This is a genomic window from Micromonospora sp. NBRC 101691 (genome assembly GCF_030269285.1).
In the GTDB taxonomy this organism is placed as follows: Bacteria; Actinomycetota; Actinomycetes; order Mycobacteriales; family Micromonosporaceae; genus Micromonospora; species Micromonospora echinospora.
Genome location: NZ_BSTB01000004.1, coordinates 283,975 through 341,645 on the forward strand (window position 1 = coordinate 283,975; position 57,671 = coordinate 341,645).

At 74.1% G+C, this 57,671-nt stretch carries 45 protein-coding genes (2 of these 45 only partly in view); 13 read left to right on the top strand and 32 right to left on the bottom strand.

Features of this window, described 5'->3' with window-relative positions; translation table 11 throughout:
* A protein-coding gene (locus tag QSK20_RS10000; protein ID WP_285788306.1) for a non-ribosomal peptide synthetase crosses the window boundary here: on the top strand, positions 1-305 show its 3' portion. 2,911 nt of this gene lie to the left of the window's left edge; 305 of the gene's 3,216 nt are visible here — the last part of the coding sequence; its start codon lies off the left edge, out of view; its stop codon occupies positions 303-305.
* 63 nt (positions 306-368) lie between these two features.
* On the opposite strand, the gene QSK20_RS10005 is transcribed toward QSK20_RS10000, so the two are convergent.
* From QSK20_RS10005 to QSK20_RS10055, 11 genes are all read right to left on the bottom strand, one after another.
* Complete coding sequence (locus QSK20_RS10005) at positions 369-1,181, bottom strand: thioesterase family protein (RefSeq protein ID WP_285788307.1); 813 nt, start codon at positions 1,179-1,181, stop codon at positions 369-371.
* Between the two features lie 9 nt (positions 1,182-1,190).
* On the bottom strand, positions 1,191-1,802 hold the full coding sequence (locus tag QSK20_RS10010; protein ID WP_285788308.1) for a nitroreductase family protein: 612 nt from the start codon (positions 1,800-1,802) through the stop codon (positions 1,191-1,193).
* Positions 1,803-1,815: 13 nt separating this feature from the next.
* Positions 1,816-3,315, bottom strand: coding sequence for a M81 family metallopeptidase (locus QSK20_RS10015; protein WP_285788309.1), 1,500 nt, complete (start codon positions 3,313-3,315; stop codon positions 1,816-1,818).
* On the bottom strand, positions 3,312-4,001 hold the full coding sequence (locus QSK20_RS10020) for an RraA family protein (RefSeq protein WP_285788310.1): 690 nt from the start codon (positions 3,999-4,001) through the stop codon (positions 3,312-3,314). The genes QSK20_RS10015 and QSK20_RS10020 overlap by 4 nt, the downstream gene beginning before the upstream one ends.
* On the bottom strand, positions 3,998-5,113 hold the full coding sequence (menC, locus tag QSK20_RS10025) for an o-succinylbenzoate synthase (RefSeq protein ID WP_285788311.1): 1,116 nt from the start codon (positions 5,111-5,113) through the stop codon (positions 3,998-4,000). The genes QSK20_RS10020 and menC overlap by 4 nt, the downstream gene beginning before the upstream one ends.
* A gap of 9 nt (positions 5,114-5,122) precedes the next feature.
* Positions 5,123-6,586 carry a hypothetical protein gene (locus tag QSK20_RS10030; RefSeq protein ID WP_285788312.1) on the bottom strand — a complete coding sequence of 488 codons (1,464 nt, stop codon included), beginning with the start codon at positions 6,584-6,586 and terminating at the stop codon, positions 5,123-5,125.
* Complete coding sequence (locus QSK20_RS10035; protein ID WP_285788313.1) at positions 6,583-7,506, bottom strand: aminotransferase class IV; 924 nt, start codon at positions 7,504-7,506, stop codon at positions 6,583-6,585. The genes QSK20_RS10030 and QSK20_RS10035 overlap by 4 nt, the downstream gene beginning before the upstream one ends.
* A gap of 29 nt (positions 7,507-7,535) precedes the next feature.
* Positions 7,536-8,303, bottom strand: coding sequence for an iron-containing redox enzyme family protein (locus QSK20_RS10040; RefSeq protein ID WP_285788314.1), 768 nt, complete (start codon positions 8,301-8,303; stop codon positions 7,536-7,538).
* A gap of 218 nt (positions 8,304-8,521) precedes the next feature.
* Positions 8,522-9,445 carry a hydroxymethylglutaryl-CoA lyase-like TIM-barrel protein gene (locus tag QSK20_RS10045; protein ID WP_285788315.1) on the bottom strand — a complete coding sequence of 308 codons (924 nt, stop codon included), beginning with the start codon at positions 9,443-9,445 and terminating at the stop codon, positions 8,522-8,524.
* Positions 9,446-10,326: 881 nt separating this feature from the next.
* Positions 10,327-11,184 carry a helix-turn-helix transcriptional regulator gene (locus tag QSK20_RS10050; RefSeq protein WP_285788316.1) on the bottom strand — a complete coding sequence of 286 codons (858 nt, stop codon included), beginning with the start codon at positions 11,182-11,184 and terminating at the stop codon, positions 10,327-10,329.
* A 150-nt stretch (positions 11,185-11,334) separates the two neighbouring features.
* On the bottom strand, positions 11,335-13,797 hold the full coding sequence (locus QSK20_RS10055) for a glycogen debranching N-terminal domain-containing protein (protein ID WP_285788317.1): 2,463 nt from the start codon (positions 13,795-13,797) through the stop codon (positions 11,335-11,337).
* 155 nt (positions 13,798-13,952) lie between these two features.
* On the opposite strand from QSK20_RS10055, the gene QSK20_RS10060 reads away from it, so the two are divergent.
* Positions 13,953-14,738: an alpha/beta fold hydrolase gene (locus tag QSK20_RS10060; protein WP_285788318.1), complete on the top strand. Its 786-nt coding sequence runs from the start codon at positions 13,953-13,955 to the stop codon at positions 14,736-14,738.
* Positions 14,739-14,771: 33 nt separating this feature from the next.
* On the opposite strand, the gene QSK20_RS10065 is transcribed toward QSK20_RS10060, so the two are convergent.
* Entirely contained in the window at positions 14,772-15,626 is an 855-nt protein-coding gene (locus QSK20_RS10065; RefSeq protein ID WP_285788319.1) for an AraC family transcriptional regulator, read from the bottom strand.
* A gap of 44 nt (positions 15,627-15,670) precedes the next feature.
* A complete protein-coding gene (locus tag QSK20_RS10070; protein ID WP_285788320.1) occupies positions 15,671-15,997 on the bottom strand; it encodes a cupin domain-containing protein in 327 nt (108 codons plus the stop codon).
* 219 nt (positions 15,998-16,216) lie between these two features.
* Here QSK20_RS10070 and QSK20_RS10075 point away from each other — a divergent pair, with 219 nt between their 5' ends.
* Positions 16,217-17,119, top strand: a complete 903-nt coding sequence (locus QSK20_RS10075; protein WP_285788321.1) for an NAD(P)-dependent oxidoreductase — start codon at positions 16,217-16,219, stop codon at positions 17,117-17,119.
* 91 nt (positions 17,120-17,210) lie between these two features.
* On the opposite strand, the gene QSK20_RS10080 is transcribed toward QSK20_RS10075, so the two are convergent.
* The 9 genes from QSK20_RS10080 to QSK20_RS10120 all read right to left on the bottom strand — a co-directional run bounded on the left by QSK20_RS10080 (position 17,211) and on the right by QSK20_RS10120 (position 28,192).
* On the bottom strand, positions 17,211-17,918 hold the full coding sequence (locus QSK20_RS10080) for a VOC family protein (RefSeq protein WP_285788322.1): 708 nt from the start codon (positions 17,916-17,918) through the stop codon (positions 17,211-17,213).
* A 26-nt stretch (positions 17,919-17,944) separates the two neighbouring features.
* Positions 17,945-19,954 (bottom strand): putative bifunctional diguanylate cyclase/phosphodiesterase, encoded by a 2,010-nt coding sequence (locus QSK20_RS10085; protein WP_285788323.1) that lies wholly within the window; start codon positions 19,952-19,954, stop codon positions 17,945-17,947.
* A gap of 224 nt (positions 19,955-20,178) precedes the next feature.
* Positions 20,179-21,231 (bottom strand): S1 family peptidase, encoded by a 1,053-nt coding sequence (locus tag QSK20_RS10090; RefSeq protein WP_285788324.1) that lies wholly within the window; start codon positions 21,229-21,231, stop codon positions 20,179-20,181.
* Positions 21,232-21,558: 327 nt separating this feature from the next.
* Positions 21,559-22,473 carry an NAD-dependent epimerase/dehydratase family protein gene (locus QSK20_RS10095; protein ID WP_285788325.1) on the bottom strand — a complete coding sequence of 305 codons (915 nt, stop codon included), beginning with the start codon at positions 22,471-22,473 and terminating at the stop codon, positions 21,559-21,561.
* Positions 22,470-23,591: a cytochrome P450 family protein gene (locus QSK20_RS10100; RefSeq protein ID WP_285788326.1), complete on the bottom strand. Its 1,122-nt coding sequence runs from the start codon at positions 23,589-23,591 to the stop codon at positions 22,470-22,472. Before QSK20_RS10100 ends, QSK20_RS10095 begins: the two co-directional genes overlap by 4 nt.
* The gene (locus tag QSK20_RS10105) at positions 23,584-25,074 is read right to left on the bottom strand and encodes a class I adenylate-forming enzyme family protein (protein WP_285788327.1); all 1,491 of its coding nucleotides are present in this window, start codon (positions 25,072-25,074) and stop codon (positions 23,584-23,586) included. The genes QSK20_RS10100 and QSK20_RS10105 overlap by 8 nt, the downstream gene beginning before the upstream one ends.
* 31 nt (positions 25,075-25,105) lie before the next feature.
* Positions 25,106-25,843, bottom strand: a complete 738-nt coding sequence (locus tag QSK20_RS10110) for a glycosyltransferase family 2 protein (protein ID WP_285788328.1) — start codon at positions 25,841-25,843, stop codon at positions 25,106-25,108.
* A complete protein-coding gene (locus QSK20_RS10115; RefSeq protein ID WP_285788329.1) occupies positions 25,840-26,871 on the bottom strand; it encodes a 3-oxoacyl-ACP synthase III family protein in 1,032 nt (343 codons plus the stop codon). The genes QSK20_RS10110 and QSK20_RS10115 overlap by 4 nt, the downstream gene beginning before the upstream one ends.
* A 157-nt stretch (positions 26,872-27,028) precedes the next feature.
* Positions 27,029-28,192, bottom strand: a complete 1,164-nt coding sequence (locus tag QSK20_RS10120) for a peptidase M23 (RefSeq protein ID WP_285788330.1) — start codon at positions 28,190-28,192, stop codon at positions 27,029-27,031.
* A gap of 288 nt (positions 28,193-28,480) precedes the next feature.
* Between QSK20_RS10120 and QSK20_RS10125 the strand changes: the two genes are divergently transcribed.
* From QSK20_RS10125 to QSK20_RS10145, 5 genes are read left to right on the top strand one after another with little or no spacing between them, the layout of a single operon-like run.
* Positions 28,481-30,214 (top strand): sulfatase-like hydrolase/transferase, encoded by a 1,734-nt coding sequence (locus QSK20_RS10125; RefSeq protein WP_285788331.1) that lies wholly within the window; start codon positions 28,481-28,483, stop codon positions 30,212-30,214.
* Positions 30,214-31,233: a formylglycine-generating enzyme family protein gene (locus tag QSK20_RS10130; RefSeq protein ID WP_285788332.1), complete on the top strand. Its 1,020-nt coding sequence runs from the start codon at positions 30,214-30,216 to the stop codon at positions 31,231-31,233. The genes QSK20_RS10125 and QSK20_RS10130 overlap by 1 nt, the downstream gene beginning before the upstream one ends.
* A gap of 59 nt (positions 31,234-31,292) precedes the next feature.
* A complete protein-coding gene (locus QSK20_RS10135) occupies positions 31,293-33,290 on the top strand; it encodes a sulfatase (RefSeq protein ID WP_285788333.1) in 1,998 nt (665 codons plus the stop codon).
* Between the two features lie 47 nt (positions 33,291-33,337).
* Positions 33,338-34,003 (top strand): 2'-5' RNA ligase family protein, encoded by a 666-nt coding sequence (locus tag QSK20_RS10140; RefSeq protein WP_285788334.1) that lies wholly within the window; start codon positions 33,338-33,340, stop codon positions 34,001-34,003.
* Positions 33,892-34,719, top strand: coding sequence for a class I SAM-dependent methyltransferase (locus QSK20_RS10145; protein ID WP_285788335.1), 828 nt, complete (start codon positions 33,892-33,894; stop codon positions 34,717-34,719). Before QSK20_RS10140 ends, QSK20_RS10145 begins: the two co-directional genes overlap by 112 nt.
* Before the next feature lie 45 nt (positions 34,720-34,764).
* Here the strand turns inward: QSK20_RS10145 and QSK20_RS10150 are convergent, their stop codons facing one another.
* The 3 genes from QSK20_RS10150 to QSK20_RS10160 form a co-directional block, all read right to left on the bottom strand.
* Positions 34,765-35,841, bottom strand: a complete 1,077-nt coding sequence (locus QSK20_RS10150; RefSeq protein WP_285788336.1) for a histidinol-phosphate transaminase — start codon at positions 35,839-35,841, stop codon at positions 34,765-34,767.
* 22 nt (positions 35,842-35,863) lie between these two features.
* A complete protein-coding gene (locus QSK20_RS10155; RefSeq protein WP_285788337.1) occupies positions 35,864-37,210 on the bottom strand; it encodes an MFS transporter in 1,347 nt (448 codons plus the stop codon).
* Positions 37,211-37,537: 327 nt separating this feature from the next.
* Complete coding sequence (locus QSK20_RS10160) at positions 37,538-38,161, bottom strand: response regulator transcription factor (RefSeq protein WP_285788338.1); 624 nt, start codon at positions 38,159-38,161, stop codon at positions 37,538-37,540.
* A gap of 479 nt (positions 38,162-38,640) precedes the next feature.
* On the opposite strand from QSK20_RS10160, the gene QSK20_RS10165 reads away from it, so the two are divergent.
* The 5 genes from QSK20_RS10165 to QSK20_RS10185 are packed head-to-tail and all read left to right on the top strand — an operon-like array spanning position 38,641 to position 44,657.
* Positions 38,641-40,278: an HAL/PAL/TAL family ammonia-lyase gene (locus QSK20_RS10165; protein ID WP_285788339.1), complete on the top strand. Its 1,638-nt coding sequence runs from the start codon at positions 38,641-38,643 to the stop codon at positions 40,276-40,278.
* Positions 40,275-41,783, top strand: coding sequence for a 4-hydroxyphenylacetate 3-hydroxylase family protein (locus QSK20_RS10170; RefSeq protein ID WP_285788340.1), 1,509 nt, complete (start codon positions 40,275-40,277; stop codon positions 41,781-41,783). Before QSK20_RS10165 ends, QSK20_RS10170 begins: the two co-directional genes overlap by 4 nt.
* Positions 41,784-41,824: 41 nt before the next feature.
* Positions 41,825-42,583, top strand: a complete 759-nt coding sequence (locus tag QSK20_RS10175) for a dioxygenase family protein (protein ID WP_285788341.1) — start codon at positions 41,825-41,827, stop codon at positions 42,581-42,583.
* A gap of 20 nt (positions 42,584-42,603) precedes the next feature.
* Positions 42,604-43,161, top strand: a complete 558-nt coding sequence (locus QSK20_RS10180; RefSeq protein WP_285788342.1) for a flavin reductase family protein — start codon at positions 42,604-42,606, stop codon at positions 43,159-43,161.
* Positions 43,158-44,657: a UbiD family decarboxylase gene (locus QSK20_RS10185; protein ID WP_285788343.1), complete on the top strand. Its 1,500-nt coding sequence runs from the start codon at positions 43,158-43,160 to the stop codon at positions 44,655-44,657. Before QSK20_RS10180 ends, QSK20_RS10185 begins: the two co-directional genes overlap by 4 nt.
* A 193-nt stretch (positions 44,658-44,850) precedes the next feature.
* On the opposite strand, the gene QSK20_RS10190 is transcribed toward QSK20_RS10185, so the two are convergent.
* The 7 genes from QSK20_RS10190 to QSK20_RS10220 form a co-directional block, all read right to left on the bottom strand.
* Positions 44,851-45,789, bottom strand: coding sequence for a LysR family transcriptional regulator (locus QSK20_RS10190; RefSeq protein ID WP_285788344.1), 939 nt, complete (start codon positions 45,787-45,789; stop codon positions 44,851-44,853).
* Between the two features lie 51 nt (positions 45,790-45,840).
* Positions 45,841-46,893, bottom strand: coding sequence for a ketoacyl-ACP synthase III family protein (locus QSK20_RS10195; protein ID WP_285788345.1), 1,053 nt, complete (start codon positions 46,891-46,893; stop codon positions 45,841-45,843).
* 55 nt (positions 46,894-46,948) lie between these two features.
* Positions 46,949-47,119, bottom strand: a complete 171-nt coding sequence (locus QSK20_RS10200; protein ID WP_285788346.1) for an MbtH family protein — start codon at positions 47,117-47,119, stop codon at positions 46,949-46,951.
* Positions 47,120-47,212: 93 nt separating this feature from the next.
* Positions 47,213-48,103, bottom strand: coding sequence for a 3-hydroxyacyl-CoA dehydrogenase family protein (locus QSK20_RS10205; RefSeq protein WP_285788347.1), 891 nt, complete (start codon positions 48,101-48,103; stop codon positions 47,213-47,215).
* A complete protein-coding gene (locus tag QSK20_RS10210) occupies positions 48,100-54,342 on the bottom strand; it encodes a non-ribosomal peptide synthetase (protein WP_285788348.1) in 6,243 nt (2,080 codons plus the stop codon). The genes QSK20_RS10205 and QSK20_RS10210 overlap by 4 nt, the downstream gene beginning before the upstream one ends.
* Positions 54,339-57,569 (bottom strand): non-ribosomal peptide synthetase, encoded by a 3,231-nt coding sequence (locus QSK20_RS10215; protein ID WP_285788349.1) that lies wholly within the window; start codon positions 57,567-57,569, stop codon positions 54,339-54,341. Before QSK20_RS10215 ends, QSK20_RS10210 begins: the two co-directional genes overlap by 4 nt.
* A protein-coding gene (locus QSK20_RS10220) for a non-ribosomal peptide synthetase (protein ID WP_285788350.1) crosses the window boundary here: on the bottom strand, positions 57,556-57,671 show its 3' portion. 3,673 nt of this gene lie beyond the right edge of the window; only the last 116 of its 3,789 coding nucleotides appear in the window; its start codon lies beyond the right edge, outside the window; it ends in the stop codon at positions 57,556-57,558. Before QSK20_RS10220 ends, QSK20_RS10215 begins: the two co-directional genes overlap by 14 nt.

The following is a 57,671-nucleotide window of genomic DNA, read 5'->3' on the forward strand; positions in this document are numbered from 1 at the left end:
CCCTGGCGGACCTGCCGTTGCCCGCCGGTCGCCCGGAGCTGGGCAGCGCCTACACCCCGCCCCGGGACGGACTCGAACGCAGCGTCGTCGCCGAGTGGGAGCGGGTGCTCGGGGTGTCCGGGATCGGGGTGGACGACGAGTTCACCGCGCTGGGTGGCCATTCGCTGCTCGCCACCGCCGCGATGACGATGATCTCCGACGTGCTGGGCGTGCCGGTGTCGGCGCGGGACCTCTACGAGGCGTCCACCCCGGCCCGGCTGGCCCGCCGGATCCGCGCGCTCACGCCGGACCGGGTCTGGGACTGACCTCCGCCGCCGTCCGGCGACGAACGCCGGGTCCCGGTGCCGACCGGGACCCGGTACGTCGGGTCACCGCCCGGGTGGTTCGGGCTGCCGCGCCACGAAGAGCGCCTGGGCGGACCGGGCGACCGGCCCGTGCCGGTCGGAGAGCGTGCCGGTGGTCAGCCCCGCGCAGCCCGGGGCCACCTCGGTGACCGCGGCCAGGTGCAGCCACTCGCCGTCCGGTGGCCGGAGGACGTGGACGGTCAGCTCGGGCGGGACGAACATCCACTTCTCGATGTCCAGCACCGCGCTCATCCCGTTGGCCGAGTCGACGGTCAGCACCGTGCGCTGCATTGGTGAGAGCGGCTCGTCCGGCAGAAGCGGGTGCCGGGCGCGCACCCAGGCCGCGGCCGGACCGGGACGGTCGTAGCCGCCGTCGACGAAACGCCACTCGGTGGCGGCGAGGAAGCCGCAGTCCCACGGCGTGCCGGGCGGTGGAACCATCGACCGGCCCGCCTCCGGGCCCGGTTCGGGTCCGCGCGCCGTGGTCGGACCGACCGGAAGCGCCGCCGGGGCCGGCCGCACCGCCCAGGCGGTGGCGGTCATCAGCAGTCGGCCCTCGTGGCGCAGCTCGGCGCGGACGAGCTGAACGCGCCGTCCGGGTCGTTCGACCCGGGCCCGAACCTGGACGGGCCGGCACGGCACCGGCCCGAGGATCTCCATGGTGATCCGGGCGACGACCAGGCCGGTGCCGGTGAGGTGCTCCTCGACGGCGCGGGCCAGAAGCGCCCCGGGCGGCCCGCCGTGCTGGTAGCGGGGGTCCCAGGGGCCCTCGGTGTGCGCGGTGGGCAGGTAGGTGTCCGCGCCGTCGGGTCGGTAGAACGCCTCGGATCCGCTCATGCGGGAAGCCTACGGCTGCCCGCCGGGCCGGGCGGGGACCGCCGGCAGCGGCACGACCGTGCCCCCGGGGCGCAGGGCGAAGAGCCGCTCGTGCGGGGCGAAGGCCGGCCGGGGCACCGGGGGCGACGCGGCACCGGGCGTGCCGACGTAGAGCCAGCCGAGCAGCCGCTCGCCCGGGGCCAGCCCGAACAGGCCGCGCACCTGCGGGGCGTCGGTGACGTTGCCGGTACGCCAGATCGCGCCGTAGCCCGCGTCGTGCAGGAGCAGCCCCAGGTGGCCCACCATCGCCGAGGTCGCCGCGAGCTGCTCCCACTCCGGCACCTTGGGATTGTCCCGGGGAACGAGCACGATCGACAGCAGCAGCGGGGCCCGCAGGGGCTTGCCCGCCGCGCGTCGCCGTCCCACCGCGTCGTCGGCCGGGCAGCCCTCGGCCAGCGCCGCGCCGAGAACGTCGCGGGCGGCGTCCCGGACGACGATCAACCGCCAGGGACGCAGCAGCCCGTGGTCCGGCGCGGACGCGGCGTCGGTGACCAGGGCGACGATCTCCTCGTCGGACGGGGCCGGGTCGACCAGCCGGCCGACGCTGCGCCGGCTGCGGACGGCGTCCAGCAGCGTCATCATCTCGTCTCTCCCTTCACCGGGCCGGTCGGGCAGGCGTGGGCAGGGCGGGGAACGTGACGTCCGGGTCCATCGGCCACAGTCCGGCGGTCGCCGGCCCGCGCGGCAGGCTGTCGATCTCCCGGGTGAGCGGGCCGGGCGCGTCCGCGACCAGCAGGTGGTCGCTGACCGAGGCGAAGCCGGCGCGGAAGTGGTTGACCGACTTCACGGCCAGCACGTCGTACCGGTCGGGCACCACCCCGTGCAGCAGCAGGATCTCCGGGTCGAGGACCTGTCGGCGCTGGCTGGCCACGATGACGTCGACCTCGCCGAGGGACAACCGCACGCTGGTGCCGAAGTCGAGGGTCTTGCCGGCCCGCATGCTGCGCTGCACGACGCGGCCGTCGGTGATCGCGCGGACCGTGCCGGTGGCCCGCACCGGGGGTCCGCTCGCCCAGCCGTGCCGGCCGCCGAGCGCCACCTCCACCCGGGCGCCGACCCCGGCGGTGACGCAGGCCCGCACCGTGGCGGGATCGTGGAGGGTGGCCAGGCAGGCGCGCAGGCCGCTGTCGAGCAGCGCGGACAGCAGGTAGGTGCTGTCGCCGGCCGCCCCGCAGCCGGGGTTGTCGGTGCCGTCGCCGACGACCACGGGTCGACCGGTGGCGGCCCGCGCGGCCGCCACCGCCCGCTCGGGCGGGACCGGGTCGATCCGGAAGCGGTCCCGCTCGCCCCAGAGCGCCCCGGCCACCGTACGGTTGGCCGCCTCGGCGGCGGCCGGGGTGCCGACGGTCACCACGGCGGCGCGGGCCTGCGGGGTGTCGGCGTAGGGGTAGCCGTGCAGCACCGTGCAGGCCAGCACGTCCGGCTCCGACTCGACCTCCCGGACCAGGTCGCGCAGCCACGCCCCGGGACCGGACCAGGTGGTCGAGGGGGGCAGCAGCATCGGCAGGGTCCGCATCCGCACCACCGGTCGCGACGCGCCGGACAGCTGTCCGACCGCGAGCGAGGCGGCCCGGTCCGCGCGGACCGCCATGTCCGTGTGCGGGTACTCCTGGAAGCCGACCAGCACGTCGACCAGGTCCACCAGCTCCGCCGGCAGGTTCGCGTGCAGGTCGACCGTGACGGCGACCCGCACCCGGGGTCCCACCACGGCGCGCACCGCGCGCACCACCGCCAGGTCGAGGCTCTCCCCCGTCTCCAGCGCGCCCGCCCCGTGCAGGTCGAGCAGAACCACGTCGACCGGGGCGGCCATCCGCAACGCCGCGACCAGCTGGTCCCCCAGGTGCGCCGCGGCCCGTGGCGTGACCGCCGCGCCGGGCTCGGCCCGGGCGTGCACGCCGGGCACCGGGTCGACGCCGAGCCGCCCACAGGCCGCCAGGTAGCCCCCGACGATGGTGTTGGTGCCGGCGAACTCGTCGATCAGCTCCGCTCCGGAGTGGACGTCGAAGTCGGCGAGGTCGGTCGGGCCGCTGACCGCCACCATGTAGGTGCTGGACTCGTGCACCAGGCCCGCGACGAACGCCCGTGGTCGGGTCACGACCGGCCCGTCGACGGCACCGGGACGGTGATCCCGTCGCGGGGCGCCAGGTTGTAGCCGTGCCGGCGGCGGCTGTCGCGCAACGGCACGCCCGCGGCGACGTCGGCCCGGATCGCCGCCTCGATCGTGACGATCCGGCGCACCTGGTCACCGACCTCGGTGGCGAGGGCGGCCGGTACGACCACCGCGCCGCTGTCGTCGGCGCAGACCAGGTCGCCCTGCTCGACGACCGTCCCGCAGACCTCCACGGGCTGCCCGACGGCGGCGAGCCGGACCCGGTTCTTGCCCGACTTCATGTAACCGGCCCGGCTCCACACCGGATAGCCGACGGCACGGGTCTCCGCCACGTCCCGGCAGCAGCCGTCGACGACGGTCCCGGCGACGCCGTTGCGGACCGCCACCGCGCTGAGGATGTCGCCCCAGACCGTGCAGTAGAGCCGTCCGCCGTTGGCGATCACCACGACCGCGCCGGGAGGCACGTCGTCGATGAACTCCCCGGCCGGCGCGCGGACGCCGGCGGCCACCGGCTCGAACCGGAGGGTGTAGGCGGGACCGACCACCGTGCCGGTGCCGGACCGGCGGCTGAGTCCGGAGAGTCCGCCGTTGCGTCCGAGCAGGTCGAGCGCGTCGCTGACCGCGCCGGTGCCGTGCTCTCGGAACAGCTCGACCAGGTCGTCGGTGGTCATGCCAGCATTCCCTTCGTGATCTCCTGGATCCGGGTCACCTCGACGCTGTCGGTGAGGTCGGCCCCGAGGCCCGGACGGTCGGTCGGTTCGGCCCAGCCGGGTTCGACGACGTCGAGCTTCGGCTCGACACCGTCGTCGAGGTAGTAGTTCCGGCTCGGTCCCACGTCGCTGGGGAGCGTCATGCCGGGCAGGGTCGCCAACGCCAGCGCGCACCACCGGCCGAGGCCCTGTTCCCACTTGCCGCCGACGAAGAGGTCGATGCCCTCGGCCCGGCAGAAGTCGTGGATCCGGACGGCCTCGGTCAGCCCACCCACCCGGCCGATCTTGATATTGGCCTGGCGGCCCGCCCTGAGCCGGTGGGCCTGGGTCATCTCCCGCAGGGAGTGCACCTGCTCGTCGAGGCAGATCGGGGTGAGCAGGCGGGACTGGAGGGCGGCGCTGGTCTCCAGCAGGTGCCGGGGAAACGGCTGCTCCAGGGCCATCAGCTGGAACTTGTCGATGTCGGACAGGTCGTCGAGGTGCTCCTCGTCGTATGCGCCGTTGGCGTCGGCCACCACCGCGAAACCGGGGAACGCCTCCTGGATCGCGCGCAGCGGTTCCGCGTCCCAGCCGGGCCGGATCTTCACCCGTACCCGCTGGAAGCCGTTGTCCCGGATCCGGCCGATGTTCGCCAGCAGCTCGTCGACGGTCGGTTCGATGCCGGCGGTGGCGCCGACCGGCACCCGCCGGACCGCGCCGCCGAGTTCCACGCAGAGCGGCCGGCCGGCGAGCCGGGCCCGCAGGTCCCACAGCGCGGCCTCGACCCCGCCCTTGGCCTCCTCGTGGCCGTTGACGTCGGCCCAGGCCCGCTGGGCCTGCGCCGGATCGGTCGTGTCCGCGCGCAGCAGGGCGGGCACCAGGTAACGCTCGGAGACGTACCACGCCGTCTCGATGGTCTCGTAGTTGTAGAACGGGGTCTCCATCGCCGCGCACTCGGCGAACCCGGAGGTGCCCCCGGCCTCCACCTCGACCACCAACTTCGTCCAGGTGTGGTACCGCTGCCAGCGGTTCTCGAAGGGACGGGTCAGGGTGCACCGCACCAGACGGAGGACGACCCGGTCGATCGTCGCCACGTGAACTCCTCACTCGCGAAGGCTGGCCACGCCGTCGGGCACGGCCGTCGCGGTGGTCCGGCGGTCGCTGGCCGGACCGTCCTCCGCGGCCTGCCCGGTGACGTGGACGGCGAGCTTCTGCCCGCCCTGGAAGACGTTGAGCCGGGGATTGAGGCTGGCCTTGGAGCCGAACCCGTGCACCCGGCCACCGAGGACGAAGCTGTCGAAGCTGACCGGCATCGTCACCACCGGCGGTTCCCCGTCCGGTCGCAGCACCGGGTAGGCGGTCGGCGCGACGTACCGCTGGGCCACCAGCTTGTGGGCCGCCGCCCGGTCCACCGCCTGCCGCCAGGCCGTCCGCCCCGCCGCCCGGCCCACGGTGACGCCGTCGCCCCGGATGTCGTACGGCTCCTTCAGCACGTACCGGTCGGGATGCTCGACCAGGTCGACGTCGAGCGGAGTCACCCCGTCGGGGGCGGCGGCCCCCGGTTCGAGCCGCCGCGCCCAGGGCAGCAGGTCGGCGACGAGAGCGCGCTCGGCGGCGGTGAACAGGTCGGCGAAGCGGGGGTCCCACGGCAACGCGAGGGTGAGCTTGCTCTCGGCCACGTACCGGGCGCCGAACGGGTTCACGTGGACGAAGTCCGCGGTGGCCAGCGCGCGGGTCCAGCGGCCGACCAGATCGGCGTCGGACTCCACGAGCGTCCGCCAGGCCACCGTGTTGACCTTGTTCCAGCAGACGTCGACCGGGTGCGGTCCGAACCAGACGGCCCGGCCGACCTGCCGCAGCTCCCGCGGGTCGGCCAGGACCGCCGCGACCCCCCAACGGCGGAAGGCGGCCACCATCTCGACGCTCTCCAGGTTGGACCGCCCGGTGGGTTGCAGCACCGCGACGCGGGGCGCGCCGGTGTCGAGTCCGCGCCGGCGCAGCGCGTCGACGAGCACGTCGAGCAGGGCCCGTTCGGAGGAGAGCGTGTACGCCTCGGCGACGGGCGCGCTCACCCCGGCCCGGTCGAGCACGGTGCCCACCACCCGGTTGATCCGGGCGCTGAACAGGGTGCCGGCGGGCGCGTCGGCGTTGTTCTCCAGCAGGCGGAGCCGCTCGGTGCCCTGTTCGAGATATCCGTCGAGGCGGCAGACCGTCACCTCGTCGGGTGCCTGCCGGTCGGCGTCGACGAGCGCCTCGGCGGCGGGGCCGAGGGCGTACCAGCGTCGCAGCGCGGGCATCTCCCGGTAGAGGGTGGTGATCCGGCCGAGCAGCGCGACGTACCGTTCGACGGCGGGCACCGCCGCGGTGACCGTGTGGTGCCGCGCCACCAGGGGCAGCGGCGAGAGCGGGTAGTCGGTGTTGCGGAACGGCGGCGCGGTCCGGACCACCTCCGTCAACAGGGGCTCCAGCGGGCCCGGCCGGGCCTGCAACGCCGCGAGCAGGGTGCCCGCCACCGCCCAGTCGATCATTCCCGGCCGGCCGGCCGTTCCGTCCGGCGCCCCGGTCACGGCCGCACGTCCCGGACCAGCGACGGCAGGTCGACCGGCCCGTCGTGGGCGCCGCCACGGGCGTGCAGGAAGTACCGCATGATCAGTTGCCGGGTGACCGGCGCCTGGGGCCAGTGTCGTAGCGGGTGGCCGTCGAAGGCGCGCACCGGGGCGATCTCGATGCCGGTGCCGCAGAGGAACGCCTCGTCGGCCCGGTGGGCGTCCTCCCGGGTCAGGGTGGTCTCCCGGGCCGGAATCCCACCCTCGCGCAGCAGCCAGGCCCGGGTGATGCTGGGTAGCACGTCCTCGTCCAGCGCCGGGGTCAGCAGTTCCCCGTCGCGGACGAGGAAGAGCGCGGCGGTCGGCGCTTCGCTGAGCCGTCCCGCCCGGTTGGTCAGCACGCACCCGTCGAAGCCCGCGTCCCGGGCGGCCAGCCAGGCCAGGCGCGGCCCGGCGTAGCTGGAGATGTTCTTGGCCGCCGGCGGGAACGAGGCGGCGCCGGCCCGCTGCCAGTCGCTGACCGTCAACGACATGCCGGTTCCGTTGCTCAGCCAGCGTTTGCGGCCCATCGGGGCGGCCGTGACCACCAGTACGGGTTCGGCGTCCGCGCCGAGGTCGCCGGGGTTCGTCGGGGTCACCGACACCCGGACGTAGGTGTCGGTGTCGATGTGGTTGCGGGCGATCAGCTCGTCGACGATCCCGGGCAGCCGCTCGACACCCGGGTCGGGCAGCCGCATCAGCCGCAGGGACGCGGCGAGCCGGGCGACGTGCTCGTCGAGAAGCAGGGGTCGGGGCGGGCGGGCCGGGTCGAGGGCCGTGTAGATCCGGATGCCCTCGAAGACGGAGACCGCGTAGCGCATGGCCAGGCTGCCGACCGGGACCACCGCGTCGGCTCGGCTGCCCCAACGACCGGCGAAGTAGACGTGTGGGTAGACGGACACGGTGGCCCCCTGTCGGCGGTGGGACGGGATCAGACGGTGTCGGCGCGGTAGCGGAAGACCGGCTCGCTCGGGTCGTACGCCCGCTCGAGGATGGCGTCGAAGTGGGCGTGCCGCAGCTCGATCGCCCGCTCCAGGGAGGCGCGGGCCCGGTCCTGGAGTTCCGGCGTGTCGCAGTAGCGGGTGAGGATCGCCCGCAGCGGCTCGGTGTGCTCGTCCTCGAGTTCGCTCACGCCGTCCTGGTCGCCGTCGTTGGAGGCGTGGTGCTTGAAGAACTCGTAGCCCCACTCCGGCAGGCCGTAGGCGTCCCGCATCACCGCCATCATGCTGTTGCCGGCCTTGTCGGTGATGGGCGGCTGGCCCTCCATCAGCAGCAGCACCGACGTGGTGCCCTCGGTGAAGTGCACGTTCGTGTTGTTGCAGGCGTTCTTGTTGTGCTCGATCACGGCGATCGTCTCCGGGAACAGTTCCAGGTCCGGCAGGCTCGCCGGGTCGACCCCGACGGCACGGCCGAAGTCCTCGAACGTCTCGACGTGCCGCTTGGAGTTCGACAACGCGCCGAACTCCTCCTCGTACGCGTTCTCGATCAGTGAGCGCCGGATGTCCAGGTCGTCCATCCGGCAGGCGATGCCGGTCAGGTTCCGGGTCCACCAGCTCTTGATCGGCCAGCGCTGCTCCACGAAGGTCCGGAGCAGCCGCTCGGTGGCCTTGCCGGCGAGGATCGTCTGGTAGAGCGGGCTGGTGGTCTTCCTCCGGGCGTTGATGCGCTCCTCGAGTTCGGCGACGAACTGTTCGGACATGGGGTGCTCCTCCTCGGGCGGGATCCGGTGCGGACCGGACGGGTCGCCGGCTCCGGCGGTGGCCGGAGCCGGTGGGTGGGACGGGCGACGCGCGCGGCGGCGCCGGTGGTGCGGGGTGCGGGGCGCGGTCCGGTCCACGCTGACCGGGGTCCGCGGCGCGGTCGGGTGACCGTGGACGCTCCGGCGGCGGGTGACCTGCCGCCGAAGGGCCGACCGGATCACCCGCTGATGGCGTCGACCAGGGTGAACAGTTCCCGCTGGTTCTGGGCGTGGCGGTCCTTGATGGTGTCGACGTTCAGGTCGAGCAGGCCGCCCGCGATCGACTCGCACCGGGCCAGCACCCCGTCCCGCCAGGGCTTGAGCACCTCGGCGGCGGTGCGCGCGAGCGGCGTCATCGCGTGCGGCGCCTGGGAGCGGGCCCGCAGGTAGCCGGCGATCAGTTCGAGCGCGAGGTTGCCGCCGCCCTTGCCCATGCCGCCCAGGGAGGCGTCCAGGTACCGGCAGCCGGCCTCGACGGCGGAGAGCGAGTTGATGAAGGCGAGGCTGAGCCCGTCGTGCGCGTGGAAGCCCAGGGGCACGGCGGTCTCCACGCCGGCCACCCGGATGAGCCGGTCGACCTGCTCGGGGAAGAGACTGCCGTTCGAGTCGGCCAGGTAGAAGGCGTCCACCTGCCACTGTTCGGCGAGGCGGGCCGCCGCGGCGACCGCACGGGGGGAGAGTTCGCTGACCCGGATGAGGTTGACCGCGACCCGCAGGCCGGCCGCCCGGGCCGCCTCCACGTGCGGGGTCAGGTCCGTCAGGATGGCGTGCTGCGCCGGCAGCCGGACCATACCGACGCCGAGGGCGGCGAGGCGCCGGTAGTCGGTGGGGTGGACGTCGCGGGCGTGCGCCATGACCGTGACGGTCACCGTGGGGTTCGCCGCGCAGAGCGTACGCAGGTGGTCGTCCGGGCAACAGGACGTCGGACGGTCCGCGCCGTCGACGTCGTGACGACGGGGCCGGTAGTAGCCCACCTCGCAGAACGGGATGTGGGCGGTCGCGCAGGCGGAAACCACGGTGGCGGCCTGTTGGCGCGACCAGGTGTGACCATTGACGTATCCACCGTCGCGTAACGTAACGTCAAGAAGTGCGACATTCTTCATCGGGGCGTCCCCTGCATTCCTCGGACCTACCCGGGGCCACACCCAACGTTGGGCGACCACGGGCGGTGGCAAACGGGTGCCGGAAATTGATCAGTTCGGATCGGCGGTGCCCAGATCAGTGATCGACGCACGAAGGATCTTTCACGGGCGACATCCGCATCGCAATGGCCGGGCGTCAAGATTTCGTATTAAGCAAGAACGTTCAACGGGATGAGCGACGTGAAAGCGATCTCCGCATAGGCGTCCGGGCTGCTCGGAAGCGTGCAATCAGCGCCTCGCAGCCGTCGCCGACCGCATTGGCGAAACTGATCCGACTCCGGAACGAGCAGAATTGATCTCAATCCTTGCGGTATCGTCCGATGCCGATATGGACGACATCCTGGAGGCGCACGTCACCGCCCACCTCAGCCCGGCCACCGCCGGTCACCCGCGCCCGCACCAGCAAGCCCCGACGGGACACCCCGCACCGGCGTCCGCCTTTCACGGACGGAGGTCGGCACCGGGTCGGCGACCCGTGCCGGGGCTTGGCACGCGCGCCGGGGCAACCGGCCCGCCGGCCCGACGGCCACGCCGTTCCGACCAGTTCCCATCCGGCGGAGGGAAGCTCCGGGCGGGGCATACACAACGGCCCGGGTCCTCGATTACGTGGTCGACGAAGACGGTCTCGCCGAAGGCGACGACCGCACGATACGCTGCCGTTTCCGCATGGCTGGGCCGGCGCGTCAAGTACCACCCCCAGACGATTACCGGCGTTTCCGCCCGCATCGGCAAAGACCGGCAGGACGTGCACCCGGACCGGTTACGCCTTTCTCCGTGAAGGTCCCCGCAAGCCGCTGATGATCGCCTGGGCCGGACGGCAAAAGCGGGATGCCGCGGCACGCTCAGCGGACTCCGGCGACAAACTGGGCGGGTGTGACGCCGGTGTACTTCTTGAACATTCTTATCAGGTGCGGCTGATCACAGAAGCCGACCAGGGTCGCCACATTCGCCGCCGGAACACCGACGGCGAGCAGCCGCCGCGCGTGCCTGATCCGCACCTGGTTCTGGTAGGCGTGCGGCGGCATGCCCACCGCGCTGCTGAAGATGCGCACCAGCCGGTACGCGCTGACCCCGGTCAGGGTGACGAGATCCTGGAGGAGCACCTTGTCGGTGGCGTGCGCCTCCAGGTAGTCCCGCACCAGGTCCACCGCCCGGTGGTGGTTCTTCACCTCCCGGCCGGCGTCCTCGGGGCCGACCGCGCGGCCGGCGCGGGCCCGGCCCCGGAAACGTTCCTGCACCGCCCGGCAGACCTCCAGGAGCGCCTGCTGCTGCCGCAGCGGCTCCGTCCCGGGCGCGGTGAGCACCCGGTGGGCCCGGTCGAGCAGGCCGGCCACCCGGCTGTCCCGGACGATCGTCTCGTCGAAGGCGAGGGGATCCTCCAGGCCCGACTCGCCGACCAGCAACGGAGTGAGGGCCGCCTGGTCCAGGTAGAGGACCCGGTAACGATAGCCCTGGTCGGTGAGGGACCGACCGGTGTGCACCTCGCCCGCGTTGATGACGAAGGTGCTCCCGGCCGGCGCGACGACGTGTTCGCCCCGGTGGACGAAGGAGGCGGTTCCGCTGTCCACGAGCGCCACGGTGGTCGTCTCGTGGGTGTGCCGGGTGTACTCGTGCACCCGGAAGTGGGCGTGCAGGACCTCCACACCGTCCACCCCGGGCCGCCAGAGGGTGGCGGTGTCCCGGTTCCGACCTTTCGGCACGCGGTCGAGTCTACGTGCGACGGTCGGTCGTCAGGGTACCGATGGGTACACACCGGACAAGAGCGGTCGGGGTGGGAGGTGGCGGCGACCGGTGCGGACCAGGCACGTGCCGCCCGGCGGGTGCCGGTCGCCGCACCACCGGCCTGGTGGTCAGGCCAGCCCGTGCGCGAAGAAGGGACGCTCCCGGCCGAGCGCGTCGGCGTACCCCCACCGGCCCCGGACGTCCAACAGCTCGATCTGACCGAGCCCCTCCGGGACGGCGGCGTCGACCGCCAGGTGGTCCTCGTACGGTTCGAGGCCGAGCAGCACCCGGAGCAGCAGCAGCGTCGCCCCGGCCGAGGGGGCGTACGGGCTGTCCGCGAACCGGTGCGGCACCGGGACCCGGGTGCGGGCCCGGTCGTAGCCGGCGAAGAGCGCGGGCAGCCGGCCGTCGAAGTACCGGGACGCCTCGAGCAGGTCGCAGGCGATGCGTCCGGCCTCCTGCTTGAACCCGTAGCGGCGCAACCCCCAGGCGATCAGCGAGTTGTCCGCCGGCCACACCGCGCCGGTGTGGTGGCCCAGCGGGTTGAACGCCATCTCGGTCACGGCCAGGGTGCGCACCCCCCAGCCCGAGTAGAGCGCGGTACCGAGCAGGTGCCGCGCCAGGTGCCCGGCGCGCTCCGGCGGGACGATGCCGCTGAACAGCAGGTGCCCGATGTTCGACGCCAGCGCGTCGACCTGCGTCCCGTCGGCCTGGAGGGCGAGCGCGTAGTACCCGCGCTCGGGGATCCAGAAGTCCCGGTCGAACCGTTCCCGCAGGTCGGCGGCCTCCCGCTCCAGGCGGTCGGCCCACTCCGGGTCGTCCCAGAACCGCCGGGCCATCCGGGCCGCCCGCCGCTTGGCGTCGTAGGCGTACCCCTGTAGCTCGCAGATCGCCTGCGGGAACGTGGCGAGCCGGCCGTCGCGGAAGCAGATGCCCCGGACCGAGGCGCGCCAACTCTCGTTGGCCTCCCCGGTCCAGGTGCGTCGACAGACGGACCAGACGTAGCCCCGGCCCACCGGGTCGGCGTACCGGTCCAGCCAGGAGATGGCCGCGCGGGCCTGGAACTCGTACGCGCGGACCACGTCCGCGTCACCGGTCCACCGTTCGTACTCGTCGAGCAGGATGACGAAGAGCGGGGTGGTGTCGGCAGCGGTGAAGGCGGCGGCGTCCGGGGCGTCGTTGAAGGCGGCGGACTCCCCGTACCGGCTCTCCTGGAGGATCTTGCCGGGCTGTTCGCCCCGGAACGGATCGTGCCGCGCCCCCTGGCTCAACGCCAGGATGCGCAGGGTGGCGGCCGCCCGGTCGGGCATAAAGGGCAGCGTCTGGAAGCCGCCGATCAGGTTCTCCCGGCCGAGCAGGGCCATCGACCAGGGCAGACCGGTCGCGGGTAGCCGCGCCCGGTAGTTGAGCCCCTGGTAGTGGAGCGCGGCGAGGTCGCGCACGCTGCGCGCGTAGGCGTCGCCGAGGGGTTGGTGGTCGGCCCGCAGCCGGGGTACGTCGGCGACGAGGGCGTCGATCTCGCGGGCCGACTCGGCGCGGGAGCGGTTGATCCCGCTCTCCAGCCGCTCCCGCAGGTCACGGTGACGCAGGTCCCGGACGAGCGTCAGGACGCGCAGCCGGACCGACCACGTCTCGTGCGGCGCGACGGTGACGGTGTAGGTCAGGCCCCGCTCGTCCAGGTCGGCCGGCTCGCTGGTGGAGATGATCGTCTCCCGGTGCAGCATCTGCCGCCGGTAGTGCAGCCGCAGCGTGTGCCCCTCGACGGTGGCGGCGACCGGCCGGTCCCGGCAGAGGCTGTCCCGGATCTCCTGCACCTCGGCGAAGTCCGCGCCGACGTCGAGCCGGACCACGTACCGCAGCGGTTCCGGCGCGAAGTTGATGAGCGTGATCTCCTCCTGGAAGACCTGTCCGACCCAGCGGTGCCGCAGGATCGACGTGGTCGCGTTGACGTAGTGCGTCGGCTGGCCGGGCACCAGCGCGAACCTCGCCTCGGCGGAGCTGATGTCGTCGACCGAGAGCGTCGACAGGCGTTCCCCGTCGACCGTCACCCGCCAGGTCGACAGGAACCGGGTGTCGAAGAAGAAGAGGCCGAGCGGGCTGTTGGGGTTCGGGTCGACGTCTCCGTGGTAGTCGCTGATCAGGAACAGGTCACCGGAGAAGACGTTTGTGGAACCGGGCAGCCCCACGCCGCCCCGACTGGTGCAGCCGGGCGATCCGCGCACCGGTTCGGGGTTGGCGCTGTCGGCCGTGGGCGGCAGCAGCCGGCGGAAGGTCAGGAAGAGCGACAGGTCGCCCTCGACCGCCAGGACGCCCCGCAACAGCATCGCCACCACGTGGTCCGTACCGTCGAGCAGCCGGACGAACATCTCGGGCGGGATCGCCACCACGCAGTCGGCCCGGTCGCCGGCACGGTCCACCCGGACCTGCCCGGACCGCACGTGCACGAACCAGACCGTGGTCCGCCCGTCGGCATCGACCAGGTCGAACCGGATGGTCCCGTGGGGCGGAGACGGCAGTCGGCCGGGGGCGGAATCCGCCAGGCCGGCGAAGAACCGGGCGATCCGGTCGACCGTCGGGGAGCCTGTCGACACGCGCCACCCCTTCCGCTACAGATCGCAAAACGGAAGTATCGGCACAAAGACGAGCGTACGCTGCGGATCACCGGAGCGGGCGCGCTTCAGTGGAACAAGCCGCGACCGGCCGGGTGCGTGCGGTCGGACGCTGGCGACGACCTCCGGGAGGACCCATGTCGGATCGGCACACCGCCGCGGGAATGCGCTACCGCACATACGGGCACGGCGACCGCGACACCTTCCTGCTCGTCCACGGCTGGTGCGGCGACCACCAGTTCATGGAGCCGGTCGCCCGGCACCTCGCCGGCCGGCACACGCGGGTGGTCGCCGTGGACATGCCGGGACACGGCGGAAGCCCTCCGCCTCCCGACGGGTACGGCGTGGACCGCCTGGCCGCCCGGCTGCGCGCCTTCGCCGTCGCGCTCGACCTGCGCGACGTCGTGGTGGTCGGCCACAGCCTGGGCGGGGTCTGGTCCCTCGCCGCCGTCGCCGGGGACCGGGACCGCTTCACCGGCCTGGCCCTGCTCGACTCGGCCGTGGCCGGTCCCCCCGGTGCCGCCGACACGGTCGAGCAGACCGCCCGGTCGCTGCGCGACGACACCTCCGGGGCGGTCCGGGAGTCCATCGTCCGGTCGTACTTCCTGCCCGGCTCGGATCCCCGGCTGGTCGAGTGGGTGGTCACGCGGATGGCCGCGCCCTCCACCGAGGTCGCCTACGAACCCATCGCCGGGCTCGCCGCGTACCTGCGCGCGGAGGCGGACGTCGCGGCGTTGACCCGCTGGGACCGGCCGTTGCTCTTCGTCGGCAGCAACGCCCCGTTCGCCGACTACGCCCGCCTGGCCGGGCTGGCGCCCCGGGCCGACATCGGACAGGCCGCCGGCTCCGGGCACTTCGTGCAGCTGGAGGTGCCGACGCAGACCAACGCCATGATCAGCCGGCACCTCCAGCTCACCCGCTGACCGCTCCCCCGGCGGGCCACCGGTCGACGCCGTTCACCGCCCCGGCCGCCGCGCGCCGACGGCGGCGGACCAGACGGCCGGGGTCAGCCCGTAGGACCGCCGGAACATGCGGGTCAGGTGCGCCTGGTCGGCGAAGCCGGCCCGGACGGCGACCTCGGCCAACGGGACACCGGCCCGGATCAGGCCACGGGCCAGGTCGAGTTGGCGCGACGTCCGGTACCGGGTGGGGCTGGTGCCGAAGGCGACACGGAACTGGCGGGCGACCGACCAGCGGTCCAGGCCGGCCACCAGTTCGAGGTCCCGGGCCCGGTGCCGCACCGTCGGCTCCTCGGTCAGCAGCGCCCGCACCCGCGCCACCGCGCCGAGGTCGAGCGGCCGGCGGCGGCTACGGCCGGGAGCCGCGTGCGCCTGCAACAGGTCCGCGATCGCGGTGGCGACCTCCACCGCCGCGACCTCGTCGAGCGGCTCGTCGAGGTGGGCCAGGGCGTCGGCGAGAACGCGGGGCACCGCGACCGGTCGGATCACCGGATCGGCGACGAAGGGCAGCGGATCGCCGTCGAGGGCCGCCCGGACGACGGCCGGGTCCAGGTAGACGATCCGGTAGCCGAAGCCCTCGTCGGTGCCGCCCGCGCCGTCGTGCGGTTCGTCGGGGTGCAGGACGTGCCACTCGCCGGGCAGGCAGTAGTGCTGTTCGGCGCGGTACCGGAAGGTCTGCACACCGGCCAGCGTGACGCCGACGGCGTACCGGTCGTGGCGGTGCGGGGAGAACGCCTCGCCGCGCAGTTCGGCCGCCAGCCGCTCGATGCCCGCGCCGCCGGCCCCGGGCCGGATCCGGACCCCCGGCTCGCGGGGCCGCCGGTCCCGGCCGGGCGTGAGGTGACGACGCAACAGGTCGCCGCCCGCGCTCCCGGACGAACGGGAGTCGCCCGGGATCACCCGGCCGCCGCCGTCCCCTCGGCGGGGCCGAAGACCACGAGGACGGTGAGGTCCTCGGTGACGTCCACGAACCGGTGCTCCTCCCCGGCCGGGACGAAAACCACGCTGCCGGGGCCGACGTCGACCGTCTCGTCCGGGGTGCGGAGCCGGCCGCGACCCCGCAGCACGACGTAGATCTCGTCCTCGGTGTGCGGTCGCTGGGGGTCCGGCGCCCCGGCCGGGATCGCGTACGTGCCGAGGCTGAGGTGGGGCACCCGCAGGTGCTCCACGTACGTGGCGCCGGTCTCGACGTGGTGCCGGCCGGCCTCCGCGATCACCCTCATCCCGTCCCCCCTTCCCGGGGCGCTCCCCCGCGACGTGCGGCGGGCCGGTCGCCGTCCGGGCCCCGCGTCCCGTCGGCGCCGTTCCCGCCGATGCCATCCCACCGCAGCCGGCGGCCCGGTTCACGGTCCAATCCGCCGGTCCTGGACTGCGCACGATCGTTCAAGACCCGACGCCGCCGGTCCGGCTACAACCGTTGCGGCGGCGCCGGGGACCGCCGCGTGCGTAGGGAGGGGACCGCGATCATGGACAGGGTGGGCTTCGTCGGACTCGGGGTGATGGGCCAGCCGATGGCGGTGAACCTGGCCCGGGCCGGGGTGCCATTGGTCGTCTGGAACCGTACGGCGTCCCGGTGCGACCCGGTGGTGGCCGCCGGCGCCGAACGGGCCGGCGGACCGGGCGAGGTGTTCGACCGGTCCGGTGTGGTGGTGCTGATGCTCGCCGACGAGCCGGCGGTGAACGCCGTCCTGGCGCGCGGGACCCCGCAGTTCGCCACGCGGGTCCGGGATCGCACGGTGGTGCAGATGGGCACGTTCGCCGCCGGCTACTCACGGGACCTGGCCGACGACGTGACCGCCGCCGGCGGCAGCTACGTCGAGGCGCCGGTGTCCGGGTCGCGGGGTCCCGCCGAGGCCGGCGAGCTGGTCGCGATGGTGGCCGGCGACGAGGCGGCGGTGGAGCGCTGCCGACCGCTCCTGGCACCGCTCTGCGGCGCGGTGTTCACCTGCGGCGCGGTGCCCTCGGCCCTGGTGATGAAGTTCGCGGTCAACCTGTTCCTGATCACCATGGTCACCGGGCTGGCCGAGGCCGTCCACTTCGCCGAGGAACACGACGCGGACCCGGCGCTGCTGGCCCGGATCCTCGGCGCGGGCCCGATGGCCTCCACGGTCTCCCGGGCCAAGGCGGACAAGCTCGTCCACGGCGAATTCGGGGTGCAGGCGTCGATCGCGGACGTGCTGAAGAACAACCGGCTCATCGCCGACGCGGCGCGTGCCCGGGGCACGGCGTCGCCCCTGCTGGACGTCTGCCACGCCCTGTACGGCGAGACACTCGGGTTGGGCCACGCGGGCGCGGACATGGCCGCCGTGATCCATGCCCTGCGCGCCCGTACCCGGTCCGCGTGACCGGCCCCGGGGTGCGGCAGGTCGGGGTCTCCGGCGCCGGGGTGGGCCCGACCTGCCGCAACCTGCCCCGCCGGGCAGGGCGTCGGTGCGGTCAGGGGCGGGTTCGGGGTGCCGGGCGGAGGACGGTGAACACCGCGCCGTTCGGGTCGGCGAGCGCGGCGACCCGCCCGGTCGGCACGTCGCGGGGTGGCACCAGGAGTCGTCCGCCCAGCCGGGGCGCCCGGGCGGCGGCGTCGTCCGGGTCGGACACCGCGAAGTAGACCATCCAGCCGGTGGGCAGCACGGCGGCCAGCGGTTCGGGCAGCGCCAGGCGACCGGCGACCGGGCGCGCGTCGGCGAGGAGCAGGGCGTAGGTGTCGTCGGGCGCGCCGGGTGGCGGGGTCGCGCGCAGTCCCAGGGTGTCGGCGTGGAACCGGTCGGCGTCGCCGGGGGCGACGGTCATGTACTCGTACCAGCAGGGTCGGCCCGGTCCGGGGGCCACGGCCGTCGCCCCGGCGCGGACCCGGAAGCAGCCGCCGAGCGGGTCGTGCACGTCGTCGCCGTCCGTCCGGGCTCCGGCGCCGGCCGCCGTGGCCCGGACCGCTCCGGCGTCGTCGGTGGCGAAGACGGGCCACCAGCGGGCCGGCGCGCCGGCGCGCAGCTCGGCGACGGGTACGCCGTCGGCGAGCGCGGTGACTCCCCCGGCGGTGTCGGCGTACGTCCAACCGAGCAGGTCGGTGTAGAAGGGACGGACGGCGTCGACGTCGGTGGTGACGAGCTCGACGCGGTCCGGTACCGCCGGGGTGGTGGGTGCGCTCACCTGGGTCTCCCGATCAGACGGCGTGGTCAGTGGTCGGGATGTCGTACCACGACGTCGACGGTGGTGGTGGTATGCCGTTCGTCACGGTTCCGCTGGAGCAGGAGGTCCAGTGGAACCGGACGGCCGAGGTGGAAGCCCTGCCCGGAGTCGACCCCGAGTTGACGCAGCGCGGGCACCAGCCCGGCGTGCTCCACCGACTCGGCGACGGTGCGCATGCCCAGTCCGTGCGCGGCCCGCACCACGGCGTCGATGAGCACCGGGTCGGCTCCGCCCCGGTCGGCGTGCCGGACGAAGTCACCGGCGATCTTGACGGTGCTGAACGGCAGGTGCTTGAGGTAGGCGAACGAACCGAACCCGGCCCCGAAGTCGTCCAGGCTGAGCCGGCAGCCGGCGTCGCGCAGGGTGCCGGCGAGGTTGCGGACCGCGGCGACGTTGGTGATCGCCGCCGTCTCGGTCACCTCCAGGCCCAACCGGTCGGCGTCGACGCCGACGGCGCGCAGCCGGGCCACCACCCAGTCGCCGAATCCGGGCGACTCCATCGACCGGGCGGAGATGTTCACGTCGAAGCGCAGGCCGGCCGCCGAGGCGGCGGGGTCGGCCAGCGCCGAGGTGGCGGTGGTCACCACCCACCGGTCGAGTTCGCCGATGAGGTCGTCGCGCTCCACGGTCGGCAGGAAGTCGTCGGGGGCCAGCGACGGCTGCCGGCCGTCGCGCAGCCGGATGAGCAGTTCGTGGCTGACCACCTCGCCGGTGAGCAGGTCGATGATCGGCTGGGCGTCGAGCTGCATCCGGTGCTCGTGGAGCGCGCTGCGGACCCGGGTCACCACGTTGACCCGTTGCACCGCGTGCCGGTAGTGCTCGGGCAGGTAGAGCCGGGCCCGGTTGCGTCCGGCGTTCTTCGCCTCGTACAACGCGAGGTCGGCGTGGGCGAGCACCGCGTCCCGGGTGTCGCCGGGCTCCAGCGGGGCGGCCCCGATGCTGAGGGTGACCCGCAGTCCCGCGCCGGCCAGCGGTACGGGCGTCCGGGCGGTGACGTCGCAGAGCATCTCGGCGGCGGTGAGGGCGTCGCCGGCCGCGGTGTCCGGCAGGACGACGGCGAACTCGTCGCCGCCGAGGCGGCCCAGCACCGTGCCGGCGGGCAGGTGGCGCACGAGCAGCCGGGCGAGCACCCGCAGCACGTCGTCGCCGACGGCGTGCCCGTGGACGTCGTTGATGTCCTTGAAGTTGTCGATGTCGATCAGCAGCAGGGCGCCGGGCGGGCCGCCGCCCCGGGCGAGCAGGTCGTCCAGGCGGGCCAGCAGGGCCCGCCGGTTGGGCAGATCGGTCAGCGGGTCCCGTTCGGCCAGGCGGGTCAGCTCGTCCTGGACCCGCCGCATCTCGGTGATGTCGTGCGCGGTGCCGAGCACCCGGACCGGGGCGCCGGTGGCGTCGGTGAAGACCTCGCCGTAGCACTCGAAGACCCGCAGGGTGCTGCGGTCCGCGAGGTACATCCGGTGGGTGTAGGCGAACGGTCCGCCGGCGCCCAGCGCCCGTTCCAGGGTCCGCTCGATCAGTCCGACGTCGTCGGGGTGGAGCAGTCCGCGGTACGACGGGTAGTCCAGTTCGGTGCCGGGCGGATAGCCGAACATCTGCAACAGCACGTCGGACCAGATGACCGAGTCGGTGGCGATGTCCCACTCCCAGGTGCCCACCTTGGCGAGTTGCTCGATGTGGGCCAGGCGCCACCGGAAGTTGCGGCCCGCCTCGCGCTCCCGGCGTTCGACGCTGACGTCGCGCAGCTCGTACAGACGCAGGAGTTGCCCGTCGTGGTCCACCCGGTGACAGCGCACCTCCAGCCAACGGGTGGGGCCGTCCGGCTGCGGCCAGGGCAGCTCGACCGGGGAGCCGTCCGGGGCGACCCCGGCCAGCGGCAACTCGTGGAGCGGCGCCCCCAGGCGGCGGGCGGCGGGATTGGACCAGAGGCAGCGGCCGTCGGCGGTGAGCATGGTCATGGCGGTGGAGGCGACATCGGCCGCGACCGCCGGCAGGCTGCTCACCTGGTGGCCACCCCATTTCCTCGCCGACCACGGCACCGTCCCGTGGCACCGACGCACCGTCGTCCCACCGCGACGCGGAGTCTACCCACGAGCGTGGCGGACGTGTGTCGGGCCGTCGCCGGACCGGTCGGCCACCCCGTGCCGGATCGCGTGGAGCCGTCGTCCGGACAGCCGACAGCGGTGGCCGCCACGGGCGTGGCGGCCACCGCTGCGGGGTCGGACGATCAGATGATCTCGACGCCGTAGACGCTCAGCGCCTCGGTGACCGGCTGGAAGTAGGTGGTCCCGCCGGAGGAGCAGTTACCGCTGCCGCCCGAGGTCAGGCCGAGCGCGGTGGAGCCGGCGACCAGCGCGCCGCCGCTGTCGCCCGGCTCGGCGCAGACGGTGGTGCGGACCAGGCCGGTGACCGTGCCCTCGGCGTAGTTCACCGTGGCGTTGACCGCCTGGACCGTCCCGCTGTGCAGGCCGGTGGTGCTGCCGGACCGCTCCACGGACTGACCGACGTAGGCGTCCGCGGCGCCGGTGATGTCCCGGGTGGTGCCGTTGTAGAGGTAGACGCTGCCGTCGGCGGCGGACGCGTCGGTGTGCTGCACGATGCCGTAGTCGTCGCCGGGGAAGCTGCCGGTCCCGCCGGTGCCGAGCAGGGCGCTCTGCCCGGAGTCGGCGTACCAGTTGCCGGTGATGTCGGTGCAGTGGCCGGCGGTGAGGAAGTAGTGGGTGGCACCGCTGCGGACGTTGAAGCCGAGCGAGCAGCGTCCGCCGCCCTCGGCGTAGATGGCCTCGCCACCGGCGGCCCGGGTGCTCAGCACCCCGGACTCGCGCTCGACGCGGACCGTGCCGCCGAGCCGTTCGGCGACCGCCTCGACGCGCTTGAGCTTCGCGCCGGTGACCGTGCTGTCGACGGAGACGACCACCTGGTTGGTCGCCGGGTCGGTCCACCACGCGGTGCCGGGGATCCGGGCCGAGCGGTCGAGTTCGGTGGTGGCCCGCTTCAGGTCGTCGGCCCCCCGGGTCACCAGCTTGGGGGTGGCGCCGGCCGCGCGGACCTTCTTCGCGGCGGCCTCGTCGGTGACGGTGACGACCATCGAGCCGTCAGCCTGTGCGTACGTCCCGGCGGAGCGGTCGCCGAGGGTGGCCGCCAGCTTGGCGGCCCGGTCGGGGGAAGCGGCTGTCTCGGGGGCGGCCTGAGCGGGTGCGCCGGTCAAGGAGCCGATGACCAGCACACCGGCCACCGCGGTGGCGGTGACGTGGCGCAGCGGGGACCCGGAGAGTCGCATGTGCTTACCTCCATGGAACGAGGGTGGGCAGCCCTTTCAGGCAGCCCCGGGCAACCTTTCGGCTGGTGAGGCTCAGCCGATCGGGGTGCGTCGAAGTATTCACACGTCTGACATCCGTCGCAAGCGTGCCGGTTGGCCGGACTAGCGGCTCTTCGCTGCTTCGGCGCCGACAGTGGCCTGTCGGATGTTTAGTGGCGATTAAAGACATCTGCGCAGGTCAGCATGGTTACAACGGAACCCGTCAGTAACATCTGGGTGCCACCCGTCGGAGCGCTCCCAAAAAAATTCGAACTTTTCTTCCGGACCCCGCCCTCGGCGGCGCCGCCGTCACCCGCCGAGGTGGTCCAGGTAGTCGTCGAACGTCCGGTCGGGCCGGTACCCCCGGGCGCGGGCCCGGCCGATGTCGAGGACCACGCCCCGGGCGAGCTGGTCGACCGCGTACCGGGTCAGCAGCGGCGGCCGGCGGGTCAGCCGGGCCACCGTGGTCGCCACGGTCGCCGCGGCGGTCGCCACGCCCACCGGCAGGTGGGTCAGGCGCGCCGCACTGCCGGTCGCCGCGAGCACCCCGCGCAGGACCGCGTCCCGCGAGTACGGCCGGTCGTCGGCGACGTTGTACGCCCCGCCCGGCCAGGCGGACGCCGCCAGGCAGGCGTCGGCCAGGTTCTCCACCGCGGTGAGGCTCAACCACACGTCCGGGCCGGGCACCGGCAGCCACCGCCCCCGGCGGGCGGCGAGCAGCCGGGGCAGCAGGTGCGGGTCACCCGGCCCGTAGACCGCCCGGGGACGCAGTACCACCGCACCGGCCGCCAGGGCGAGCCGTTCCCCGGCGGCCTTGGTGCGCCCGTACGCGGTGAGCTGGCCGTCGACCGGATGGTCCTCGTCGACCGGCCCCGCTCCCCCGGGCCGGTAGACGCTGGCGCTGCTCACCCAGACCAGCGGACGGTCGCCGACGGCGTCGAGCAGCCGGGCCGTACCGTCCACGTTGACCGCCCGGTAGGCGCGTTCGGCCGCCGGCCCCGGCACCGGGTCGCCGACCGCCGCCGCGAGGTGCACCACCAGGTCGGCCCCGGCGAGGTCGGGGACCTGCCGGGCGGCGTCCCACGGCACGTGCCGACCGACCGGTCCCGGCCGTCGGCCCAGGCACCACACCCGGGCACCGGCCGCCCCGGCGGCCCGCGCCACGGCGGAGCCGCAGAACCCGCTCGCCCCGGTGACCGCCACCCGTACGCCGGTGAGGTTCACCGACCGGCCCTGACCACCAGGCGGGCCCAGCCGGGCAGCGCGGCCCGCCCGTCGGCCCGGGCGGACACCACCACCGGCCGGTACGGTGCCAGGGCGGCGAGGACGTCGGCGAGCTGTGCCCGGGCCAGCCGGGCGCCGGGGCAGGAGTGCGCGCCCGCCCCGAAGACCAACCGTGCGGTCCGCGCCGGCGCGGGCGCGGCACAGTCCGGTCCGGACCGGTGTGCTCCGGCGGCGTGCCGGGCGACCAGCAGCAGCCGGTCCCCGGAGCGGACCGGGCAGCCGGCCGCCGTGCCGGTGCCGGCGGCCACCCGGGGCAGCAGCGGACTCGGCGCGGTGACCCGGAGCAGTTCGTCGACGAGCACGTCCCGGGTGTCGGCGTCCTCGGTGGCGTCCCAGAGCCGGTCGTCGGCACACCAGGCCACCGCCCGGGGGATGCCGGCCACGGTGGTGTTCACCGCCGCGACGGCGAGCATGCCGGCCAGGGCGGCCCGCTGCGGGGGCAGGCCGAGCAGGTCGGTCAGGTCGGTGACGGCCCGACGGGCGGCGCGGGCGTGACCGGGTCGGCGCGGGCCGGGCAGTTGCTCGGCGGCGGCCGTGGCGGCCGCGTGACGGGCGGCGTCGGCCAGGGTCAGCGGGTCCACCTCCACCCCGAGCAGCGCCGCCGTGGTCGCCCCGGCCAGTTCGGCCACCACCGGCACCAGGTCCACCGCCGCGCCGTCGCCCAGCGGCGCCAGGCGCTGCCGCAGCACCGCCGTCCAGACCGGACGGAGTTCGGCGACCCCGGCCGGGCCGAGCCCGTCGGCGAGCGTCCGGCGGGCGTGCCGGTGCCCGGCGCCCTCCTGGTCGAAGAGGAGACCGTCGGTGCCGAGCCGGCGGGCGGTGCCGCCCACGGTGCCGGCGGCGAGCCGGTCCAGCGGGATCCGGGTCAGCGCCGTGAGGTAGGCGTCCGTGTCGTGCACCAGCACGGTCCGGCCGATCCGCAGCGCCGGCCAGCGGCGGGTGGCGGCGAGCAGGGTGAACAGCAGCGGGTAGCGGCGCAGGTAGACCCGCCGGTCCCGGCGACGCCCCCGGCCCGGCCCCGGATGCCGCCGGTCGCCGGGGACGCTCGGGTCAGGCACGACGGTACCGGCCGGTCGGATCGGCGTGCCCGGTCCGGGCGGCGGCCAGGGCCGCCGCGGCGGCCCGGTCCGGTTTCCGGGACCGGCCGGAGGTCGGCACCGTCGCGACGACCAGCGCGTCGGGGCGGGCGGCCCCCATCCGGGTCAGCACCGGGTCGAGACAGCGGCGCAGCCGGTCCGGGTCGACCCCCGGTTCGGGTTCGACCACGGCGACCAGTCGCTCGTCCCCGTCGCCGGCCGGCACGCCGACCAGCACCGCCAGGTTGACCCCGGGTACGTGCAGCCCCGGCTCGTACAGTCCGGGATAGATGTTGACGGCGCGGCGCAGGACCATGTCCTTGCTCCGGCCGGCCAGGACGAGGCGTTCGCCGTCGTAGCGGGCCACGTCCCCGGTGTCCACCCACTCGGCCGGCGGCTCACCGAGGTAGCGGTGCGCCTGGCCCGGCCCGGCGAGCAGCAGACGACCGTCCGTCCCGATCCGGGTCCGTACCCCCGGCAGCGGCGTCCCGACGAGGTCGCCGGCACCGGTGAAGGCGGACTTCTCGGCCGACTCGACGGCGGCGGCCGGGAAGAGTTCGGTCAGCGCGTACACCCCCCAGGCCTCGTCCGCGCCGGCCTGCCGGACCCGGTCGAGCAGGGTGGCGCTCACCGGGGCGGAGCCGCTGTAGAACCGGCCGCGCAGCCGGGGCCCCTCGGCCAGCAGGGCCCGCACCTGCGGTGGGGTGAGGTAGCTGGCCTGGGGACGCAACCGGTCCAGTTGACCGGCGAGCCGCCGGGGCGACCGGGCCGGCAGCGCGACCGGGGCGCCGCTGGCCAGGGCGGGTATCAGCACGAAGAAGGTGCCGCCGAGCACCGGCTGGTCCGGTCGCGGCCGGACCAGGTCGGCGACGGCCCGCATACCGGCGTCCAGACCGGAGCGGCGGTGGACCACCGCCCGGGGCCGGCTGGTGGTGCCGGAGGTGAAGATGATCACCGCGTCGCCGTCGTCGTTCGTGGGCGTGGGGGCCGGTCCCGGGCGGGGCCGCAGTGCCGGAGCGCAGCCGGGCAACCGGCGACCGACGGTACGGACCGGACCGAGGTCGGCCAGCCGGGGCAGCGCCAACCGGGCGCGACCGGCCAGTGGCCGGGCCCAGCCGGCGACCGCCTGGGCGGCGGCGTCCGCGACGACCAGGGCGGGACGGGCCAGGGCCAGCCGCGCGGTGAGCACCTCGGGACCGGCGGAGGGGTCGAGCACCGCCACCCGCAGTCCGAGCCGGTGCGCGGCGAGCATCACCGCCAGCGACCGGGGACCGGGGCGCACCGCCACCCCGAGGGTGTCCCCGGCGACCAGCCCGTGGTGGTGCAGGACGGCGGCGTACCCGTCGGCGAGGTCGGCCAGGTCGCCCCGGGTGGCCCGGACCCGGGGTCGACCGGAGGCGGTGGCGGTGAGCACCGCCGGGGCGTCCGGACGGCGGCGGAGGGTGGCGGCCAGTTCGTCGAGCACGGAGGTCTCCCGGTGGGGCAGGGTGAGGGGGTCAGCGCGGGTCCGGGGAGAGCCGGCCGCTGCCCCGGTCCAGATACCAGGCCGCGCTGCGCAGCAGTCCGTACGCGCGCAGCCGCCGGGTCGAGTTCTCCACCACCATCGTCCGCTCGTGGACGATGGCGTCGGTGACCCGGCGGACCCGGTTGAGGAACTCCCGGTCGGTCGGGGACGGCCGGCGGGGCATCCCGCCGACGGCGAGGTAGGCGCTCGCGGTGATGGCCATGTTGTTGCCCGCGTGCATCCGGTACGGGGCCCGGTAACCGGCGCCCCGGTGGGCGGGACGCAGCCGCCCGAAGGTGGCCGCGACGCTGACCACGCAGCGGAACCCGGCCCGGCCGAGCGGGCCGTGCTCGTCGCGGCGGGCCTCGATCCGGCCGCACGCCATGTCCGCCCCGGCGGTGAGCGCGCGACGGGCGGCGGCCACCCATCCGGGTCGGGGCAGGCAGTCGGCGTCGGTCCGGGCGATCAGGGTCGCCCCGTGCGTGATGGCGTACCGGAAGCCGGTGTCCACGGCCGCCCCCACGCCCTTCTGCCCCTCCTCGACCAGCAGGGTCGGCACCGGCGACCGGGCGGCGAACCGGCGGACCACGTCGGCGGTGCCGTCGGTGGAGGCGTTGTCCATCACGAGCAGGGTGAAGTCCCGGTCGCTCTGCGCGGCCAGCGCGTCCAGCGTGGCACCGATCCGGGTTACCTCGTTGTAGGCGGGCACCACCACCCAGAGCGCGGTCACGACTTCTCCCAGACCATGGTCATCAGGCTGACCCCGCCGCCGAGGCCGATGAACAGCACCCGTTCACCGGGGCTCAGCGCGGCTTCGACCCGGGAGAGCTGGACGCCGAGCGTGGCGCTGGCCAGGTTGCCCAACTCGGCGACGGTGACCACCAGCTTGTCCTTCGGCACGCCGGTCACCTCGACGAACCGGTCGAGGTACGGCAGGGTCACCTGGTGCACCAGCACCCGCGCGTAGTCGGACCAGTCGAGGCCGGTGCGGTGCCGGACCCGGTGCAGGATGTCCGGTCCGATCTTCTCGAAGACGTCCCGCAGGGTCCGCCCGTCGCCGGCGAAGTAGGTGTGCTCGTCGCCGCGCGGGTGCCGGGAGCCGCCGCCGGGAATGCCGCCCACCGTCCAGTGCTCGGACCACGTCTCGGTGTCGACGTCGAGGATCCCGCCCCGGTCCACCGGCTCCACCAGCACGGCCGCGCCCGCGTCCCCGAAGGTGTAGCCGGCGAAGGCGCGACGGGCCTCGTCGAGGTCGGTGATCCGGGTGCGCATCGCCCGGGTCGGCGTCTCCCCGGTCACCACCAGGGCCCGACGGGCGCGACCGGCGAGGATGTTGGAACGGGCCAGGTCGATGCCGTTGAGGAAGCTGTTGCAGGCGTTGGTGACGTCCAGGGCGTGCGCGTGGCCGCCCAGTTCGGCCTGCACGATGTGGGCGGTGGCCGGCTCGACCATGTCCCGGGTGGCGGAGGCGAAGAGCAGCAGGTCCACCTCCTCCGGCTCGCGTCCGGCGGCGGCGAGCGCCGCCCGGGCGGCGCGGACGGCGAGGGTGGAGGCGTACTCGTCGTCGGCGGCGATCCGGCGGGAGGTGATCCCGGTCATCCGGGTGAGCAGCCCGGCCGGCAGGGGCAGTCCGCTGGCCTCGGCGATCCGGTGTTGGAGCTCGGCGGTGGGCACGACCTGCTCCGGCAGGCTGGCGCCGACCGCGGTGATGCCCACCCGTCCCCGGGGCCGTTCGAGGGGTGACGTGGGGTCGGTCATGCGTTGAGCTTGCCCAACGCCGCTGGCGGGCGGATGAGTAGGGGTGCTCATGTCCACCCGCCAGCGGACGCCGGACCACTACGAACCGGACGGCCGGGCAGGAGTCACCTGACTTCCCGGCCCACCGGCGGTCACGGCAGGGCCGCCGGTGGTGGTGTCAGCACCAACCGTTGACCGGACCGTTCAGGCCGCTCCACACGAAGGCGTCGCTGACCCAGGTGCCGTCGCTGAGCCGGTTCCACAGGGCGGTGGCGCCGTACCGGCCGGTGTGCGTGGTGCCGTTGCGCGAGCAGGAGATGGTCACCGTCGCGCCGTCGCCGACCGAGCCGGCCACCGCGTATCCGGTGCCGGGGCCGGTGCGCTTGTTCACCGAGCCGCCGCCGTTGGCGTCGACGACGGCCTGGTTGAAGCCGAGCGCGCCGTAGTTGTACAGCCCGCCGCCGGTGTTGACCCGCGTCGACCCGTGCAGGGCGTACCCCTGGTAGGCGGAGCCACCCTTCATGAACACCCACTTGCCGAGGCTGTGGTCGTGGATCTGCACGTACGCGTTGTTCTGCCGCAGGCCGAAGTGCACGTGCCGACCGGAGGCGGACCCGCCGCAGGTGACGTCGGTGCCGGTGTTACCCAGGAAGGCGCCCTCGCCGACGCCCACGCCGTTGACGTTGATGCTGTTCCAGAGGTGGTAGTAGTCGGTGGAGTACCCCCGGTCGTGGATGACCCGGATCCAGCCCCGGCACATGGTGTAGGCGGTGCCGCCGCGCGCGGCGAGCACCCGCTGGTCGCCGCCGGCCAGGTCGATGGCGCTGTACGGCAGTTCGCTCCCGCCCCACCCGTGCGGCCCACCGGTGTACGACCAGGTCTGGCCGACGGCGTACGGCAGGCGCATGCCGGTGCGGAAGTCACCGTTGGCGAGCATCGTCCCCAGCGACGGCGCGGCGAACACCTGCTTCTCCCGGGCCGACACGACGGTGGACGGGGCGGCCTCGGCGAGGTCGGCGAAGGCGGCCTCACCGTCGAAGGCGACCTGCCAACCGGTGCGGTCCCGGTGGGCGACGAAGACCGAGCCCTTCGGGTAGGCGTCCTCGACGTGCGGGGCGACGACGACGGCGGTGCCGAAGGCCCAGTCCCGGCCGTCGCGCCGGGTGACGGTGACCCGGGTGTCGTCGGTGCCGGCGGTGCGCAGGAACGGGTCGGCGGTGACGGACGTCTGGCCGAGCAGCCGGGCCGCCACCGCCGTGGTGACGTCACCGGCCGGAGCGGCCGCCGCGGCGGCCGGGACGGCGGTGAGGAGGACGACGGCGGACAACATGGCTGCCCGCACCGGACCTCGGATGGTTCTCCAGGACACAGGGACCCCCCATTCGACATCGAACGAGATCATGATGAGGGGACGGTACCGATCGCATCGAGAACTGTCCATCTAATCGCCAGAAAGATCCTCTACCCAACACGACCAATTCCCTAGTATTCTGATAGGCAAGGGCGGGAATTGGCGCCGACGCACGGCCCGGCTCCCGGCGGTCGCGTCCTCGGCGGCGGTCGACGCGCCGCGACGTCGTGGCACCACCACTCCCCCGCCCTGTCCGACCGACCGAGAGGACGTCCCCCGATGTCACCGTTGTCCCTGAGACTGGGCGCGGCTGCCGCCACGGCCACCCTGAGCTGCACCGCGCTCGCCGCTGCCGGCGCCGCCGCCCCGCCGACCGACGCCACGGACCGGCAGGCCCGCGCCGCGCGACCGAACATCGTCTTCGTGCTCGCCGACGACCTGGGCTGGGCCGACGTCAGCACCGGCCTGACCAACAGGGGATCCGGCAACCCCTACAACGAGACCCGCGCCGTCGACCGCCTCGCCCGGGAGGGTGTCGCCTTCGACAACGCCTACGGCGGCCCCAACTGCGTGCCGACCCGGGCCGCCCTCCTCACCGGCCTCTACGCGCCCCGGCCGACGAACAACCTCTACCTGGTCGGCGACCTCGACCGGGGTGGCGACCAGACGCTCCTGGACGGCGCGCCGCAGGGGCTCCCCGACGGCGACGACGCGCTGCCGGCCGAGGCCTACACCGTCGGCGAGGCGCTGCGGGACGCCGGCTACGCGACCGGGTACGTCGGCAAGTTCCACGTGACCCCGACCGCCGGTCAGATCACCACCGACTTCGGGTTCGAGGAGAACCTGGGCGGCTCGCACTCCGGGCACGCCAGCCAGTACCACGCCGTCGACGGAACGTTCAACGACAGCGTCGGCCCGGCGCTGGACAGGTTCGCCGCCGACTACACCCGGGCGTACGTCGACGAGAACATCAGGCCGTACTCCCACGGCGTGACCGACGCGACCCTGGACGCCCTCGTCGGCACCGACAAGCACGTGACCGACGCCGTGGCGGACGCGACCATCGACTTCATCGACCGCCACAAGCACGAGCCGTTCTTCACCTGGGTCAGCAACTACGCGGTGCACACGCCGATCGGCGACAAGCAGCCCCGCGCCGACCTGCTCGCGAAGTACCGTGCCAAACCCGCCGTCCCCGGGCACCCGGCCAACGCGCCGTACTCGGCGCTGCTGGAAGGGCTCGACCAGGGGCTGGCCCGCCTCGTGCACCACCTCGAGACCACTCCGGACCCCCGCAACCCGGGGCATCCACTGGCGGACAACACCGTCGTGGTGCTCACCTCCGACAACGGCGGGACGGCGAACGCCGACAACGGCTGGCTCAGCGGATACAAGGGCGAACTGCGGGAGGGCGGGCTACGGGTCCCCGCCGTCGTGTGGAGCAGGGGCGCGCACCTGGTCGACGGTGGCGTGGTCGACCCGACGCCGATCCACGCGGTCGACTACCTGCCGACGTTCGCGTCGCTGGCCGGCGCGAAGCTGCCCCGGGGCCTGCGCCCGGACGGGGTGGACCTCAGCCGGATCTGGCGCAACGCGAACGCCGAACCCGGCGCGCGACCCCTCTTCTGGCACCTGCCCGGATACCTGATCGCGGGTGCCCGGGACCAGCGTCCCGAGACGGTGATCCGGTCGGGGCCGTGGAAGCTCAGCTACCGCTACGAGACCCGCGACTGGAACCTCTACCACCTGGGCAACGACATCGGCGAGACCACCGACCTGGCCGCGACCCACCCGGACGTCACCCGGCGGCTGGGCAACCGGCTCGTCCGCTGGCTCGACGACGTCGACGCTCCGCTGGCCACGCTGCGCGCGGGCCAGGCCCCGATCACCGTGACCTTCCAGGGCACGGCGTACTCCGACGGGAAGATCACCCGGTACGACGAGCCGACCGAGCTGACGTTCCAGCCCGGCGACGAGGTACCGGCGCTGCTGCCCACCGTGGTCACCCGCTGATGGTCGCCGGCCACCACCACCGCAGCGCCGGGTCCACCGCGCCGAGTTGCTGCGCGCCCGCCGGGGGCCAGCAGGTCGCCGCAACCGGTGGGCTGCTCCAGATCGGGCGCCGGCCGCAGCCGGTCCCCGCCGTCCGGGAGGCCGACCGGCCGCGCTCCACACGCGGCCAGGTCGGTCTCCCCGGCGGGACCTTCGCCATGGGTGACGCCTTCGGTGAGGGCTACCCCGGCGACGGGGAGGGGCCGGTGCACGAGGTCACCGTCGGACCGTTCACCATCGACGCCACGACGGTGACCAACGCCGCCTTCGCGACGTTCGCGAAGGCCACCGGCTACGTCACCGAGGCCGAGACGCTCGGCGTCTCCGCGGTCTTCCACCTCCAGGTACGGGCCGAACGTCCCGACATCCTCGGGGCCGCCACCGGCACCCCCTGGTGGCTGGTGGTCCGGGGCGCCGACTGGCGGCACCCCTACGGCCCGGCCTCCTCGATCGCGGACCTCCAGAACCATCCCGTGGTGCAGGTGACCTGGAACGACGCCCGCGCGTACGCCGCCTGGGCGGGCAAGCGCCTGCCCACCGAAGCCGAGTGGGAGTACGCCGCCCGGGGCGGGCTGGCGGGATCCCGGTTCCCCTGGGGCGACGAGTTGCTCCCCCGTGGCCGGTGGAACTGCAACATCTGGCAGGGAGAGTTCCCCCGACGCAACACCACCGAGGACGGCTTCGTCGGCACCGCGCCCGTCAAGCAGTACACCCCGAACGGCTACGGCCTGTTCAACATGGTCGGAAACGTGTGGGAGTGGTGCGCGGACTGGTTCGCCCCCGACACCTACGCCCGGCGCGCCGGGACCCGCGTCGTCGATCCCGGCGGGCCGGCGGATCCGGACGTCACCGGGCGACGCGTGATGCGCGGCGGATCGTTCCTGTGCCACGACTCCTACTGCTACCGGTACCGGGTGGCGGCCCGCTCCGGGAACACCCCGGACTCCGCCGCCTCCAACGTCGGCTTCCGCTGCGCCTGACCCCCGTCCGGGCCCGCTGTCCGCGCGCCCTTCCGAACACACCCCCAGGGAGAACCTCCATGCACGCACCGAACCGGAGCGGGCTTTCCCGTCGCGGTCTCCTCGGCGGCGCCGCGGGCGCGGCCCTGGCCGGCCTCGTCCCGGATCCGGCGTTCGCGGCGCGTCCGCCGACGCCGGGCCGCCGGCCGCCGAACGTCGTCTTCGTCTCCGTCGACGACCTCGGCTGGGACGAGCTCGGCAGCTACGGCAACACGTTCAACGAGACGCCGGAACTCGATCGGCTGGCCCGCGACGGCATGCGCTTCACCAGCGCCTACGCCGCAGCCCCGCTCTGCTCGCCGACCCGCGCCGCGCTGATGACCGGCCGCTACCCGGTACACACCGGAATCACGGACTTCCTCCGGGGCGAGCCCGCGGCGAGCGACAAACACCTGTCGCCGGACATCCCGACCCTGCCCGCCGTCCTCCGCCCCTTCGGCTACACCACCGGACTGGTCGGCAAGTGGCACCTGACCGAGACCTACAGCGGACCGTACGAGGAACGTCCCGGCAACCCCCACGCCCACGGTTTCGACGAGGTGATCGCCTCGGAACGGAAGTACATCGGCGACGGCGACTACTTCCACCCGTACTCCTTCATGCCGGACCTGCCGGCCCGGGAACCGGGCGAGTACCTCACCGACCGGCTGGCGGCCGAAGCCGTCGACTACATCACCCGGCACCGCCACGAGCCGTTCTTCCTGCACGTGTCCAACTACGCGGTACACACCACCCTGGACGCCAGACCCGACCTCGTCGCCAAGTACCGGGCCAAGCCGGGCGCCGGGCAGGCCCCGAACCGGCCGGTGCTGGCGGCCATGCTGGAGAGCATCGACCAGCAGGTGGGGCGGATCGCCGACACGCTCGCCGACCTCGGCCTGGACCGTGACACGCTGCTGCTGGTGACCTCCGACAACGGCGGCCCCTACCGCGACGCGAACCAACCGCTACGCGGCGGCAAGGGCGAACTGTACGAGGGTGGCATCCGGGTGCCGCTGATCGCGTACTGGCCCGGCACGGTGGCCCCGGGGCAGCGCAACGCCACCCCGACCAGCACCGTCGACGTGCTCCCGACCGTGGTGGACCTCGCCGGTGGCGACCCGGGAGGCAGGTTCGACGGCCGGAGCATCGCCCCGGTGCTCAACGGCGGCCAGGAGGCCGAACGCGGCCCGCTGTTCTGGGTCTACCCGCACTTCATCGGCCGGACCCACCCGCACGCCGCCATCCGGTCCGGGCAGTTCAAGCTGGTGCAGTACCTGCGGGACGGGCGCAGCGAGCTCTACCACCTGGCCCGCGACCCGGCGGAGAGCACCGACCTGTCCGGACGCCACCCGCAGAAGGCCCGACAGCTGCGGGCGCTGCTGGAAGCACACATCGCCGAGAGCGGGGTCTTCCCCGCCCTGCCGACCCCCGAGCACTACCCGACGGTGGAACTGGCGGAGTCGTTCGACGACGACCTGCGACGGTGGAGCGTCCTGCCGGTGACCGCGTACGCCGCGCCGACCGTCGTCGGCGGTGGCCGGCTCGCGGTGACGACGGACCGGATGACGCACCTGGTGTTCCGCTCCGACGTCGCCCCGGGCTCCGACCGGGTGGCGGTCGTGCTCGACCCGGGCACGTTCGCCGGGGCCGGCACCCAGGACACCGTCTTCGTCGGCCTCGCCCGGGACGCCGGGAACTACCTGCTGTTCCGCTACCACAACGGGCTGCGCCGGGTGGGCTGGGACCTGCGGGTCGACGGCACCCTGATCACCGCGGGCGTCGAGCCGTTGGACAACCTGGACGGCACGGTGGACCTGACCGGCCCGGCGGCCCGGTACGCGTTCGTCCTCCACGGCCACCGGGCGACGGCGTACGTCGACCAGGGCGGCGGATGGGAGTTCCTGTTCACCGCCGACACCGGTGGCGCCATCGACTTCGGCGACCCGGCCGTACGCGCCCGGTACCGCTACGCCGCGAGCGTCCGCCTCGACGACGGCACCGTCACCCTCGACGGCCTCACCGCCCGCCGGGCCTGACCGGTGGCGGGCCCGGTGGACGCACGGGGACGGCCTACGCTGCGCCGGTGCGACGACACCTCTGCGTGGCTCCGACGGGCCGGACGATCGACCAGATCGAGCGGTGGCGGCGTGCCTGGGATCCGGTGCTGGCCCGGATCGTCCCGGCGCACGTCACCATCACCTATCCGGAGGAGACCGCCGACGAGGATCTCCTGCTGCGCCGGGCGGAGCGTCTCCTCGGCGCGACGCCTCCGCTCCGGCTGCGGTTGGGCGAGGTCGTCGCCGAGGACGGCGGACGGGGCGGGGTCTTCGTCGCGGTCCACGACGTGGACGGCGGTTGGGCCGACCTGCGACGGCACCTACTGGCCGAGCCGATGACGCCGCTGGACGTCCCGGCCCACCTCACGGTGGTCCACCCGCGCACCTCCGCCCGGGGCCCGGAGTGCCTCACCGCCCTCGCCGGGCAACGGCTGGACGCGGAGATCCGGGTACGGGAGGTGTGGCACACCGAGACCTCCGCCGACACCTTCACGATCCTGCGCCGCTTCCCGCTGGCCACCGGGAGCGGGCGGGTAAAGTCGTTGGCGCGGCGGGACCGGGGTGTGTCAGCGTCCACACCATGCTCGACTACCGCACCGTCAACCGGGCCAACTGGGACGAGCGCGCCGCCGCCCACGCCGCCTCCCCGGACTACGCCGTCGACCGGTTCGCCGCCGACCCCGACTTCCTGAGCTCGGTGGTCCGGTTCGACCTGCCCCGCCTCGGCGACGTCGCCGGGCTGCGGGGCGTGCACCTGCAGTGCCACATCGGCACCGACACCGTATCGCTGGCCCGGCTCGGGGCGAGGATGACCGGGCTCGACTTCTCCGGGCCCGCGCTCGCCCAGGCCCGCCGGCTCGCCGGCAGCGCGGGCGTCGACGTCGACTTCGTCGAGGCCGACGTCTACGACGCGGCGGACGTGCTCGACGCGGGCGGCTACGACCTGGTCTTCACCGGGATCGGCGCGCTGTGCTGGCTGCCCAGCGTCGACCGGTGGGCCGAGGTGGTCGGGCGTCTGCTCAAGCCGGGCGGGCGGCTCTTCATCCGGGAGGGACACCCGATGCTGTGGGCCGTCGACGACCGCCGCACCGACGGGGTCCTCGCCCTGGAGTTCCCGTACTTCGAGATGGCCGAGCCGTCCGTCTGGGACGAGGGCGGCACCTACGTGGCGACCGACGCGACGTTCACCCACAACGTGACCCACGAGTGGAACCACGGCATCGGCGAGCTGATCAGCGCGCTGATCGCCGCCGGTCTCCAGGTCACCGGGTTCGCCGAACACGACAGCGCGCCCTGGGAGGCCCTGCCCGGCCGGATGACGCTCGGCGACGACGAGGAGTGGCGGCTCACCGAACGACCGGAGCGACTCCCTCTCACGTACACCCTCCAGGCCGTCAAGACCGGCTGAACGGGCTCCGCGCCGGGGTCGAGCGTCACGGGCCCCGGAGCGTGCTCAGTCCGCTTCCGGCGGATCGGGCGGGCCCTCGGGCGCGGCGACCAGCCGGAGGAAGGCGTCGTTCTCGGCCGGCGTCCCGACGCTGACCCGCACGCCCAGTCCGGGGAACGCGCGGACCAGCACCCCGTGCCGCCGGCAGTGCGCGGCCAGCGCCTCGGCCCGGTCGCCGACCGGCAGCCACAGGAAGTTGGCCTGACTCGGCGGGACGGCGAATCCGGCCCGGACCAGTTCCGCCCGCACCCGGTCCCGTTCCCGCCCGATCCGTCGGCACCGGTCGCGCAACTCGTCTCCGGCGTCGAGCGAGGCGAGGGCCGCGATCTGGGCGAGCGCGTTCACCGCGTACGGCAGCGCGAGGCGGCGTACCGCGTCGGCGACCGGCACCGGGAACACGCCGTAGCCGACGCGGAGCCCGGCCAGCCCGTACCCCTTGGAGAAGGTGCGCAGGACCGCGACGTTGCCGCGCGAGCGGGCCAGGCCGACGCCGTCGGGCACGGCACGGTCGTCGACGAAGTCGCGGTACGCCTCGTCGAGCACCACCAGGACGCGGTCGGGCACCCGGTCGAGGAAGCGGTCCAGGTCGTCCCGGTCGACGGTGGTGCCCGTCGGGTTGTTCGGGTTGCACAGGAAGACCACCCGGGTGGCCGGGGTGACGGCGGCGGCCATCCCGTCGAGGTCGAGGACGTGCCCGCCGGTCAGCGCGACCGGCCTCGGCACGGCGCCGGCGGCCCGGCTCAGCACCGGGTACAGCTCGAACGAGGGTGAACCGGCCACGACCTCGTCGCCCGGCCCGCAGAGCGCCTGGAGGACCTGCTGGCAGAGGCTGACCGACCCGTCGCCGACGACGACCCGCCCGGCGGCCGCCCCGAGCTGGTCGGCGAGCCGGTCGACCAGCCGGGCGGCGGCCGGATCCGGGTAGCGGTGCACGCCCGTGGTGGCCTCCGCGAGCGCGCGTGCCGCCCCGGGCAGCGGACCGTCGGGAACCTCGTTGTTGGCCAGCTGGACCAGCCCCGGCTCGACCAGGGTGGGCCGGTAGCCCGGTTCGGCGGTGGCGGACGCCCGGGAGGGGACGGTCATCGCGGCTCCTCGTCGTCTCAGGTCAGGCTCCGGCCGGGTCCTTTCCCACGTGCTCGTCGACCGCCGCCTGGCTGCCCAGACCGGCCCGGAACGCCACGGCGACCACCACCACCAGCGCCGCGCCGGCGGCCAGCATCGGGCGGATGCCGATCAGGGTGGCGGTCACCCCGGCCGCCAGCGCGCCGAGCGGGTTGGCCCCGAAGCCGATCATCCGGTAGGTGCTGGTGACCCGGCCGAGCAGGGCGTCGGGGACCAGTTCCTGGCGGACGGTCACGGTGACCACCATCCAGGTCATCGCGGCGGCGCCGAAGAGGAACAGGGACAGGCCGGCGACGACCGGCGTCGGCAGCAGGGCCAGCGAGGTGAGGGTGAGGATCACCACCAGGACCGCGGTGGTCAGCGCGGACCGGTCGCCCCACCGGGCGCGCAGCCGGGGCACCAGCGGCGCGACGGCCACGTTGCCGAGGGCGAAGCACGCCATCAGCAGGCCGTAGCCGAGGCTGCCGAGTCCCAGGTGGTCGTTGACGTAGAGGACGAAGATGCCGAGCAGCGCCCCGCTGACCAGGGCCATCGCCCCGTAGATGACCGACTGGTCGCGCAGCACCCGGTGCCGGTTGAGCCACCGCAGCCCCTCGATCACGTCCCGGCCGACGCCGGCGCCGTCCGCGCCCGGCTCCCGGCGGGGCACCCGGATGGTGAGCACGAGCACCGCGGCGAGCACGAAGGTGAACGCGTCCACGGCGAACAGCCACGCGACGCTGAAGGCGAACACCAGGCCGGCGATCGGCGGACCGATGAACTGGGAGGTGAGCACCTGCGCCGCCATCAGGCGACCGTTGGCCGCGCCGAGTTGCGCCGGGTTGACGACGGCGGGCAGGAAGGCCCCGGCGGCGGTGTCGAAGACCACCTGCGCGCAGCCCACGGCGAACGCGAAGGCCACGATGAGTGGAATGGACGGCTCCCCCACCACGAGCAGCACCGCGAAGGCCGCGACCACGATGCCGCGTACCAGATCGGTGGTCCACATCAGGGTGCGCCGGTCGACGCGGTCGGCCAGCACCCCCACGAACAGGCCGAAGAGCAGCCAGGGCAGCATGCCCGCGACGGTCACCGCGGCGACGTCGCCGGGAGCCCGGGACACGGTCGCGGCCAGCAACGGCAGGGCGGTGTAGCGGAGGCCGTCGCCGAGGCCGCTGACGACCGCCGCGGTCCAGAGGCGATGGAACGCCGCCGGCAGGCGGGTGGACGTGCCGTCGTCGCCCGGGATCGTCGGATCCGGCGGTACGGCGCCGGTGGCGGGACGCTCCTGGACCGTGCCCGCCGATCCGGTCTCGGTCGCGGAATCACCGGAGGTCGTCGAATGCTCCACGCGCAGAACCCTTCGCGTTCGGGGAGGTCAACCGGCCCGTCGTCGCGGGCCACGGAGTCGGGCGGACAGAGCACCGGCCGACCGTGCGATTATCCGATCACGACTGACCGTAGTCGACATTGTGGGAGAGGGTCAACCTCGGCCATACGCCGAGAGCGAACGCCAATTCGTGCCGAACGAAGACCGATATGCTATCGAAGCCTATGGCTGTATTACTGTTGTTGCGCCGCAGTTGCCACCGGCCGCGTCCGACCCGACGCGACCGTTCCCGTCGACCCCGGCCGCCAGGTGCGGCGATCCGGCGGTCCGTATCACGCCGGGTCGGCGTCACCCCTTCTCCGGACCACCCTCGGCGGTGATCCGCCCGCCCATCAGGTGGGCCAGCACCTGGGTCCGGTTCTTCAGGTTGAGCTTTCCCAGAATGTTCGACACGTGGAACTTCACGGTCTTCTCGCTGAGCGACAACTCGGCGGCGATCTCCGCGTTGGACACCCCGGTGAGCATCAGGTCGAGGATCTCCGTCTGCCGGAGGGTGAGCGGGTCACCTCGGCCGACCGGGCGGCCCGCCGGCCCGCCGGGACGCCCCGAGCGGACCAGTGGCCGCACGATCACCCCGGCCAGCCGGGGCGCGAGGTAGACACCCCCCTCGGCCACCGACCGGACGGCGAAGCCCAGCTCGTCGGCACCGCCGTCCCGGAACAGCAACCCCCGGGCCCCCGCCCGCAGGTACTCCCGGCAGGAGTCCCCGGCGTCGAGGCCGAGCAGCACGACCGCCCGGGCGGACCGCTGCGGGGCGAGCTGCGCGACGGACGCCAGCACCGACGCGGACCCCAGACTGTCCTCGTCGTAGACGACGACGTCCGCCGCCCGCCGCCGGGCGGCGTCGGCCACCGTCCCGGCCTCGGCCGCCTCGCCCACGATCGTGAACGCCGGGGACAGTTCCCCGAGCATCAGGCCGAGACCGGACCGGAATATCGGATGGTTACCGCCGACGAGTATGCGGATCCGGCCTGTCGCGCCAGAGACCGGCGCCACGGATTCTGCGAGACCAGCGCCCACCAGACCCTCCGTTCCGACCAACTGCGGCGTATCTGTGGACACCGATGAGCCTACACAGGCGACCGGAATCCATCCAACGAACGAAATTAAGAGTTAGCGCCGTACGGTATCAGCGTTTCTAAATTCCTCCGACGTGCCCGGGTCGTCGCCGCCACCTCGACCGTGGTCCGGGCACCGGCGGCTGGGCCGGACCGGGGACCGGGCCGGAAACCGGACCTGGGTCGGAAGACAGGACACCGCCGGAGTGCGCAGACTACGGAAGCGGTGCCGATCATCCGGATCACTTCCCGCCTTCCGGCGTCACCCATTTCCGGCGACCTCCGAGCGCGATTCCCCATTCCCCGTCCGGTCCCACCTGCGAGGAGCACCCGATGAACCGATCCATGCCGAGCGCCGACCTGGTGCTCGACGGCCGTTCGCTGACCATCGAGGAGGTGGTGTCCGTCGCCCGGCCGGCCGAGCCGGTCGCCCTGCGCCTGAGCGACGGGGCGGCCGACGCCATGAAGTCCTCCCTCGACCTCAAGCACGAGCTGATGGCGCAGCGCATCCCGATCTACGGGGTCACCACCGGGTTCGGCGACAGCTGCGTCCGGCAGATCGCCCCGGAGAAGGCCTGGGACCTGCAACGCAACCTGGTCCTCTACCACCTCAACGGAGTGGGCCCGACGGCCACGCCGGAGGTCGCGCGGGCGTCGATGCTGATCCGGGCCAACTCCCTGGCCCGTGGGGTCTCGGCGATCCGCCCCGGCACCGTGGAGCTGCTGCTGCGCCTGGTCGAACGCGACGTCCTGCCGCTGATCCCGGAACGGGGCTCGCTCGGGGCCAGCGGGGACCTGGTGCCGCTCTGCTACCTCGCCGCCGCGCTGATCGGCGAGGGGGACGTCGCGCACCGGGGCACGGTCCGCCCGGTCGCCGACGCGCTCGCCGAGGAGGGCCTGGAACCGGTACGGCTGGAGCCGAAGGAGGGCCTGTCCCTGATCAACGGCACCTCGTTCACCGCGGCCTTCGCCGCGCTCGCCACCGCCGACGCCGAGGAGCTGGCCTTCGTGGCCGACCTGGCGACCGCGATGTCGTGCGAGGCGCTGCTCGGCAACGCCTCGCACTTCCACCCCTTCGTGCACGACAGCAAGCCGCACCCCGGGCAGGGCCACAGCGCCGGCCTGGTCCGGACGCTGCTCGCCGGCTCCGCGCTGACCACGTCGTACGAGGAGATCCTGCTGCGCCGGGAACCGCTGCGCGAGCGCGGCTACGTCCGGCTCGACCACCGGATCCAGGACAAGTACTCGATCCGGTGCGCGCCGCACGTCACCGGCGTGCTGCGGGACACGCTGTCCTGGGTCCGGCCCTGGGTGACGACGGAGATCAACTCCGCGACCGACAACCCGCTCTTCGACGGCGAACTCGGCGCGCTGCACCACGGCGGGAACTTCTACGCCGGGCACCTCGGACAGGCCATGGACAGCCTCAAGGTGGCGGTGGCCAACATCGCCGACCTGTTGGACCGCCAGCTGGAGCTGATCGTCGACGAGAAGTTCAACAACGGGTTGACCCCGAACCTGGTGAGCCCGACCGCGCCGGACGACGCCCGGGCCGGCCTGAACCACGGCTTCAAGGGCATGCAGATCGCCTGTTCGGCGGTGACCGCCGAGGCGTTGAAGATGGCCGCCCCGGCGACCGTCTTCTCCCGCTCGACGGAGGCGCACAACCAGGACAAGGTCAGCATGGGCACCATCGCCGCCCGGGACGCGCGGACGGTCGTCGAGCTGACCCGCAGCGTCGCCGCCATCCACCTGATCGCGCTGGCCCAGGCGATCGACCTGCGGGGCGTGGAGAAGGCCTCCCCCGCCGTCCGGCGGGTGCACGCGGCGATCCGCGCGGTGTCCCCGTTCGTCGACGGCGACCGGCGGCTGGACCTCGACGTCGAGGCGGTCGCCGGGCTGATCCGCACCGGGGCGCTGCGCCGGGCCGCCGGGGTGGCCGCGCCGTCCGACCCGGCCCCGGTCGCGTGACCGGGGCGACGCCGCCCCGGCGTCCACTGACCGGGGCGGAGTACGTGGAGAGCCTGCGGGACGGCCGGGAGGTCTGGCTCGACGGGGAACGGATCCGCGACGTCACCACCCACCCGGCCTTCCGCAACCCGGTACGGATGACCGCCCGCCTCTACGACGCGCTGCACGACCCGGACACCGCCGACCGGCTCACCGTGCCCACGGACACCGGCGGCGGCGGGCGGACGCACGCCTTCTTCCGGGCGCCGCGCAGCGCCGAGGACCTGCTGGCCGACCGGGCCGCGATCACCGAGTGGGCCCGGATGACCTACGGCTGGATGGGACGCAGCCCGGACTACAAGGCCAGTTTCCTGGGCACGCTGGGCGCCAACGCCGACTTCTACCAGCCGTTCCGGGACAACGCGCTGCGCTGGTACCGGGAGTCCCAGGAACGGGTCCTGTACTGGAACCACGCCATCATCCACCCGCCGGTGGACCGCAACCTGCCGCCGGACGAGGTCGCGGACACGTTCGTCCACGTCGAACGGGAGACCGACGCCGGGGTGGTGGTCAGCGGCGCGAAGGTGGTGGCGACCGGGTCGGCGATCACCCACTACAACTTCGTGGCCCACCACGGCCTGCCGATCCGGCGCAAGGAGTTCGCGCTGGTGTGCACCATCCCGGTGGGCGCGCCCGGCGTCAAGCTCATCTGCCGTCCGTCGTACACGGCCGCGGCGGCGGCGCGGAGCCCGTTCGACTATCCGCTCTCCAGCCGGCTCGACGAGAACGACACCATCTTCGTGCTGGACCGGGTGCTGGTGCCGTGGGAGAACGTCTTCGTCTACCACGACGTCGAGCGGGCGAACGACTTCTTCCCGGGCTCCGGCTTCGTGCCCCGGTTCACCTTCCACGGCTGCATCCGGCTGACCGTGAAGCTGGAGTTCCTGGCCGGGCTGCTGGCCAAGGCGCTGGAGATCACCGGCACCGCCGACTACCGGGGCGTGCGCAGCCGGTTCGGCGAGGTGCTGGCCTGGCGCAACCTGTTCGCCGGCATCAGCGACGCGATGGCCCGCAACCCGCTGCCCTGGGCGGGCGGCTCGGTCCTGCCGAACCCGGAGTACGGGATGGCGTACCGCTGGTTCATGACCGTCGGCTACCCGAGGGTCAAGGAGATCATCGAGCAGGACGTGGGCAGCGGCCTGATCTACGTCAACTCCAGCACCCGGGACTTCGCCAACCCGGAGGTCCGCCCCTACCTCGACCGCTACCTGCGGGGCAGCAACGGCTACCAGGCGCAGGACCGGGTCAAGGTGATGAAGCTGCTCTGGGACTGCGTGGGCACCGAGTTCGCCGGCCGGCACGAACTCTACGAACGCAACTACGCCGGCAACCACGAGGGCGTCCGGCTGGACCTGGTCCGCCAGGCGGAGACCAACGGCCGGCTCGACGAGTTCCGGACCCTGGTCGACCGCTGCCTCGCCGAGTACGACCTCGACGGCTGGACCGCCCCCGACCTGATCGCCTGAGCCGGCGCTCCGCCACCGGCCCCACACCGAGAGGACACGAGATGCCCGAGGACCGGGTCGCCGCCTTCGCCGGCGAACTCGTCGCACACGTCCGGAAGTCCCTGGTCCGTCACGAGATCAGCTACGCGGACTACCAGACGGTCAAGAGTTTCCTGATCGATGTCGGCGAGGCGGGCGAGTGGCCGCTGCTGCTGGACATCCTCTTCGAACAGACGGTCGAGACGTTCAACGCGGTCGACGGGGCGGGCGCGGGCGCCGTGGAGGGGCCGTTCTACGTACCGGACGCCCCGATGCGGCAGTCACCGTGCGCGCTGCCGCAGCGTCCCGACGAGCCCGGCCAGCCGCTCCGGCTCTCCGGCGTGGTCCGCGCGCCAGACGGCACGCCGTTGCCCGGCGCGGTGCTGGACACCTGGCAGGCCGACGCCACCGGCGGGTACTCGCACTTCGCGCCGGAGCTGCCGGCGTACCTGCTGCGGGCCCGGGTGGTGACGGACGCGGCCGGGCGGTTCGACATCCGGACCATCCTGCCCGGCGCGTACCAGGTCCCGGCGGCCGGCCCGTCCGGGCGGTTGTTCGCCCTGCTCGGCAAGCATCCGTGGCGGCCGGCGCACCTGCACTTCAAGGTCTCCGCGCCCGACCACCGGCCGCTGACCACCCAGCTCTACTTCGCCGACGACCCCTGGTTGGACAGCGACGTCGCCGAGGCGGTCAAGGACGAACTGGTCCTCAAACCCCGTCCGGAGGACCGGGACCTGGTGGCCGAGTACGACTTCGTGCTGGCCACCGGGAAGTCCGGCTGACCACCGGGAGGTGTGCCCGTATGGCCGTCGCGCCCCACGACCTCCGGCGACTGCTGGGGTCGTTCGCCAGCGGCGTCACCGTCGTCACCTATCCCCTGCCCGACGGTGGGGCCGGCGGCATCACGGTGAACGCCTTCACCTCCGTCTCCCTGGACCCGCCCCTGGTGCTGGTCTCGGTGCACCGGGCCAGCCGGGCGAACCGGCACCTGCCGGCGGCGCCGTTCACCGTGAACATCCTCGCCGCCGGGCAGCGCGACCTGGCCCTGCACTTCGCCGGGCAGCTCCGCCGTCCACTGGTCGAGTGGTGCCGGGACCGCCCCTCCCCCCGGCTGGCCGGCTGCCTCGGCTACGTCGACTGCGTGCCCTGGGCGCGCAGCGACGGCGGCGACCACGTGCTGCACCTCGGCCGGGTGGTCGACATCGGGCCGGGCGACGGCGAGCCGCTGGTCTTCTACCGGGGCGGCTTCACCGGCCTCGACACGCCGGCGGGCCGGATGCCCGCCCGTACCCCGCAGGGGGTGTCCGCCGACGACGGCCCGTCGCGGCGGTGGCCCGCACCGAACGGAGGTGTCCCGTGACCGAACTCCCCGACCTGCGCAGCCACCTGGCCGCGCTCGACCGGTTGGGTGAGCTGCGTGTGGTGACCGAGGAGGTCGACCCGGACCTGGAGGTCGCGGCCTTCGCCCGGCACAGCTACGAGACGCGCTCGCCCGCCCTGCTGTTCGACCGGCCCCGGGGCGGGCAGGGGGTGCGGCTGCTCGCCGGCCAGGCCGCGCTCAGTGGCGACCCGGACCGGCCGCTCGCCCGGGTGGCGCTGTCGCTCGGCATGCCGGCGGACAGCTCCGCCGCCGACCTGGTGCGGCGGCTGGCCCTGGTCCGCGAGCGGCGGCCGGTGCCGCCCCGGCTGGTGGCGGCCGGACCGTGCCAGGAGGTGGTACGCCTCGGCGCGGACGCCGGCCTGGACCGGCTGCCGGTGCCGACCCTGCACCTCGGCGACGGCGGCCCGTACGTCAACACCTGGGGCACGATCGTGGCCCGCACGCCGGACGGTTCCTGGACCAACTGGTCGATCTCCCGGGTGCAGCAGCTCGACGACCGGCGGATGACCGGTCTGTTCGTGCCGGGGCAGCACCTGACGATGATCTGGCAGATGTGGGCCGAGCGGGGCGAGCCGATGCCGTTCGCGCTGTTCCAGGGCGGCGCCCCGGCCATCCCGTTCGTGTCCAGCATGCCGCTGCCCGACCACGTCGACGAGGTCGGCTACCTCGGTGCCCACTACGGCCGGCCGCTGGACCTCGTCCGGTGTGTCAGCGTGGACCTGGCGGTGCCCGCCGACGCCGAGCTGGTGATCGAGGGAACCGTCTCGACGGACCGGGACGCCGACGAGGGCCCGTTCGGCGAGTACCCCGGATACCTGGTCACCGAGACCAGTCGGCAGCCGGTCTACACCGTCACCGCGGTCACCCACCGGCACGACGCGGTGTGGCCGCTGGTCGCCGAGGGCCGCCCGGTGGACGAGTACCACACCGCCGCCGGGCTCTGCTTCTCGGCCGAGGCGCTGGGCCTGCTCCACGCGGCCGGCCTGCCGGTGACAGGCGTCTGGTCGCCGTTCGAGACCGCCAACCACTGGCTGGTGGTGACGGTGGCCGCCGACTGGCGCGAACGACTGCCGCAGACCGGCACCGCCGAGCTGTGCGACCGGATCGGCGAGGTCGTCTGGGCGAGCAAGTTCGGCTTCACCGTGCCGAAGCTGTTCGTGCTCGACGACGACGTCGACCCGGCCGACACCGGGGAGCTGCTCTGGGCGCTCGGCACCCGGCAGCATCCGGTGGACCGGAGCGCGGTCAGCGTCGGCGAGATCCTGCCGATCCTCGCCTGCTACTCGGACGCCGAACGCCAGGCCCGGACCGGCCCCCGGGTGGTGCACGACTGCCTGCTGCCGCCGGTGGGCGCGGGTCGCCTCGCGCAGAGTTCCCTGCGCGAGGCCTACCCCGCCGACCTCCAGGCCCGGGTACGCCGCCACCTGGACCGCACGCCCACACCCCACCCGGCTGAGGTGGTTGCAGGTGGCTGAGGTGGTCGAGGTGGTTGCCGAGGGCTGAGGTGGTTGCAGGGGTCCCTTCCTACCGTTTTCTGCCGAGCAGGGGACCCCTGCAACCACCCGGGCGCGCAACCACCCGGGCGGGCGACCGGCCGGGCGCAACCACCCGGGCGCAACCACCGGGGCGGGCGACCGGCCGGGCGGCACCGGCCGGTGGGTGGGGCGGTCAGGAGCGGTGGGCGGGCAGCGGCACCCGGGGCGGCGCCTCCGGGCGGAACGTCGAACGGGCCGCCTCGACCAGCAGTTCCCGCATGATGCTCGCCGAGCGCAGCCGGGTCAGGCCGAGCGGCTGGGCGGTGTGGATCCGCCCGGTCAGGCCGGGCTCCGCGACCGGGCGGGCCACCAGGTCCGCCCGGAGCACCGGCACCGCCAGCGAGGAGACCAGCCCGACGCCGACCCCGGCCGCGACCAGCCCCTGCACCGACATCTGGTCGTCGGTGCGCAGGACGACGCGGGGCAGGAATCCGGCCTGCGCGCAGACCTCGGGCAGCACCTCGTCGACGGGGTTCTGCCGGGTGCCCTGGATCCAGTTCTCCTCGGCCAGGTCGACCAGGGAGATCGGGCCCGCGCCCGCGAGCCGGTGGCCCACCGGGAGGATGACGTGCAGCGGGTCGTCGAGCAGGTGACCCAGTTCCAGACCGGTGAGCTGCCGGTGGTCCTGCCCGTCGAAGACGTACACCAGGGAGATGTCGAGCTCGCCGGTGACCAGCCGGTGGGCGGCCTCGGCCAGGTCCACCCGGTGCAGGGTGAGGTCGACGGCGGGGAAGCTGCGCCGGAACCGCGCCACCGCCCGGGCGACCAGGGTCGCGTCGGCGGTGGGGAAGGAACCGAGCCGGAGCCGGCCGCCGCTGGCCGCGGCGATCGCCTCCAGGGTGCCCTTGGCGGCGCGGTACTCGTCCAGGATCCGCTCGACGTGGTCGAGCAGGGCCCGGCCCGGTTCGGTGAGGCGGACGCCCCGGGGTAACCGTTCCAGCAGCACCGCTCCCAGTTCCCGTTCGAGGGCGGAGATGTGCTGGGAGACCGCCGAGGTGGTGTAGGTGAGGTGCTTGGCCGCCCGGGTGAGCGAGCCCTGCCGTACGACCTCCTTGAACACAGTGAGCCGCACGAAGTTCATGGTGGTGGCCTCCGATCGCCGGGGCAGAGGGGACGGGGATGGTCAGGACCGGTCGGTGGACGTACCGACCGGTGCTCCCGGTCCGGTGGTGGTGATCTCCAGCAGTGCGCTGGTCCAGCTGAAGCCGAGACCGACGCCGACCAGCAACACCCGGTCCCCGGGCGACAGCCGCCCGGTCCGGCGCAGGTGGGCGAGGTTGGCGAACTGGTCGCCCGCGCCGAGATGGCCGATCCGTCGGGCGTTGTCCCAGGAGGTCCGCTCGACGGGGATGTCGAGCGGCTCGAGGAACTCCCACTGCACGAGGTCACGGCCCAGGTTGGGCAGGACGAAGAGGTCCACCGAGGACAGGTCGCCGCCGGCGGCGGTGAGCGTGGCGGTCACGTTCTCCCGCAGCCCGGTGGTCAACCGGCGGGACAGCTCCGCGAAGCCGGCCCGCTTCAGGTACCGGCGCTTGAACGCGCGCAGGTCCAGCGGACGCCCACCGGGGACGGGGGCGTCGTGGAAGCGCTCGACGTCCCGGCCGAGCTCCTCCAGCTCGGGATCGGTGCGCGAGGTGACGGCGCGCAGCCGGGCGAACCCGCCCCGGGCGGACAGCACCGCGGCGGCGGCGCCGTCGGAGTAGACCACCCCGGCGTCGGTGGCCCACCGGTCGAACCCGGGCAGGGTGAACCGGTCGGCGACGGTGATCAGGGCCGCCGCCCGCTCCGGGTCGGCCAGCAGGTACGCCGCCGCCAGTTCCAGGGCGGCCATGGCGCTGTTCGAGGCGGCCCGCACCTCGTACGCCGGCACCCGGCTGCCGATCAGTTCCCGCAGGACGTAGGTGGCCGGGGTCCAGAAGTCCTGGCCCTGGTAGTAGCTGGCCCCGTGCAGCACCAGGGCGATCTCGTCGGGGTCACCCGCGTCGGTCAGCGCCTGCCGGCCGGCGTGGACCGCCATCTCGGCCGGTGAGGCCGAGGCCTCGACCAGGACGAGGTCCAGTTGGTCGTCGTCGTGGTCGGCGGCGGCGTAGCGGCCCTCCCGGACCGCGTCCGCCGCCCGGACCGGGGTCGGCAGGTAGCTGCCGACCCCGCTGATGTACAGCTCTCTGTTCCACACCTCGGTGTCTCCCCCCGTGTGGTCCGGTCGTGCCGGACGTCCTCCGGCCCGCGCCTCAGCGGGCCGACCTCGGGCGGATGTCGGTCCACACCCGCTCGATGTGGTCGAGGCACTCCTGTTCGGTGCCCCGGTGGCCGGTGGGCTGCCAGCCGGCCGGCGGCTCGGAGGCGGCTGCCCAGATCGAATACTGTTCCTCGTCGTTGACCACGACCAGAAACTCCTGCATGACCTCGTTCTCCCCTCGACGGTGGTGGGTGCACGGATCCGGGCGGCGGTCAGGCGACGCGAGCGCGCCGGTGACCGCCGCCGGGTGCGCGGGTCATCCCGGGCGGCTGCCCGTGGCGGCCCGGTAGGTGTGGAACCCCCGCCCGGACTTGCGTCCGTGGTGGCCGGCGTAGACCAGCTGCGCCAGCAGTGGGCAGGGCCGGAACTTCGGGTCGCGGTAGTGCTCGTAGAGCACGTCGAGGGAGTCCAGGATGACGTCGAGTCCGATCAGGTCGGCGGTTTCCAGCGGACCCATCGGGTGGCCGAAGCAGCGGCGGAAGACCTGGTCGACCTCGCGGGCCGGCGCGGTGCGCTCGTGCACGAGGAACGCGGCCTCGTTGACGGTGAGCATCAGCACCCGGTTGGAGACGAACCCGGCGGCGTCGGCCACCAGCACGGCGTCCTTGCCCATGGCCGCCAGCAGTTCGCGGGCCGCGGCGATGGTCTCGTCGCTGGTGTGCAGGGCCCGGATCACCTCGACGGTGTCCTTCAGGGGCGCCGGGTTCATGAAGTGCATGCCGAGCACCCGTTCCGGGTTCCGGACCCAGCCGGCGATCCGGGTGATCGGGATGGCCGAGGTGTTCGACGCGATCACCGTGGTGGCCGCGCAGGTCGCGTCCAGCGTGGCCAGGATGTCGCGCTTCACCGGGACCCGTTCCGGGCCACACTCGATGACGAACTCCGCGTCGGCCAGCGGTGCCGGGTCCGCGGTCCAGCACATCCGCTCGCCGACCCCCGCCGACTCGACGGGCGGGCCGGGCCGCAGCAGCGCCCGGGTACGCAGCCCGGCCGCCAGCCGGGACCGGCCGTCGTCGAGGGCCCCGGGCACCGGGTCGTACACCACCACCCGGTAGCCCGCCTCGACGAGACACTGGGCGACGCCGGCTCCCATGGTGCCGGCGCCCACGATCCCCGCGGTCCTCCGCACGGCTGTCGGTGAGGTCACGACCGTTCCTGCCTTCCGGTGTCGGGGCCGGACAACCGTCCGGCCAACGCGGTGGCCACCACCTCCGGGTGGCCGGTGAGCACGGTGTGGTGGTCACCGGGCACGTCGACGACGCTGGTCCGGCCGTCCACCAGGGCGGTCAGCGCCGCCACGCCGGCTGAGTCCAGCCGGCCCTGCCGGGCCCGGAGCAGCAGCGCGTCACCCCGGAGCGGTCGCGGCCGCCACCGGCGGACGGCCTCGGCGTTGACCCGCAGCAGCCGTAGGAAACGGCCCAGCTCGGCCGGTCCCATCCCGGCCGGCAGCAGGCCGACCCGGGCGGCGATCCGCAGGGACTCGGCGACGGGCGGACGGACCGGATCGGAGAGACCGGCCAGCTCGTCGTCCGTCGCGAACGGGCGCACCCCGAGGAAGAGCAGCTCGGCGTCGTCGTCCGGGGCGGCCGGGGCGTCCTCGGTGAGGTCGACGTCGATGAGCGCGAGCAGGTCCACCCGCTCCCCCTGCCGGGTCAGCTGCGTCGCCATCTCCACGGCGACCAGTCCCCCGAACGACCAGCCGCCGATCCGGTACGGGCCGTGCGGCACCACCGCGCGCAGCTGCGCCAGGTAGCGGGCGGCCATCTCCGGGACGGTCCGGTCGGGTTCGTGGCCCGGCCCGAGGCCGTGCGCCTGGAAGCCGTACAGCGGCTGGTCGGCGTCGAGGTGCCGGGTCAGCGGCTGGTAGCAGAGCACGTTGCCGCCGGAGGGGTGCACCAGGAACAGCGGGGGCCGGCCGCCCTCGGGCCGGATCGGCACCAGGCTGCGGTGTACGTAACGGTCGGCGTGGCGCAGCGCGTCGGCGAGCCCGGCCGGGGTGGGCCGCTCGAAGAGCACCGCCAGGGGCAGCCGGCTGCCGGTGGTCGCCTCCAGCCGACCGACCAGGTGGGCGGCGAGCAGCGAGTGGCCGCCCCGGTCGAAGAAGTTGTCGTCGACGCCGACGTCGTCGGTCCCGAGCACCTCGGCGAAGAGACCGACCAGGGTCGCCGTCAGGTCGTCGGGGGCGGCGGCGGGAGCGGCGGTACGGGGTGGCGCCGGCAGGGCCCGCCGGTCGACCTTCCCGCTGGGCAGCAGCGGTAGCCGGGGGATCGGCACGGCGGTGGCGGGCACCAGGTGGCCGGGGAGCCGGTCGGCCAGCCAGGCCCGGATCTCCGGCCAGGCCGCGCCGGGGTCGACCAGGTAGGCGACGAGTCGTCCACCGGCCTCGTCACGGCGCAGGGCGACGGCGGCCTCCGGCACGGCGGGGTGTTCCCGCAGGGCCGCCTCGATCTCCCCCAGCTCGATCCGGTACCCCCGGTGCTTGACCTGGTCGTCGGCGCGGCCGAGGAAGTCGAGCCGGCCGTCGGGCAGCAGCCGGACCCGGTCGCCGGTGCGGTATGTCCGGTCGCCGTGGCCGGTCGGGTCGGGGACGAACCGCTGGGCGGTCAGCGCGGGTCGGCCGAGGTAGCCGTGGGCGACGTTCGCGCCGCAGACGTGCAGCTCGCCGGGGACCCCCGGGGGCACCGGACGGCCGGTGTCGTCGAGCACCCGCAGTCGGGTCCCGGGCAGCGGGCGGCCGATGGTGGGCCGGCGGCCGTCGGCGACGCACTCGGCCAGGGTGACCGAGACCGATCCCTCGGTGGGGCCGTACGCGTTGACCATGCGTCGTCCGGGGGCGAACCGGGCCACCAGGTCGGCGCTGAGCGGCTCGGCTCCGGCGACGAGCAGCCGCAGGTCGGGCAGGGGCCCGTCGGGCAGGGAGGCCAGCACCGACGGGGACAGCAGGGTCGCGCCGATCCGGTGGGTGACCAGGAAGTCGGCCAGGTCCCGGCCGACCAGCAGCCGGCCGGGCGGGGCGAGCACGACCGTGCCGCCCGCGGCCAGGGTGGTGAACACCTCGTAGACGGCCGCGTCGAAGGTGCTGGAGGCGAACTGGAGCATGCGGGTGTCCCGGTCCAGGCCGAGCGCCTCGACGGTGCCCCGGACGAAGGTCACCGCGCCCGCGTGTGCCACCAGGACGGCCTTGGGGCGTCCGGTCGAGCCGGAGGTGTAGATCGCGTAGGCGGCGTCGGTGGGGTGTTCCGGTTCCTCCGGGACGCCCGGGTCCCCGTCGGCGGGTGGCGCCGTGCCGAGTTCGTCGGGGCGGATCCGCGTCCCGCGCCAGGCCGGCGGCGTGGGCACCGGGTCGGCGGCGACCAGGGCGGCGGCGCCGGAGTCGGTGAGCTGGAAGGCGAGCCGGTCGGCGGGGTGCTCCGGGTCCAGCGGCAGGAACGCCGCACCGGCGGCCAGCACGCCGAGCATCGTGGTGACCAGGGTGGCCGAGCGGGGCAACGCGACGGCGACCAGGTCACCCCGGCCCACGCCCCGTCGACGCAGCTCGGCGGCGGTCGCGGCGTACCGCTGGCGCAGCTCCCGGTAGGTGAGCGTGCCGTCGGCCGACTCCAGGGCGGGAGCGTCCGGTGTGGTCCGGGCCGCCCGGGCGACCAGCCCGTGCAGGGTCCGCGCCGGGTCGGCGACCTCGGGCAGGGCCGGTCCACGCAGGTCGTCGACACCGAGCCGGTCGACCAGCGCCGCCCGGACCGGCGCCTGCGGGTCCCGGGTCAGCTCGTCGAGGATCCGCAGCAGGTGCCGGGCCATCTGCTCCACGGTGGCGCGGTCGAACAGCTCGGCGCTGTACTCGATGCCGGCGGGCAGGTCGGTGAAGCCCTCCCGGTCCCAGACGAAGAAGGTCAGGTCGAACTTGGCCATCCCCGGGGCGAGGCCGTTCGTGGCGGTGGTGCCGGGCACGTCGTCGTACATCCGCATCCGCAGGTCGGGCAGGCGGGTGCCGAGGGTGGGCAGGGTCTGGTGGACGTACATCACGTCGAACAGCGGGTTGCGGCCGCCGTCGCGGGCCGGCGCGAGGGCCTCCACGACCTTCTCGAAGGGCACGTCGTCGTGTTCCAGCGCCTCCACCACCACCTGCCGGTTGCGGTGCAGCAGTTCGACGAAGGTCGGGTCACCGGAGAGGTCACCGCGCAGCGCCACCGAGTTGTTGAAGAAGCCGACGATGCCCCGGGTCTCCGGGCGGGACCGTCCGGCGGTGGGGGTGCCGACGACGACGTCCCGCTGCCCGCTGTACCGGGCCAGCAGGGCCTGGATCGCGCTGAGCACCACGGTGAACGTGGTGGTGGAGGTGCGCTGGCCCACCCTGCGCAGCCGGTCGGCCAGGTCGGCGGGGACGGTGAACCGGATCAGGTCGCCGGTGAAGCTCCGGTTGGCCGGTCGGGGCCGGTCGGTGGGCAGCTCCAGCACCGGCGGGTCGGCCAGCCGCCCTCGCCAGTAGTCGAGTTCGGCGGCCAGCACCGCCCCGGTCATCCGGCGGCGCTGCCACGCCGCGTAGTCGCGGTAGCGGATCGGCAGCGGTTCCAGCCGGGCGGCCCGCCCCTGCCGGCGGGCGGTGTACATGGCGGAGAGTTCGGCGTCGAGGATGGCCGGGCTCCACCCGTCGTCGACGGCGTGGTGCACGTTCATGACGAGCAGGTGCTCCTCGGCGGCGACGCGCACCAGCACGGCCCGGAACAGCGGCCCGGCGGCCAGGTCGAACGGCACCAGGGCCTCGTCGGCCACCAGCGTCGCCGCGACGGCGTGCGGGTCCGGGCGGTCGGTGAGGTCGACCTCCCGGAGCAGGTCCGGGATCCGTTCGTCGACGACCAGGTACGGTCGGCCGTCCCGGGTGGGCATCCGGGACCGCAGGGTCTCGTGCCGGTCGACGAAGTCGTCCAGGGCGGCCCGGAGGGCGGGCACGTCGACCGGACCGAGCAGTTGGAACGTGGTCGGGATGTTGTAGAGCGGGCTGTCCGGGGCGAGCTGGTGGTGGAACCAGAGCCGTTCCTGCCCGTACGACAGCACCAGCTCACCGCTCGGGGTGATCACGTCGCCGGACTCCGCCACCGGCCGGGACCGTCGACTGATCAGCTCGGCGAGGTCCTCGGGACGGGGGCACTCGTAGAGGTCGAGCAGCTTGAGTCGGACGCCGGTGCGCCGGTCGACCCCGTCGATGATCTCCAGGGCGGTGATGGAGTTGCCGCCGAGGCCGAAGTAGTTGGCGTCGGCGGGGACCTCGGTGCGCAGCACCTCCGCCCAGACCTCCCGGACGACCGTGGCCACGTCGTCCGCCCCGGCGGGGGTGGTTGCAGGGGGCCCTTCCTCATCAAAAAGCGGTAGGAGGGGACCCCTGCAACCACTCGGTTCCTCGCGGGGGGCCGCCCCGGGCGGGGCGGACTCGGTGCGGCGCAGCCGGGCGGCGGGCAGCCAGCAGGGCTCCTCGTCGAACGGGTAGCCGGGCAGGCTGAGCCGCCGGAACGACGCGTCCGGGCCGCAGGTGCGGTGGTGCACGGCCCAGTCGACCGCGACACCGTGCTGGTAGAGGTCGGCCACCGCGCGCAGCGCCCCGTCCGGGCCGGGCGGCACCGACACGGTGACCACGTCGTCGCGTCCCCGGGTCAGCGCCCGGACCGTGCCGAGCACCTGCTCGCCGGCGCCGACGTCGACGAAGACGACCGGTCCGTCGGCGGTCAGTTCCTCGACCAGTCGGGCCAGCTCGACCGGGCCGGCGGTGTCGGCGTCGAGCGTCCGGTCCGGACGGACGCCCAGGGACGTCAGGGTCGTCCCGGGTGGACCGTGGTGGACGCCCACGACGGTGGGCGCGGCCAGGGCCGGCGCGGGCGGCAGGGTGCGCAGCACCGACGCCCGCTCGGTCAGCTGGGCGGCCAGATCGGCGCGGTCGGTGGTCAGGACCGCGGTGCGGTACGCCAGGTCGACCCGGCCCTCGTTGAGCACCCGGGCCACGTCGGGCAGGGGCGCGTCGAGTTCGGCGACGGTGGCGCCGAGACGGTGGCAGTACGTGGCGAGCGCGGCGGGGCTGGCGGCGCTGACCGTCACCAGGCGGAGCGCGTCGGCCTCGTCGGCACCGGGGGGTGCCGGGTCCGGCTGCGGGGCTTCGGCGAGCACGCAGTGGGCGTTGACGCCGACCAGGCTGACCGAGGTGACCCCACCGGCGCGGGGACCGTGCGCCGGGGCGGGCCACGGGCGGGCGGTGGTGACCACCTCGACCCGGGCGGCGGCGTGGTCCACCCCGGGTGGCGGGGCGGTGAAGTGCAGCGAGGGGTACAGCTCGCGGTGGTGCAGGCCGAGCATCACCTTGACGAGTCCGGCGATGCCGGCGGCGTGGTCGACGTGCCCGATGTTGGTCTTGACCGAGCCGATCGGGACCGGGGCGGTGGCGTCCGGCCGGGCCAGGGCGATTCCCTCGATCTCGACCGCGTCGCCGAGGCGGGTGCCGGAGCCGTGCGCCTCCAGGTATCCCGCCCCGGCCGGGTCGAGGTCGGCCTCCTGCCACGCGGCGCGGATGGTCTCGGCCTGGGCGCGGGCGCTCGGGGCGGTCAGCGTGGCCGACCGGGTGCCGTTGTGCCGCACCGCGCTGCCCCGGATCACCGCGTACACGTGGTCACCGGCGGCGCGGGCCCGGGACAGGGTGGTCAACAGCAGGACGGCACCGCCCTCACCGTCGCCGGTGCCGTCGGCGTCGGCGTCGAAGGCCCGGGAGCGGGCACCCGGCGACATGATCTCCGGGTAGCGTTCCAGGAACCCGTCGGTCGGGTGGGCGGTCTTCACGCTCAGGCCGCCGGCCAGGGCGTAGCGGGCCGCGCCGGTCCGCAGTTCCTGGCACGCCTGGTGGACGGCGACGAGCGAGCCGTTGCAGCCGGTGTGCACGGTCACCGACGTGCCGGTGAGTCCGAGCAGGTACGAGATCCGGCCGGCGACCGCCGCCGGGTTGCCGCCGAGCAGGTCCAGGGTGTCCGGTTCGGCCACCAGGTGGGCCCAGTCCGTACTGGGGGCGCTGAGGAAGACCGCGGCGGGCGCCTCCCGCAGCGGCTCCGGCCGGTATCCGGCGTCCTCGACGGCGTGCCAGGCCAGTTGCAGGGTGAGCCGGTGGTGCGGGTCCATCGCCTCGGCCTCCCGGCGGGACAGGCCGAAGAACCGGTGGTCGAACAGGTCGATCCGGTCCAGGTACGCCGCCTGCGGGTAGCCCGCCGTGGGGTCGAGTCCGCAGGCGGTGATCCGTGGACGCGGCAACGGTCGGACGCAGTCGCGTCCCTTGGCCAGGACCGACCGGAAGCCGGCCAGGTCCGCCGCGTCGGGAAACCGCACAGCGGCTCCGATGATCGCGATGTCCTCCCCGGTCACGAGCCGTCTCCTCTCACGTCCGACGCCGCGACCGCCGGGGCGGCGGCCGGGCCGATCCGGTTGCCGAGCACCCGCGCCTGACGCCGCACGGTGCCCAGTTCGAGCAGTTCGACCAGCCGGAGCCGGCCGGGCCAGGTCTTCTCGATCAGGTCGAAGAGCCGGGTGACCCGCAGCGAGTTGCCGCCGATGTCGAAGAAGTCGGCGCCGGTGGGCACGTCGGGCACCTCCAGCGCCTCCGCCCACAGCCGGGCGAGCTGCCGTTCCACCGGGGTCCGCCCGGCCCGGTCCACCGGCCGGACGGTCAGCGCGACCGCTGGCAGCGCGCTCCGGTCGACCTTCCCGTTGCCGGTCAACGGCAGCCGGGGCAGCACCACGAAGCCGGCCGGCACCATGTGGCCGGGCAGGGTCGCGCGCAGGTGCTCACGGACCGCGTCGGGGTCCGGTGGCGCGGCCGGGTCGGCCGGCACCAGGTATCCGGCGAGCCCTCGCCCGCCGGGCAGGTCGTCGCGGACGGTGACGACCGCCTCGGCGACCGCCGGGTGGCCGGCCAGCGCCGCCTCGACCTCGCCGGTCTCGATCCGGAAACCCCGGATCTTGACCTGGTGGTCGATCCGGCCGAGGAACTCGATCTGCCCGTCCGGCAGGAACCGCCCCAGGTCCCCGGTGCGGTACATCCGGCTGCCCGGCGGGCCGAACGGGTCCGGCCGGAACCGGCGGGCGGTCGCGGCCGGGCGGCCGTGGTAGCCACGGGCCAGGCCGGCGCCGGCGATGACCACCTCGCCGGGCACCCCCACCGGCAGCGGGACCAGGTCGGGTGAGAGCACGTACACCCGGGTGTTGGGCAGCGGCCGACCGACCGGCACCGACGGCGCGTCCGGGTCGACCCGGGTGACCCGCTCGCAGGTCGCCATCAGGGTGCACTCGGTGGGGCCGTAGAGGTGGACGAAGGCGAACCGGTCGGGATCGCGCCGGGCGAGCAGCGCGGCGGCGTGCCGGGGCGACATGAGATCGCCGCCGACGAGGACCCGCTCGACGCCGTCGAGGAGTTCCGGTGCCGCGTCGAGCACCAGCGGCAACTGCGGCGAGACCAGTTGCACGACGGTCACCGGGTTACGGGTGATCCCCTCCCGCACCTGGTCGAGGAAGGGCTGGTCGGGGGCGGGAACGGCGAGCGCCCCGCCGTTGAGCAGCGGCGCCCACACCTCCGTGACGGAGGCGTCGAACGCCAGGGAGGCGAGGTGCAGCACCGTCTGACCGGGACCGAAGTGGCCGTAGGTCACCTCGCGGACCCGGGCGACGAGGGCACGCTGGGCGACGGCCACCCCGTTGGGGGCGCCGGTGGAGCCGGAGGTGTGGATGACGTAGGCCAGGCTCTCCGGGCCGCCCCGGCGGGGCGGGTCGTCGGCCGGGCGCCGGTCGAGCCCGGCGGCCGGGTCGTCGAGCGAGAGCACCCGTGCGCCGCTGCCGGTGACCCGGTCGGCGTGCGCGAGGTCGGTGAGCACCACCGGCGCGGCCACGTCGTCGACGAGCGCGGCCAGCCGCCGGGGTGGATGGCCGGGGTCCAGCGGCAGGTAGCCGCCGCCGGCCTTCAGCACGCCGAGCAGCGCGGCGACCGCGTCCACCGAACGGGGCAGGCAGACGCCGACCACCACCTCCGGACCGACGCCGAGGTCGGTCAGGGCGGCGGCGATCCGGTTGGCCCGCCGGTTCAGCTCCCGGTAGCTGGTCGCCACGCCTGCGGTGTGGATCGCCGGGGCGTCGGGGGCGCGGCGGACCTGCTCGGCGAAGAGTCCGGCCACGGTGGCCGTGTCGGGGAAGGGCACGGCCGTGTCGTTCCAGGTGTCCAGGATCAGCGCGCGTTCCCCGGCGGTCAGCAACGGCAGGGTGGCGACCGGCCGGTCCGGTTCCCGGGCGGCGGCGGCGAGCAGGGTGGTGTAGTGGCCGGCGAGCCGGGCCATCCGCTCGGCGTCGAAGATGTCCGCGCGGTACTCCAGCCGGGCGTCCAGCCGGGTGTCGGACTCCTCCACCGCGACGACCAGGTCGGTGCGGGCGAACGGGTACGCCAGGATCTCGGCGGTGGCGGTCAGGTCGCCGAACCGCCAGCGGCGGGTGCCGATCCGTTCGTGGGAGAACATCACCTGGAACAGCGGGGTGACCCCGGGTACGCCGGGCAGGTCCAGGGCGTCGACCACCTGCTCGAAGGGGACGGCGCCGTGGGCCATCGCCTCGCGGACCGCGCGGCCGGTGGCGGTGAGCAGCTCCCGGCCGGTGGTGGACCCGGTGGCGGTCAGGCGTACGGCGACGGTGTTGAGCAGTGGCCCGAGCGTGCGGTGCAGGTCCGGGCTGTCGCGCAGAGTGACCGGCACGCCGACGCACAGGTCCGGCTGCCGGGTGTAGCGGTGCAGCAGCGCCGCCAACCCGCCGAGCAGGGTGCCGACCAGGCTCACGCCGCACTCCCGGCTCAGCTCGCGCAGCCGGGGCAGCAGCGGCGGCCCGACGGTGAAGCGGTGCACCGCCCCCCGGCCGGGCGCGGTGCGGGGCCGGGGCCGGTCGGTGGGCAGTTCCAGGACGGGCGGCACCCCGGCCAGGCGACGCCGCCAGTGGTCCAGGTCGGCGCGGGCGGCGGGCGAGCCGGCCAGGGCGAGCCGGCGTTCGGTCCACTCGGCCAGCCCGACCCGGGGTTCCGGCACCGGGGCCGCCCTGCCGGCGACGGCGGCGGCGTACTCGGTGAGCAGTTCGTCGACGAGCTGCTCGACGGAGGAACCGTCGCAGACGGTGTGGTGGACGGTGAGGCAGAGTTCGTGGTGCCGGTCGTCCAGCCCCAGCAGCCGGGCCCGCACCAGCGGCAGCTCGGTGGGGGCGAACGGCCGCCGGTGCTGCGCGTCGGCCAGTTCCCGGGCCCGTTCGGCGCGCTGCTGCGGCGGCAACTGGCGCAGGTCGGTGACGGGGACGGGGACCTGCGGGCCGGGTGGGTCGACGATCACCTGGTGCGGTCGGCCGTCGACGGTGTCGAACCCGGTGCGCAGCGCCTCGTGCCGGGCCACGCAGCGGCCGAGGGCGTTGCGCAGGGTGGGCACGTGCAGCGGGCCGCGCAGGTCGACCCGGACCGGCACCGGGTAGACGGCGTGGTCGTCGGCGAACCGTTCGGCCAGCCAGAGCCGCTCCTGCGCGGCGGTCGCCGGGAGCAGGCTGGCGTCCAGCTCGGTGAGCCGGTCAGCTTCGGACATCGGTACCACCTCGTCGTACTCGCAGGGTGGAGTCGGCGCCGACGACGGCCCGGACGCGGACCCGTCGGGCGGTCGGCGCCGCGGTGGGGGTGGTGGCGCCCT

What these genes read in the sequence shown, in the direction of transcription:
- QSK20_RS10005 (WP_285788307.1), bottom strand. Translation starts at nt 1,181, where the DNA reads ATGAGCGGATCCGAGGCGTTCTACCGACCCGACGGCGCGGACACCTAC.
- QSK20_RS10010 (WP_285788308.1), bottom strand. Translation starts at nt 1,802, where the DNA reads ATGATGACGCTGCTGGACGCCGTCCGCAGCCGGCGCAGCGTCGGCCGG.
- QSK20_RS10020 (WP_285788310.1), bottom strand. Translation starts at nt 4,001, where the DNA reads ATGACCACCGACGACCTGGTCGAGCTGTTCCGAGAGCACGGCACCGGC.
- QSK20_RS10040 (WP_285788314.1), bottom strand. Translation starts at nt 8,303, where the DNA reads ATGTCCGAACAGTTCGTCGCCGAACTCGAGGAGCGCATCAACGCCCGG.
- QSK20_RS10045 (WP_285788315.1), bottom strand. Translation starts at nt 9,445, where the DNA reads ATGAAGAATGTCGCACTTCTTGACGTTACGTTACGCGACGGTGGATAC.
- QSK20_RS10060 (WP_285788318.1), top strand. Translation starts at nt 13,953, where the DNA reads ATGTCGGATCGGCACACCGCCGCGGGAATGCGCTACCGCACATACGGG.
- QSK20_RS10070 (WP_285788320.1), bottom strand. Translation starts at nt 15,997, where the DNA reads ATGAGGGTGATCGCGGAGGCCGGCCGGCACCACGTCGAGACCGGCGCC.
- QSK20_RS10090 (WP_285788324.1), bottom strand. Translation starts at nt 21,231, where the DNA reads ATGCGACTCTCCGGGTCCCCGCTGCGCCACGTCACCGCCACCGCGGTG.
- QSK20_RS10115 (WP_285788329.1), bottom strand. Translation starts at nt 26,871, where the DNA reads ATGACCGACCCCACGTCACCCCTCGAACGGCCCCGGGGACGGGTGGGC.
- QSK20_RS10125 (WP_285788331.1), top strand. Translation starts at nt 28,481, where the DNA reads ATGTCACCGTTGTCCCTGAGACTGGGCGCGGCTGCCGCCACGGCCACC.
- QSK20_RS10130 (WP_285788332.1), top strand. Translation starts at nt 30,214, where the DNA reads ATGGTCGCCGGCCACCACCACCGCAGCGCCGGGTCCACCGCGCCGAGT.
- QSK20_RS10135 (WP_285788333.1), top strand. Translation starts at nt 31,293, where the DNA reads ATGCACGCACCGAACCGGAGCGGGCTTTCCCGTCGCGGTCTCCTCGGC.
- QSK20_RS10145 (WP_285788335.1), top strand. Translation starts at nt 33,892, where the DNA reads ATGCTCGACTACCGCACCGTCAACCGGGCCAACTGGGACGAGCGCGCC.
- QSK20_RS10150 (WP_285788336.1), bottom strand. Translation starts at nt 35,841, where the DNA reads ATGACCGTCCCCTCCCGGGCGTCCGCCACCGCCGAACCGGGCTACCGG.
- QSK20_RS10160 (WP_285788338.1), bottom strand. Translation starts at nt 38,161, where the DNA reads ATGCTCGGGGAACTGTCCCCGGCGTTCACGATCGTGGGCGAGGCGGCC.
- QSK20_RS10165 (WP_285788339.1), top strand. Translation starts at nt 38,641, where the DNA reads ATGAACCGATCCATGCCGAGCGCCGACCTGGTGCTCGACGGCCGTTCG.
- QSK20_RS10175 (WP_285788341.1), top strand. Translation starts at nt 41,825, where the DNA reads ATGCCCGAGGACCGGGTCGCCGCCTTCGCCGGCGAACTCGTCGCACAC.
- QSK20_RS10180 (WP_285788342.1), top strand. Translation starts at nt 42,604, where the DNA reads ATGGCCGTCGCGCCCCACGACCTCCGGCGACTGCTGGGGTCGTTCGCC.
- QSK20_RS10200 (WP_285788346.1), bottom strand. Translation starts at nt 47,119, where the DNA reads ATGCAGGAGTTTCTGGTCGTGGTCAACGACGAGGAACAGTATTCGATC.
- QSK20_RS10215 (WP_285788349.1), bottom strand. Translation starts at nt 57,569, where the DNA reads ATGTCCGAAGCTGACCGGCTCACCGAGCTGGACGCCAGCCTGCTCCCG.